The following is a 57,671-nucleotide window of genomic DNA, read 5'->3' on the forward strand; positions in this document are numbered from 1 at the left end:
CAAGCTGGTGCGTCCATACTGATAGAGGTGATAAAATGAGGAAAATTATTTTTTTGCTGGCTGTAATTATTATGTTTGTTTTGATGTTAAGCGGTTGTGGCTCTTCAAAACAAGCAGAAACAGCCAGCGCTCCCGGCGCTCCCGCTTATGACCAGCAGGTCAGTGTAAACAACCAGTCAACTGCTCAGGAAGAAGCTAAGCCCGATGACAATAATGGTCTGGAGCAAAAAATTATTAGAGAAGCGCAGCTATTATTACTGGTTCCTGATGTAAATAAAGCTGCTGAAAAATTGGAAGATATGGCCGGTAAATCTGGTGGCTATGTTCAAAATGCACATTTATGGCAGGGAAACGGTGGAATGCAAGGACAACTGACCTTGCGAGTGCCGACCGGTAAAATGGATTCGTTTATACCTGAAATCGAAGCGTTGGGACAAGTGAAGAGCAAAAATGTTTCCGGGAAAAACGTGACCGAAGAGTATTACGACACAGAAGCCCGCAGAAAAAACCTTGAGCGTCAGGAAAGCAGGTATTTAGAGTTATTAAAAGAGGCTAAAACGGTAAAAGACATGCTTGAGATTGAACAAGAACTGTCTCGCGTGAGAGGCGAGATTGAATCGCTCCAGGCCCGCCTCAAAGTATTAGACAACCTGACTGAACTGGCTACTATAAATGTTGATTTGGAAGCACCCCGGAATATTTCCACTGGAATAACCCTGAAAGAACCACTGGATCAACGCGTCAAAGCAGCATGGCTGCGGGGGATTAACGGCATGGCCAACATGGCCGAAGGTTTAATAGTCTTATTGTTTATGCTGCTTCCCTATTCGCCTGTCTTTGCTGTTGTAGGATTCATTGGATACAGGGTGTGGAAAAAAAGAAGCTCCAAGAATAATGATTCTTAAATCAATGTTGTAAAAGCCCTGATTTATTTTAGGGGTATGGGGTTGCAGAGCAATATATTAGATCAGATATTATCCTGAGTATGTGGCCAATAGAATATTTATGGAAATAAAAGTCATCTCGAAGAGATGGCTTTTTGTTTTGCCAGGTGTCTTTTTTCACCTCGTACAGCTCTTGCAGATGAAGTTAAGCTTCTATCTATTTTAATACTCTTGGCGGGAGTAGAAACAATTTTTTCAAATGACAAATCACGGGAGTCATCGGCCTTTGCCCAACGTTTTTACCGAAATGGATAGTAATACCATGAAACATTTTGCTTTTAAAATCGTCAATTAAGGAAAAGGGATGCGCCCAAGGTATTGGGGACACACCTTCTGCGGAGGAATGTTCCCGGCATATGAGTCTCCCTGATTAAACGCCAATGGATAAATATTTAGGAGGTAATCGATTGTTTAAAAAACTTGCACTCATAATTCTTTGTATTGGCCTGCTGGTTGCCGCCGGGTGCGCCGGGAAAAACCCGGCCGAACCCAACACCCCGGCAGAGCCGGAAGACAATATGATAATGAATGATTTCCAAACCCTTATTCAAAAAGAGGCCGGTGTGGAAGAGGTTGCCGCCTTCATCAACAATAATATTGCCGGCGTTTCCCAAGAAAATGCTGCCAAGATGGTGGACCGGTTTGAAAGCATACAGCAAAACAATCTCCCACAGTTTGAAAGTATGTTTAATGAAGATGACCTGCAAAGCAAAATAAATGATGAATACCAGGCTATCATTGCTCATTCTGAAATTAGAGACACCGGGCTTAAAGAATTATTGACCAAAACATATAACAGCGGCTACAAGGTGGAAACCGCCGAAGGGATGTTCTTTCCAATTATTGATTACGGATTCTATAAGAATTTCAGCTCTTATGTAACCCCCGACATGAAAGACTATATTGACCTAATGGCTGAGGAGTCCGATAAAGTTCCGGCAAAAGACGCGGCGCTTGTTATCGGTTGGGACGAAATCGTCAAGAGAGCATTGAACCAGGAGCATTTTATCAACACTTACCAGGACTCCGTAAAGGTTGATGAAGTAAAGCAATTGTATAAAAAATACGTTACTTTTACCCTGTATGGCTTAAACAATACGCCGCTTTTCAGCTATGACGCCAAAATTTTGGATCCCGAAGCCAGGGAGGTGTACTTAAATGCGGTTGCCGATACCGGTGACAGCGAGTTTTTAAAAACATTAAGCGGTTTTTTGGATTTGGTCAAGAACAATAACTACAAGCTTACCGATGAAGCTGATCAATACCGGAAGAATGTGATTAATAAATTAGATGAGGGTTCAGCGGCGTCAAATAGTTCAAGTTCGGAATCTCAAAATGATGCGCAGGCGCTGCTGAATGAGATTAAACAGTTAGCCCGGCAGGGACAGGTTATTAACTGCGAATTCCCCGTTGAAACCACTGTTATAGAAACCGTAACGGAGAAATGGGGAGAGCCCGACAAAGAAGAATATATACCTGCCGCCAAGGGTAGATATGCCACATATGCAGAACATAATCTGGTTTTGGGGATTAACAAAGGTTCACAGATTTTTGATGTAAGGTCATACGACAACAGAGTTAAACAAGTTACCATGTCCAAAGTAAAAGATGTTTTGGGGGCGCCGGATAACACTCATCATTATGACACTGAAGATATGCTGGTTTATAATGTTGGAGAAAAATATCAGTTGTTATTCATGTTTCCTAAAGCCACTCAGCAAAATCCCGATCCCCAATTAGATCATTATAATGTTTTTTATCCAAGGGGTACTGTTAACATGATGGCAGATGACCCGGGAATAAAATATTAAATCACCCCTTGCAGCCAATTGGCAGGTGGGGTGAGCCAGAAAAAGCACGCATCATTGAAGCGTGCTTTTTGATACGAATGAAACCGATTAATTGTGCGGTTTTTTCTCTGCTTTTCCTCTTTTGCCCCAGGGCTTAAGGACAGTGATAAAAACTGCTGCAATCAGGATAAGAGCTTGTAGGGGGCCAAAGTAAACAACCATTTTGGCATTGTGTAAATAAGTTATATTTTGGAGTGCCGACAGACGCTCAACTTTGGAGATAGCCTCCATTCCATTGACCCAGGGGCCAAGGAAGAAAGTGCCGAACAAAATAGCCTCTATATTGATTAGATATTTAACTATAATCCAGTTGAATTTAAAGAACCCCCAGTTGGTTAACCAGGAAAACAGGATCCCGGTAATTAAAACACCGAATGCCGAAGGTATAATAATATAGTCGTCAAGTAACTTTATTGCTGCGTTTACCGCCCAAAGCTCATCTCCGGTAGAAATATGACTTCTGACAAAGGTGAGAAGCTGCATGGAGATAGCCGTACCGATCCACGTGCAGGCAAAAAAGATATGGAAACCTTTTAACCATGCTCTGCCGGTTGAACCTATTGGTTTCATTTGCTCACATCCTTTTGCATAAATTTGGCAACAGGTTGATAAATAATATATCGCCTTATCTCTATCATCTCCCAACTTATAATTCGGGGCTTCATCCCCGTATTTCCCGAATTGCCAACAAATTACTAATTTAGAAAAATAATAAATCAAACCAGTTAGTTGTCATAACAAGTATTGTAGCATAAAAAATATGAGAGAAAAAATTAGCTATCTAGATTTTCAAATATTTTGTTCAGGACAACCTTAACCTCCTCAACTTGTTTTTCATCAAGGCCTTTTATGGCTTTATCAAGAGCTGCGAAAGCCAAAGGAAATAGTTTGTCTTTTAATTCCCGGCCCTCGCTTGTAAGGGAAATTAAATAAGCCCTACTATCTTTCGGGTTAACTTGCCTGGTAATAAACCCCTTTTTTTCAAGCTTGGACAGAATTCTGACTGTGGTGGGTTGATCCTTGGAAGTCAGCTTCGCCAGCTTTTTAGGGGAAATACCTTCTCTTTCCCATAAACGATTTAAAACAGCCCATTGCTCGGGAGTTACGTCGTAATTTTTGAAATGGTGCAATAAGGTATTCTTCATCCGTGTATTGGTTCGATTTAAAATAAAACCGAGACTATCATCAAGTTTAAATGTCACTTAGCTTTCCCTCTGCAATATATTATTGTTAAGACAATTATATTGTTGCCAAAATAATTATGCAACCTTAATAACCTGTTTTCCAGTATTTTTTGCTGGTATATTGCTTATGGACGAGGCCATGGTGTATATGGCCTCTTGTTGGTTGGAGACAGCGATAGCGGGGTATATTTTGCGGAACTTTAAAGTATAGGGCTGGATGAGGTGCTTTAAATATCAAATTTGTAACGTTTAAGCTTTTTGTACAGCCCGGCCCTGGAAATGCCAAGCAGGGCTGCCGTTTGGTTTTTATTGCCACTGCAGGTCTTTAGTGCGTCACTGATGGCTTCACGCTCAATCTCCTCGACTAACTGGTGCAGGCTGCCGCGATTTTTGAGCCCCCGGTATTTTTGGGCGCTGAACAGATATAGGGGGAGGTGCTCCTTGTTTACCGTCTTTCCTTCGAGAATATTAAAAGCCCGCTCAACTACGTTCTCCAATTCACGGATATTGCCGGGCCAGCGGTGGTTGCGAAGAACAGCCAGGGCTTCCTGGTCTATCCCCGTAACCCGTACACCGAATTGCTTATTGAACCTTTCGATGAAATGCTGCAGCAATAACTCCAGATCTTCTATTCTGTCACGTAAAGGCGGGATATTCAGGGAGACCACATTAATCCGGTAATACAGGTCCCGGCGAAATTCGCCTTGGGCTACCATCTCTTCAAGGTTGCGGTTGGTGGCGGCAATAACTCTTACATTAACCCGCTTGGGCTTGGTGTCGCCAAGCCGTTCAATTTCTTTCTCCTGCAGAACACGGAGTATTTTGGCTTGCATTAAAAGCGGCATGTCACCGATTTCATCCAGAAAAATAACTCCTTTGTGGGCAAGCTCGAATTTACCGGCATGACCTCCCTTTTGGGCGCCGGTAAAGGCTCCTTCTCTGTAGCCGAATAGCTCCGATTCCAACAGGTTTTCAGGGATCGCAGCGCAGTTAACCTTAACAAAAGGGCCGTTTTTGCGCTCGCTCTCCGTGTAGATGGCATGGGCAAAAAGCTCCTTGCCCGTTCCGCTTTCGCCCCTGATCAATATCGTGGACTGGTTTTGGGCCACCCGCCTGGCGGTTTTCTTCAAAGCGGCAAAAGCAGGATTTTTTCCGATAATTTGATCGAAGGTAAACTTGGAACGCTGTGCCCGTTTAAGTTCACCTTTGTAAAAATCAAGCTGGCTGCGCAAATTATTTATTTTTTCGGACAAGGCGTAAAGATCGGAGATGTTTTTAAAGACTACGGTACCCAGGGCGCCGACTATTTTACCATTTTTCCTAATGGGCACTCTGTTGGCGATGATTTCATGGCCGTTTAAAGTTGTTACATAGCCGTATTCCGATTGGCCCGTTTCCATGGCCTGGGGAAAAATTGGATTATAAACCTTTTTTACGTGCTGTCCGATAATATCATCGACTTTTTTATTAAAAAAGCTGGCAAACGCCTGGTTGGCCATAGTTATTATATAATCACGGTTAACTGCAATTATGCCGTCGCTGGATAACTCCAGGATATTGGTCAACATTTCTTTTAATTCGGTGTTTTTTTCATTGTTTGTTGTCAGTTCGTCGATAATGTTTTGTATTTTGGTAACATCCTGAAAAACCGCAACCGCTCCCACGATCTTACCGTTGATGACAATGGGGTTGCGGTTGGAGAGATAGGTGCCGTTTTTTAAAGCTAGCCGGGTATCTATTTGTGGCCGGCCGTTCTCCATTACTTCCAGCAATCCGGTGGTGGGAAAAAAATCCTTGACATGTTTGCCGATAATTTCCCCGGAGGGAAAATCAAGGAATTTTTCCACCTGCCGGTTGCAGTAAATGATTATTCCAGAACGGTTTACCGCCAGCACTGCGTTGCTGGTTGAATCAAAAACATTATGCAATTTGATGGGAGTGCTTAATTCAACCATGCTTAATTAACCAGACCTTTTTATAAATATTAATTTCTAATAGATAATTATATTAATTCGACAATTTAACGAAAAAACCTGCCGTAAGCATTTTAAGGGTCATCAAGTAAGATTAGCAGGAGCTTAAAGCAAATTCATTTTGCGGGCGGCGGCCCGCAGATCGGCGCGGAAATCGGGGTGGGCTACGGAAATCAGCTCCAGTGCCCGTTCCCGTGCTGTTTTGCCCCGCAGCTTGGCGACGCCGAATTCAGTGACAATGTGGTCCACATCGTTTTTAGAGCAGCTTACCACTGCCCCCTGCTGTAAAAACGGCACAATTTTAGAAATGGTTCCTTTTTTAGCCGTGGAGTGGAGCGCGATGAATCCTTTGCCGCCCGGGGAGCGCAAACACCCCTGGGCGAAATCGGCTTGCCCGCCGGTGGCGCTGTATTGCCTGGGTCCAATTGTTTCCGAGGCGCACTGGCCGAGCAGGTCAACCTCCAAAGTGGCATTGATTGATATCATTTTATAGTTTTTGCCTATTACATAAGGATCATTGACATAGGAAACGGGGTACATTTCCACCATTGGATTGTCGTTTAGAAAACTATACAGTCGCTGGGTGCCGGCTGCAAAACTGCCGATTATTTTGCCCGGATGGATGGTTTTTTTCCTGCCCGTAACCGCGCCGCTTTCAATTAAATCCACCATTCCGTCGGTAATCATTTCCGTATGAATACCCAGGTCTTTTTTGTTTACCAGCGCTTTAGCAACTGCATTCGGCATGCCGCCAATGCCCAGCTGAATGGTGGAGCCGTCATCAATCTTTTCCGCTATATAGCCGCCGATAATATTATCCTCCTCGCTTAAAGGGGGGATGGGAATCTGCGTTATTGGAGCATTGCTTTCAATAACATAATCCACATCGGTAATGTGAATAAGGCTTTCCCCCCGCGTCCGGGGCATATTGGGGTTAACCTCCAGTATTACTATTCCGGCTTCGGCGGCGGCAGTGGTGGTATAATCCACGGACAGCCCGAAACTGAGGAAGCCCCGTTCGTCCATGGGTGATACCGTGCCCATAAAAACATCCACCGGTACATATTCTTGAAACAGCCGGGGATATTCGTGAAAGTGGCCGGGCACAAAATCCGCCCAGCCCTCGTTCACAGCCCGCCGGTTGGGACCGCTGGTAAACCAGGATACGTGGCGGAAGCTGCCGGCCATCTCCGGACTGATATAGTCGGCTTGTGTAAGCGGCAGCATCTGATGCACCTTGACCTCTTTAAGCTCATGGTGTCTTTGGGCCATAGCGGCAACCAGGGTGCCCGGCTCCCCGCATCCCAGGGGCAGCACCAGATTATCCCCGGATTTGATTGCCTTTACCGCTTCCCCGGCTGTGACAAGTTTTCTACTGTATAATTCCTTTATTTTACGTGGCACCTGGTAAAGAACCGTTTTACGGGCGGTAGACACATGGGCCAGTTCTTGAAATAGTTCCACTGACATTTTAAATATTGCCCCCTATCAATAAGTTTTGAATTATTTGAAATAACAAGTATCGCAAAAGTTGTACCGAAGTGAATATAAAGGACTGAATTTTCAAAAGACGGGCGTCGTACTTGGAAAATCAACGGAATTAACTGTTGCGGGGATGATTGGGGATGGTGTAAACTTCGTAGACGACGGAGAGATTAATTAATTCTCTCCGTCAAGTTATTTTAAAAACTATAAGCCTGATGTCTACGATGTATACGCTGTCGACCCGGTAGGCAGATTGAAGTGGTTTGGCAAGGTGTCAATATTGACAAATTATTTAGTATTGGTCAAATTTTTTAAATAAAATTGCTTAAAATACTGACAAAATATTAAATCCAGACCAGGATATGTTAAAAAATGAGCTATTTTCGGAGTTGGTATAATATTTGCTTAATTTATTTTTTAATTAGACATCCACATCGCTGACGCGGCAATTTCTGTTTTACAGGCCACATTTTCTTTTGGGTCCTGCTTGGGGGTCTGAGATTGCCGCGCTGCGCTCGCAATGACAGTTCACGGGGCACCGGCTATTTAACAGCAGGAAACTGGTTCGGGAAACTAATTAAGGAGGAACATATTAATGATATTCAAACTAACCGAAGAACAGGAAATGATTCGTAAAACCGTGCGGGATTTTGCAGAGAAAGAAATTGCGCCCAAGGCGGGCCCGATGGATGAAATTGAAGAGTATGATTACAGTTTGTGGGAAAAAATGGCGGAAATGGGCCTCACCGGTATTCCCTTCGCTGAAGAATATGACGGCGCGGGCATGGACAACGTGTGCTACGCTATAGCTGTGGAGGAACTGTCCAGGGTATGCGCTTCCAGCGGTGTACTGGTCTCGGCCCACACCTCGCTGGGCAGCTGGCCGATCTATAATTTCGGCACCGAGGAGCAGAAGCAAAAGTACCTGGCACCTCTGGCCGGCGGCGAGAAAATTGGCGCCCTGGGACTCACCGAGCCCGCTGCCGGTTCCGATGCCGGTTCCGTAAAAACCACAGCCGTGCCGGATGGTGACGAATACGTGCTAAACGGCACCAAAATATTTATCACCAACGGCAATGTGGCTGATATTTATGTGGTTATTGCCAGTACGGACAAGTCCAAAGGACACAAGGGCACGGCGGCTTTTATCGTGGAGAAGGGCACACCGGGCTTCGGCTTTGGTAAAAAAGAGCACAAGATGGGCATCCGGGCCTCGGCAACCTATGAGCTGGTTTTTGAAAACTGCCGCATCCCTAAAGAAAACATGCTTAGCTCCGACGGCAGCGGATTTAAGATCGCACTGATGACCCTGGACGGCGGCCGGATCGGCATAGCCGCACAGGCGCTGGGAATAGCTCAGGGCGCATTTGAGGAAGCGGTTAAGTACAGTAAAATCCGCGAACAGTTCGGTAAACCTATTAGTTCCTTCCAGGGTCTGCAATGGATGATGGCCGACATGGCCACCCGCATAGACGCTACCAGGCTGCTGGTTTACCGGGCGGCCTACTTAAAAGACAACAAACTGCCTTATAGCAAAGAATCGGCCATGGCCAAACTATATGCTTCCGAATGCGCCATGTGGGTTACCACCAAGGCGGTGCAAATTTTGGGCGGGTACGGCTACACCAGGGAATATCCGGTAGAGCGGATGATGCGCGATGCTAAGATCACCGAGATTTACGAAGGAACCAGCGAAGTGCAGCGCATAGTTATCGCGGCTAACATTTTGAAATAGTACAGCTGGAGAGTCGTCACGGCTGAACGACATTTGAAAAAAAAGCGGCCCACAAGCGGCTGCTTCAGATATTTGACCAAGCCCGGGTTTTATGCCCGGGCTTTTTTTTAGTTTATCTCGTTTATCGCCGCTAAGACTCCCGCCTCTACAGGCGGGAGTCTTAGCGGCGATAAACTCGAAATAAGTGCGACTAAGGTTCAGGTGAGGTCAAAACCCCACCTGAACCAAGTCTTCTTTATCGAACAAATCCGGCTTACCGCGCCTGCCGGCCAAGGTAAGGAAGCTTTAAGGGAGCTGCCTGGGCTGATCAGTTAAAGGCCAAAAACGAAATAGTACAAATATTTCATTAAATATGGAGCAATACTAATTTGGAGTAGTGGGTTGCGATCGGGCATGATCAACACGCTGCCAAAAAGCGGTTACGTTTATTGATTCGAATTTTAATGGAGGTAGCAGATTTGCCAAAACATTTTATATACCTAATTTATACAAGTGTTTTCGCATTAATTCTGATAGCTGTTGTACCTAAAAGGGAAATTCGCCGTTTATCTATATATGGGATTATTTTCGGAGGAATAATGGACGTTTTCATGCTCATCATGGGAAACATTACCGGGTTATTTGGATGGATTAATTACGGGCCTTTTGGTTTCCTGGGCATACCTATTTTTTCTTCTATTTCCTGGGCGATATACTTTATATTATATTTTTATTTTTTACCTGAACACAAGCCATTGGTTTATGTATATACTGCCGGTGGAATTGTTTTTAGCGTATTATATACGAATATAGTTATCAGCCTGGGTGTCTTTGAATCATATAACAGGGTTTGGCTGCCCTTAATGGCTTTTATCCTGTGGTTTTCGACAGCCACCTGGGGCTTTTATAAATTAACGGGTATATTTGGAATGGAGGATTATGGTATTAAAAAACGGCCCAAAAATAGCAATCCGTTGAGAATAAGGCTATTTCCACAACCAGCCAGGAAGAAAGGCTCTTAAAACTGATTTCATATATACCGCTTTCCGGCGTTTGGAGAAAGAGGGTTGCATCCTAGCCTACCGGGGGGGGGGATGTGGTTGCCGGCTGTAATGGAAAAATAGTTGACCCCGCTAAAATAGCGGGTTTTTTATTTAGTGATAGCTATGAAATAACGGGTTATTACAAAATAATTAGCACAGTATATGTAGAGAATGAATAAAATTACTTTTGTATACCTCATTTACGACACTTTTAGGAGGGAACCCGTATGAATTCCTATGTACTTGGTTTCCGGGAGATCGACAAAACAAAGCTCATGGTCGTCGGGGGTAAAGGGTTAAACCTGGGGGAACTGTCAAGGATTGAGGGATTACGGGTGCCGGAAGGGTTTTGCGTCACCACCGGGGCGTATAAAAAAATGATCGAGCATAACGAAGAATTTAACGCCTTGCTGGATCAATTATCAACTCTAAAGGTGGAGGACAGGGAAAAAATCGGTGCCATCAGCGGCAAAATCCGTGAGGTAATCGAAGGGCTAGAGATCGCCAAGGACATCGAGGAAGCAATTATTCGCTATCTCGCCAAGCTTGGCGAGGAACATGCCTATGCCGTGCGTTCCAGCGCCACGGCGGAGGATCTGCCGCTGGCTTCCTTCGCGGGCCAGCAGGATACGTATTTGAATGTCACAGGAAAAGATGCGATTTTGCGGCATATCAGCAAGTGCTGGGCTTCGCTGTTCACGGACCGGGCGGTGATCTACCGCATGCAAAACGGCTTTAACCACCGCAAGGTCTATCTGTCCGTAGTCATCCAGCGGATGGTTTTCCCTCAGGCATCGGGGATTATGTTTACAGCCGATCCCGTTACTTTCAACAGGAAGGTGCTGTCCATCGATGCCGGCTTCGGGCTTGGCGAAGCCCTGGTCTCCGGCCTGGTGAACGCTGACATTTATAAGGTGCGGGAGGGCAGGATCGTCGATAAAAAGGTATCCACCAAAAGGCTGGCCGTTTACGCACTTGAAGATGGCGGCACGGAGGAACGGGAGCTCGAACCCGGACTGCAGAATATGCAGACGCTTACGGACGAGCAGATTCTGCAGCTCGAGCGCATGGGTAGAAAGATTGAGGCCTATTTTGGCAGCCCGCAGGATATCGAATGGTGCCTTTCTGATGATGCGTTCTATATTGTGCAGAGCCGCCCCATCACTACCTTATTCCCAGTACCGGAAAACGATGGGCGGATGCGGGTCTACATATCGTTTGGCCATCAACAGATGATGACGGATGCTATTAGACCGTTGGGGATGTCCTTCTTCCAGTTGTTAGCTGGTGATTTTCCAATGCGCAAAGCCGGTGGGAGGTTGTATTGGGAGGTAACGCACGACCTGGCCTCACCCGTTGGCCGCAAGATCGTGCTCAGTACGATGGGCAAGAGCGACCCGCTGACAGTGAACGCGATCAATATGTTAATGCAGCGGAAGGGTTTTTTGGCATCATTACCGCGCGGAAAGAGATCCATCAGCATGCGGACCGAGGGAATGTCCTGGGCAATGCCCGTTGAGGCCTTAAAGATCTACCGTAAAAACGACGCAGCGGTCGTTCAAGATCTCATTGCCCGCAGCGAGGCGTCGATCAGAAACCTGCAGCAAAGGATCGCCAATGTATCCGGTGATGAACTGTTTGCCTTTATTGTCCAGGACCGTAAGCGGCTAAAAGAAATCATGTATGATCCACGCGGCTATGGAGCGATCGCCGTCGCGGTGTTAGTCTCGGGTTGGATCAATAAGAAAATGGAAAAATGGCTGGGCGAAAAGAGTGCCGCCGACACGCTTTCGCAATCGGTACCTAGCAACGTCACCTCCGAAATGGGGCTGGCGCTGTTGGACGTAGCGGACGTCGTCCGGCACTACCCGGCGGTGATTGAGTATTTCCATCATGCCAGTGATGAGACCTTCTTCGAGGACCTGGCCAAACTGGAAGGCGGCGATGCCGTCAGCCACTCCATACGGGCGTACCTTGAAAAATACGGTATGCGTTGTCCCGGTGAGATCGATATCACCAGGACACGTTGGAACGAACAGCCGACCGCTCTCATTCCCGCGATCCTCAGCAACATCAAGAACTTTGCACCCAATGCGAGCAGCGTTAAGTTTGAGCAGGGACGGCTGGAAGCGCAGCAGAAGGAACAGGAACTCTTGAGCCGCCTGGAGCAATTGTCCGGCGGCAAGCAAAAGGCCAAGAAGACAAAGAGGATGATCAGCGTTTTGCGGAACTTCATCGGCTACCGTGAATATCCCAAATATGGCTTCATCCAGCGTTTCTGGATCTACAAGCAGGCCCTGCTGAAGGAGGCCGCCAGGCTCGTGCAAAAGGGGATCATCCGGGAGAAGGAGGATATTTACTATCTGTCTTTTGAGGAACTCCGGGAGGTTGTACGCACAAACCGGCTGGATTACAGCATCATCACCAAGAGAAAAGAGGAGTACGAGGTATATGAGAAACTGACGCCGCCGCGGGTGATGACCTCAGAAGGCGAGGTCGTGTCTGGCGCGTACACCACCGGCAATATCCCCGATAGCGCCCTGGCGGGCATACCGGTTTCAACCGGCATCATCGAGGGCCGGGCCCGGGTTGTTTTAAAGATGGCGGACGCCGACTTGGAGGATGGCGATATTCTGGTCACCTCATTTACCGACCCCAGCTGGACGCCGGTATTTGTATCCGTCAAAGGCCTGGTGACGGAAGTGGGCGGGCTGATGACCCACGGCGCCGTTATCGCGCGAGAGTACGGCCTTCCGGCAGTGGTAAGCGTGGAAAACGCCACCAAGCTGATCAAAGACGGGCAGCGGATCCGGGTGAACGGAACGGAAGGATATGTAGAAATGATGGGTGCCTGGCACTCCGCTAATTCGACAAAATAAATCGAAATTTAGCCGTACCCGGCACCTCAGATTCCTTCTGGGACAGGACCTTTGGCGCAAGCACGGGAGTATCTCACTAATTTCATTGTTGCCGGGATGATGGCAAAACCGGAGGATGCGAAAGAAACAACTTAAATAATTTTAAAGGAGGGATATCATAGAAACCACAATGATCAAAAATCTTATGTCAAAGTATGAGAATTTACGCAAACAAGAACACTTAAGCCGACAGCAAATGAGTTCATAACATCAAAAGCAATTTGTCCGCCTCATCACAGTATATGTAGGGTATATTTCAGAATCCATTGCCTGTGTAGGCCATTTTTTGACGATTCAGTGCCCACTTTTTGCTTTATACACGCTAAATTGTAAGCAATAAAACCTTCGCGTATTTACTTTTTGAAAGCTTTATTCGATACAAATTTCTTATCATTAATATGCTACTTAATACAAAAATGAAAGACCTGCCGAAAAAGGGCAGGTCTTGAATATGTTATTTCATCCAATACTTCGACGCCTGAATCCAATGAACCCAAACCATATAAGCACTACCGTAATAACTGTTAGTATAATCAATGGCAGAGTCGCCAATTCATGGATTGGTATACTGTAATGGGCATAGGCGAAGGGCGTCCATTGCAGTGCGGACCATCCTACAATTCCGACCTCCCAAAGCATCTCGATGAAGATAAACGCGCTCAATATGAGCCAATTAAGAACGGAAGCGATACGGGGCAGCCAGCCGTACAGCAGTGCGGCAATGCCGATAATTGTCCAGACGGAAGGGATTTTTGAAAGGCTCATGCCTAACACGCGGGGAAAATGACTGAACTCTCCCGCGGCAATGCTCCATCCCAGGCCGCAAGCCAAACCGAGGACAAGAAGTATCAACGCGCTGCTTGCAAAAGCAACCGCTAAATAGCTTCCCATCCATTTGACCCGGCTCACGGGTCTTGACAATACCATCTCGGCATAATGCTCCTTTTCTTCCTTCCGCAGACGTTGTATCGTCGTGACGGCAAAGACAGATAAACCGCCCATCAGTCCCAGGATGTAGATTAGAATGGCAATGAAACCTTCCTGATTGCCCAGCTTTGCCATAGCAGGCGCCCAGGAGGTGTTCATCTGGGCGAACGTGGAACTGATGGCTTCGGATATATTGGGCGTACCCACACCCATAGTCCCTCCAAGGTAAGCCATGCCGATTGCCCATGCCAGAATACTGCCTTTATGCTGCCGCCAGGCCAAGGCCATGGGAGAGTTGAAACGGGGGGAGGCGTTAGCCGAACCTTCTTTCTGTGCGATAAGCCCGGTACCCATGTCACGGCGAACAAGCAGCATATAGGAGAGCATCATCGGCAGGGCAGAGAGCACGATTAAAACCAACAATGGCCAAGCATGATTTTCCCCAAAGGGAACGGTGATACGGAACCATGCTTCGGGGGCAAGCCAAGCCCAGCCGGTGCTGCCACCACCCATATTATTAAGAACCATGGCAACCATGGTTAATCCATATACGCCAAATACGCCCCCTCTTGCGCTGCCGCTGTGTTCAAAAATCTGCGCGCATAATCCGCCGATCCCGGCAAAGATACATCCGGAGGCGGCAAGCGTCAGTCCGGCCAGCAGAGAACCGTTTCCTGCGAGGCCGTTGCCCATCAAGGCCGCAGCAGTCAATAAGCCCGCCAGCAGGCTTCCCCCACAGGAAAGAATCAGGGCTGCAGATAGATTGGCGTATCTTCCTACCGGTCTTCCAAGGATCAATTCATTTCTTCCAGATGCTTCCTCCGTGCGGGTATGCCGAATCATCGTAAGCGCCGCTCCGATCATAACTGCTATGGAAGCTTGCAGCAGGCCCCGCCACAGGATGGCGCCTTCTATGCTTAACGGAACAATAGGCCCGAGCAAAGAAGCGGTAAGGGGGCTTGCGGACAGTTCAGCGATAAGCACCTGCCAATCCGGCATCGCTTTTACGAAGGACATCTGCAACATAATGAGAATCATGGGCAGCAATATCCATATAGGCAGCACTATCCGGTCTCTTCGCAGATAAAGCTTAAGCAGCTTGCCTGTACCGGCAAAATGATTTTCTTTCATGTCAGTTCAACTCCTTTCCCTCAAACTTATCTCCGTAGTGAAGCATGAACAGTTCTTCAAGAGTGGGCGGTTCCGCCATAAGCGACTTAATACCCATTGGCGCAAGCGCATTCATAACCGCGTCCATGGCATTGGCGTCCACCGAAAAGCGCCACTTTTCTTCCTTTCGTGATACATCGTGAACCCCTTGCAGTTGATTCAGGTTTGTGGGCTTGGCAAGCTCCACGGTGACGGTTGTGCGTGTTAAATGCCGCAGTTCTTCAAGGGTGCCGGATTCAACAATTTTTCCCTGTCGGATTATTCCAACTCGGTCGCAAAGCGCTTCTACCTCCGCAAGAATATGGCTGGATAGAAAAACGGTTTTTCCTTGCTTTTTTACTTCGGAGATACATTCCTGAAAAACCTGCTCCATTAACGGATCAAGGCCGCTGGAAGGTTCATCTAAAATCAACAGCTCCGCATCGGCAGCAAAGGCCGAGACCAGCGCCACCTTCTGACGGTTGCCTTTGGAATAACTACGGCATTTTTTCTTTGGGTCAAGCTGGAACCTGTCCAGTAGTTCCTTGCGGCGAGAGGGATTGATTTTGCCGTGCAAACCGACTAAAAAATCAATCACCTCACCGCCGGTTAGATTTGGCCACAAGGTTACATCTCCCGGTACATAGACAAGGCGCTGATGAAGAGTAACAGCATCCTGCCACGGGTCGCCGCCCAGCAGTTTTGCCTCTCCGCCACTTTTACGCAGCATCCCTAAAAAAATTCGGATGGTTGTAGATTTTCCTGCTCCATTGGGGCCAATAAATCCATACACCTCGCCTTGTTTTACAGTCAAATCAACTCCGCGTAAAGCCTCCTGCCTTCCGTAAGACTTAGTGAGTTTTCTTGTTTCAATTACATTCATCATAATACCCTCCAATCATTTATAATAGGTTTTTCGCAACTCGTTCAGATAACCGTCAAACTCTGTACGGATTTTTTCAAAATCAAACTCCAGGATATCCGAACTCTTAAATTGCTCCAGTATTTGATCTGCGTATCCGCCTACCGCCCAGAAAATCAATTGCTTTGCTTTTTCCATATCCAACTCGCTGCGGAAGCGTGATGTATCTATATCGCCATAAAACCGTTCAAAACTGCTGGCTTCCACCATTTTACGCCTTTTTACCAAGTCATCCTTCACCACTTCGGAATCGGTAAAAACCGCAACCCTTATGAAATCAAAAATCCACGGATATTTTTGCATTACCTGAATTTTAAGCAGGCAAGTCTGCCGCAAACGCTCAAAAATATCCTTTTCACTTAGGTCGATCCGGTCGAAATACTCTCTACCTAAAATGTCCAAGCAATAATCGTAAAGGAAAAGGAAAAAATCCTTTTTACTGTTGACATAGTGAAACATCAATGGCTTTGAGATGCCGGACTCCTTGGCAATAACATTGGTTGACGCATCATCAAAGCCTTTTTTGGCAAATTCCTTGAGTGCAGCATTCAAAATAACAATCCGTCTTTCAGGCTCTAAACTCAAAAATTTTGAAAACATAGTAGTCACCTTCTTCATAATTATTTATAATCTTTAACTAATAAGTCCATTTACCTAATAGGTCAACACCTGCATTATATATCCATTTACCTAATAGGTCAATAGATATTAACAAATCTAGCCCTCACCAGGCGCTACGGTCACTAAGGTCGCAAATTGTGACGAAGAAAGTGCGGCACGTATTTGAAGCAGACATCCGTGGCTACTTTAACCATATTAACCATCGGTGGTTTAATTAAAATGATAAAGCAGCGTATTGCCGACCCGGTCATTATTAAGATGATAGGGAAATGGCTTAAAGCTGGCGTTATGCAAAACAGGAGTAGTTTGGCGCAATGAAGAAGGAACACCCCAGGGCGGATTATGCTAAGCTTTGCATAAGGCGGACCATTAAGTCCTCTTTGGAAGGTGCAAACATAAGAAAAGGCTACTGGCGTTGTGCCCGTAACCCGATTATTACCAAAGCCATCTCTGCCGAAAAACTTAAGAAGGCTGGATATTTTAATTTTCTTCAATACTATGAGTCTGTTCGTACGTAAACTTGGGAGGAACCGTATACCGAACGGTACGTGCGGTTCTGTGGGAGGTCGGCTACTCAACTAATGGGTAGCCTCCTACCCGATTTCTTTCTACACCCGATTTTTGCCCATTTTTAGCTCCAAAACCACAACATCTTGTGGTTGAATCGCCTTACTTTCTCTTATCACTACAATACGTCATCATTATTATACTCTCAACATGACTGGTATGAGGAAATATATCCACCGGCAAAATCACCCCGGTTTCGCATTTTTCACTTCTATTGTACCATTTAAAATCAAAATCCTGTCCCAAAGTGTAAATAGTGCTACGCTTGCAACGATAAATACTTCGGTACCTGTTGCATTCGCTGCAGAGTAGTGCTGGAAGTACACAAATATATTGACCATGTGGTCAGCATGTGTTATATTTATACTGACCACATGGTTAGTATAACTGAGAGGTGGCATCGCCCTTGCCTTTACAGCTTTACGATAAAGAGCAAATTCTGGACGCCTGTTTGGCTGTGTTTGCCCGCCACGGGTATAAAAATACTTCGACCGTGATGCTGGCGGAGGCGGCCGGCGTATCCAAGGCGCTGATTTTTCACCATTTCAAGAGCAAAAAAGAGTTGTATCTCAGCATTTTGGATCGGTGTTTTGAAAAAGTGAGAACGGAACTTAATGTTGACGCCCTGCCGGAATACCGGGATTTCTTTGAAGCCCTGGACAAATTCAGCCTCATAAAACTCGATTACTTTCTAAAGCATCCCGATATGTACAAAGTGTTGGTAGAAGCCTTTTATGAGACGCCGGATGAATTGAAGGAGGATATTGAAGAAAAGTATGACGCGCTAATTGCCGATAAGGACAAGATAATGGAGCGGTTGTTTGAAAAGGTTCCGCTCAAAGAGGGCGTGGACCGCAGGCAGGCATTTGAACTGATCATGATCACACTGGATCATTTTGAAAAAAAGTATTTATCCCAAATGACGGATTTATACATTTTGGATCAAACGTATTTAAAAAACATTCTCAACGAGATAAACAGTTTTCTAAGCATGATCCGTTATGGAATCGAAAAGTAACCTGCAATCGCATCAAAGAACTCAGTTGTGAAATAACGGATTATTACAAAATAATTAGCACAGTATATGTAGAGAATGAATAAAATTACTTTTGTATACCTCATTTACGACACTTTAAGGAGGGAACCCATATGAATTCATATGTGCTAGGTTTCCGGGAGATCGACAAAACAAAACTCATGGTTGTCGGGGGTAAAGGTTTAAACCTGGGGGAACTGTCAAGGATTGAGGGAATACGGGTGCCGGAGGGGTTTTGCGTCACCACCGGGGCGTATAAAAAAACGATCGAGCATAACGAAGAATTTAACACCTTGCTGGATCAATTATCAGCTCTAAAGGTGGAGGACAGGGAAAAAATCGGTGCCATCAGCGGCAAAATCCGTGAGGTAATCGAAGGGCTAGAGATCGCCAAGGACATCGAGGAAGCAATTATTAGCTATCTCGCCAAGCTTGGCGAGGAACATGCCTATGCCGTGCGTTCCAGTGCCACTGCGGAGGATCTGCCGCTGGCCTCCTTTGCGGGCCAGCAGGATACGTATTTGAACATCACAGGAAAAGATGCGATTTTGCAGCATATCAGCAAGTGCTGGGCTTCGCTGTTCACGGACCGGGCGGTGATCTACCGCATGCAAAACGGTTTTAACCACCGCAAGGTCTATCTGTCCGTAGTCATCCAGCGGATGGTTTTCCCGCAGGCATCGGGGATTATGTTTACAGCCGATCCCGTTACTTTCAACAGGAAGGTGCTGTCCATTGATGCCGGCTTCGGGCTTGGCGAAGCCCTGGTCTCCGGCCTGGTGAACGCTGACATTTATAAGGTGCGGGAAGGCAGGATCGTCGATAAAAAGGTATCCACCAAGAGGCTGGCCGTTTACGCACTTGAAGATGGCGGCACGGAGGAACGGGAGCTCGAACCCGGACTGCAGAATATGCAGGCGCTTACGGACGAGCAGATTCTGCAGCTCGAGCGCATGGGCAGAAAGATTGAGGTCTATTTTGGCAGCCCGCAGGACATCGAATGGTGTATTAGTGAAGATGCAATTTTCGTCGTTCAGAGCCGCCCCATCACTACCTTATACCCTATACCGGACGTTAACGATGGGCAGAACCGGGTCTATATGTCGATGGGACATCAACAGATGATGACTGATCCCATCAAACCGTTGGGCATGTCCTTCTTTCAGTTTTTATCTGAAAATTACCCATTACGTAAAGCCGGCGGAAGGCTGTTTGTCGATGTATCGCATGATATGGCCTCCACCATTGGCCGCAGGATTTTACTCAGTGCCATGATGGGTAAGAACGACCCGCTGATGCAAAACGCGTTCAAAAGTATCATTCAGCGAAAAGATTTTATGAAATCATTGCCGCGCGGCCAGAGAATTTTCAGCCTGCGCACCGAGGGAATGTCCGGAGCCATGTTTATTGAAGCCTTCAAGATTTACCGCCAAAACGACGTCGAGATCGTTTACAATCTTATTTCCCGCAGCGAGGCGTCGATTAAAGAGGTGCAGCAAAAGATTGCCGGCTTGTCCGGGGAGGAACTGTTAGCTTTTATTGTAGAGGACAATAAGCGATTAAAAGAAGTCTTGTATCAGCCACGAAGCTTTGGAGCGATAATGGCCGGAGTGTACGCGGCGGAATGGATCAATAAGAAAATGGAAAAATGGTTGGGGGAAAAGCACGCGGCCGACACGCTTTCCCAATCGGTAGCCAACAATATTACATCCGAAATGGGCCTGGCGCTGCTGGATGTAGCGGACGTGGTCCGTCAATATCCGGCGGTGATTGAATATTTTCATCAGGCCGATGATGAAACCTTTTTTGAGGATCTGGCCAAACTGGAGGGCGGCGAAGCTGTTAGCCAATCCATCCGGGCGTACCTGGAAAAGTACGGCATGCGTTGTTCCGGCGAGATCGATATCACCAGGCCCCGTTGGAACGAACAGCCTACCGCACTCATTCCCATGATTCTCAGCAACATTAAAAATTTTGAGCCCAATGCAAGCAGCGTTAAATTTGAGCAGGGGCGGCGGGAAGCAGAGCAAAAGGAACGGGAGCTGTTAAGCCGCCTGGAGCAATTGCCCGGCGGCAAACAAAAGGCCGCTAAGACCAAAAAGATGATCAGCGTTATGCGCAACTTTATCGGCTACCGGGAATATCCCAAGTATTCCTTTATCCAGCGTTACTGGGTTTATAAGCAGGCTCTGCTGAAGGAGGCCGACAGGCTCGTGCAAAAGGGGGTCATCCGGGAGAAGGAGGATATCTACTATCTATCCCTGGAGGAACTCCGGGAGGCCGTTCGCACAAACCGGCTGGACTACAGCATTATTAGCGGGAGAAAAGAGGAGTACGAGGTATATGAAAAACTGATGCCGCCGCGGGTGCTGACGTCCGAGGGCGAGGTCGTGTCCGGCGTGTACAGCACCGGCAATATCCCCGATGGCGCCCTGGCGGGCATACCGGTTTCAGCCGGCGTCATCGAGGGCCGGGCCAGAGTCGTTTTAAAAATGGCGGACGCCGACTTGGAGGAAGGCGATATTTTGGTCACCTCATTCACCGACCCTAGCTGGACCCCGGTATTTGTATCCGTCAAAGGCCTGGTGACGGAAGTGGGCGGGCTGATGACCCACGGTGCCGTTATTGCGCGGGAATACGGCCTTCCGGCGGTGGTAAGCGTGGAAAACGCCACCAAACTGATCAAAGACGGGCAGCGCATCCGTGTGAACGGCACGGAAGGATATGTAGAAGTGATGTGAGTGTTAACGTAAACGAATGTGGGCGATCATAAGCAAAGGCTGTTACCCGGCGCCTGCAGATTGAAAATGCTTTGGCCAAACTAAGCGCGGATATAGAGTAAAACACAGGCTGCGGCAATATGCCGCTAGGCCTGTGTTATTTTTTATCGTAATACAGAGTACGGGGAAAGTTAATGAATATACCATGGAAAGCCCCAAGTTGCTCTGCCTGTTGGAACACCCGCTTGTATGGAGAAAAAGTATAACAGAGATATTGACTGATGAGTCAATGTTATGGTAATATCCAAATTGACCTGGTAGTCAATTTGGATTGGAGGGAGTAAACTGAAAGCGATAGATGTTAAGAATTTGACTTTTTCATATGACCGACAGATCAAGGCGGTGGATGACATTTCATTTACCGTTGAAAAAGGTGAGGTTTTTGGCTTTTTGGGACCCAGCGGCGCGGGAAAGTCAACAACCATTAAACTGTTGACACGCCTTATTGTGCCGCAAGCAAATAGCGTTTTTATCCTGGGGCGGGATATGGCAAAAGTGGACTATAAGTTTATGCGCAAAATTGGTATTTCATTTGAAAATGATGTTCTTTACCCTACCTTGACGGGTTACGAAAATCTATATTTCCATGCCAAGTTGTACGGCATCAACAAACAGGAAATTGAAGATGTAATGAAGACTTTGGATATTTTTGATGCCCGCGATAAGCCTGCCGCCCAATATTCAAAAGGAATGAAGACTCGTCTGGTACTGGCCCGGGCATTGGTTACCAGGCCGGAAATACTATTTCTTGATGAGCCTACAGGTGGTATGGACCCGGATATCGCCGCCTATGTACGAAAGGTGCTGAAAGATTTGAACAACCAGGGTACCACAATGTTTGTAACCACTCATGATATGCACGAAGCGGAGCAGCTTTGTGACAGGATTGCTTTTTTTAACAGCGGCAAGATTGTAGATATTGACACACCCGAATCCTACAAGAAACGATATGGTGAAAGCCGCATCTCGTTTACAGTTGGCGACAAGATTATAGCAGTTGACAGAAAAAACAAAGAGGAACTTTTGAGGTTGATTGACCAGGATCAATGGAATAGTATCCACAGCCAGGAAGCAACTCTTGAAGACATATTCATTAAAGTAGTAGGTCGTGGATTGAAGGATGGTGAATAATGATGAGAGAAGAATTTGTAAAATTAATGCGCGGCAGCTTGACTAAACCAATTTCCGGTCAACTGGTGGTTTATATACTCGTGTATAATGCCATAGCCCTGTTTTTCCCTAATTTTGCAATACAATGGGGTGGCATGATCGCAATTTTAATCGTAATTCTTATGCTTGACATGACCTATTGGCTTACCGCCCTGCCCATAGCGGAGGATGCGGAGACGAACATGCTCCAGGTCATGCGGACAAGCAGAAGTGTATTTAATTATTTTATGGGTAAGCATTTGCTTGTTCTTGTTTCTATGGGTGGAATGGCATTAATGTTGAGAACTGCAGACCTTTTGAATATGCAATCAGCTGTTTTTATTTATTTAACCCTGCTAATCGTCCTGGTTATGATGGGGCTTGCGCTTGTTACTACGATATTTATAAAAAACCAGTTTTTTATATTGGGCATCGGTAGTTTTTTTAATGCGCTTTCCATTTTGGTATTAGTCCGTATGCTGCTGCCGACCTGGAATATCCCGAAAATTCCATTCAATCCCTTTAATGAGCTGATCAAGGGATATTATGACCTGCTTTATCCGCCTGTTGGAGTTGCTTTACAACTTAATCTAACAGCATTGACAGGGTTCGCAGTCGGATTTTACCTTGTGTGTGCCGTATTGTTTCATAAGCTGACGTATAAAAATGGGTTTATGTTATAGAAGGGAGGTTGATGGAGTGTTTCGGTTTTACTTTTTAAAGGAAATGCAGCTGGCCAGGAGAAATATGTTTTTTCTGCTGATTGCCATACTGCCTGTTTTAACTTCACTTGCCGGGGCAGGACTAATCACTGTTTACTCTGAAGCGCCGAAAATTGTGCTGCTTGAGGGAGATGGCAGAGGGGTGCCGGAGGGTGTAAAAGTATTCTATATGCCTGATGAAGAGAGTATGCACCAAAGGGTTAATGATATTGATGCTGCCATAGGCATTGTGGGTCAGCAAATAATCATAGATGGACGCGAGTCGGAAGATACGGTTAAAACGGCTAAAAATATAGCTGTAGGAAATGCGCCCGGGGACATGGGGAAAATCCCGGAAGCTACAAAAAGTAAGATTTTAGCCTATGCACTTTTTGCGGCATTTACGGGAGGTAGTGCCCTTATTTTTAAAGTGGTAGAAGAGAGGGAAAACAATACGGTGGATTTATATAAAACAGAGCCTGCACCCGATATTTATCCAATTGGCGCCAAAATACTTGTATCCGCAATCCTGTGTTACTTTGGATTTGTAGCGAGTACGTGGATACTGCAAACTCCGGCGAGTCTTTTAACCCTTACATTGCTCTATATTTTGGCAATGGGTTTGAGCTCAGTCATGGTAATATTGATTGCCTATTTTTCCAAGGATCAGTCCCAGGCTATCGCTCTTCTTAAACCTGTTTCAGTGTTTTTCGTGATATTGCCGTCTACCCTGGGTTTGTTCTTTGGCGGTATGATGCATAAAATTGCGCTAATAACACCGTTTTACTGGCTGACGCAGCTTATCTACAGTATCTATAATGGTGCTTTTTCACAGCAGTATTTTGTAGCACTTGTGGCTGCAAATATCATTGGTTTCATGGTCATAATATTTACCTGGCATAAATCGCCTTACGGCAGAAAAAGGAGCAATGCATAATGTATAACAGTTTCAAAAAGCTATCCGATGAAAAACGAGATTTGATTTTACGGATCAGTATGGAAGAGTTTGCGGAAAAAGGGTATTATAAAGCTTCTACCGATATGATAACCCAAAGGGCGGGAATATCCAAAGGTATACTTTTTCATTATTTTAAAAATAAAAAAGGGCTGTTTTTGTATTTGGTTGAGCACATAAGGGAATGGCTTGCGAAAAAGGTAGCTTCTGAAATAGAAATGCTGGAAGAAGATGATTATTTTGAACGAATAAAAAAAATGATGATCATAAAGTATAAGGTTGCGTTGAATTATCCAACCGAAACGGAATTTGCCACCAGGGCATTACTAACTCCCCCGGTGGAAGCAGCAGATGAGATTGCAGCTCTTAATAAAAAATATATGGAAAAGTATCAGGAGAAATCAATGCAGGATTTCTTATACGATAAAAGGCTGCTTGAAAAGCTTCCCCTGCGTGTAGAACCTGAAAAGGTTATTAAAGTAAGCGCCTTTATATTAGAGCAGGTAGGCGCAAAATATATAGAAAAATATAAATTGCAGGGCGCATCTGCAAGCTTTAACAAATTCCTTGAAGAACTTGAATTTTTCAATGATATCATTAAATATGGTGTTATTAATAAAATTTAAAAACTGGGTGCCCCGACCCACCTTGCTGCCGACGGTGATGAACGCTCGGTGCCTGGCACTCCGCTAATTCGACAAAATAACTCGAGATTTAGCCGTACCCGGCACCTCAGCCGTTCGTCCTTACGCTTCTCCACTGTCATAGCTAAGCTGCCATGGTATGCCAAACTTATCCGTTAAAGAGCCGTAGCATTTGCTCCAGAAAGTCTCTTGAAGCTCCATGTCTACAGTGCCTCCTTCTTGCAGTTTATTAAACAAAGACTTTATTTCATCCATGTTTTTGCTGATTATCGTAAGGCTTATGTTGTTTCCTGCGACAAAAGGCCTACCGGGAAAAACATCAGAAAACATAACAGTGCTTCCATTAATGTTAAGCCGCGTGTGCATTACTAAATTTTTTGCTTCCTCCGGAAGAGGAAATTCAGGGCTGGGTGGCGTATCTCCAAAGGTCATAATTTGAGGTTTTTCTGTTCCAAAAACCTCTGTGTAAAACTCTACTGCCTCACGACAGTTTCCATTAAAATTAATATAAACATCAACAGCCATTTGCGTCACTCCTCGTCTTGGTTTTAAAATGTTAATCATTGATAAATGATTATTAAATCTAATTATATTGTTTGACCTTATTTAATTTTGAATGTAAGTACCGGTAAGTATATCACTCTTTTAAAAATTAACCGGGTATGGCGCCGGTTTTTTTGATGCGGTTTTCGCGAGCCTGGCTCCGCAATTCTTGCAAAACATTCACGACAAAAAACGGAACCTCGCCGAATGCCGCGAAAGTCTTTACTACCGGAACGAGCCTTGACAGCCGTTACATAAGCTCCCACAGTCCTGGTTAAAGCGGAATTTATTGGCTTGCAAAAATATAGCCCTCGCCATTTCGGCAACCCCCATAAAATAATTGAGCGCCGGAGATTCGAAGACCCCAACGCTTTCCCTTGGAGAACATTTTCTTTGAAAGGCGCCATTTTTATACCCGGGTATACTTGACTATATATCGTTAGCATGCTAACATATGTGTTAGCATGCTAACATAATAAGGAGGGATAAAAAATAGAGCGGAACGGAGACGCGTTGGATTACCACCTTTCAAAACGTACGCTGTATGAACTGAAAACTACATGGGAAGCCATTGAAGATGTTTTTTCTATGCATTTTGCACGTTACGGCCTATCCTCGGCGAAATTCAACGCCTTGATCCATCTGTACATGGCGGGCGACCGGGGATTAACGCAGTCAGAATTGGGTAACAAGCTACTGGTTGCCAGGGCCACCATCACTGGCCTGGTAGAGCGATTGGAAAAAGAAGACCTGGTGGTTCGAAGTACTGATCCCTCCGACAAAAGAGTATTCCGGGTCTGCCTCACGAACAGGGCTTTTGCACTTATGCACGCCTTCCTTCCTGTACACAATGATTACATGTGTAAAGTCATATCCGCTCTCGACAGGCATGAAAAGGAAGCATTGATTTCACTGCTGGAAAAAATCAGAAAAGGATTGGGATCAGTGTAATTTTGTTTCGAAAAGAGGTTACAACTCATGTCTCAACTCAATAACCCCCTGGAAATTTACAAGTTACTCCCGAAAACAAATTGCGGACAATGTCAAGCGCCGACATGCCTGGCTTTTGCCACTGCCGTAATCCAGGGACAAAAAAGTCTCGGCGAGTGCCCTCACCTGGAGGACAATGTAGTTGAACAATTTGCTGTAAAAATAATAAAACGAATACCTTATGAGGAACAGTTAGAGCAATTGCTGCAACAACTGAAAGGAGAAATCGCCACCATAGATTTTTATTCATCAGCGGAAAGATTGGGTGCAACACTTTCCGGTGATAAGTTAAAAATCAAGTGTCTCGGCAAAGACTTTACTGTTGATTCCAATGGGAGCATTACATCTGATTGCCATGTGATTCCATGGTTAATGATACCATTACTCGACTATGTTATATCTTGTTCAGGAAAAAATGTTGCCGGGCAATGGGTTCCGTTCAGGGAACTAAAAAATGGGATGACATGGATTCCGCTTTTTGAACCTTTATGTGAAAAGCCTTTTAAACAAATTGCTGATACCCATACCGATCTTTTTGAGATTATTTTACATGTGTTTGGCGGAAAGCCGGCAACGAATACTTTCCACTCTGATATTTCTCTCATTTTATACCCCTTGCCTAGAATTCCTATACTGATTTGTTACTGCAAGCCGGAAGAAGAACTTGAATCCAAACTCAATATTTTTTTCGATACTACGGCGGAAGATAATCTCGACATTCGCTCTATCTTTGGTGTTACCGCCGGGCTTGTCAGGATGCTGGAAAAAATCTCTCTCAGGCACGGTTAAGAATTTCATTATTATTTGAACAGTTATATACAAGAAACCCATGATTAATCCCAAAATAACCGGAAGGATGTGTTAGTAATGGCTAGGATAGGTATTATTACCTGCTCTAACGTAACTCAAGAATTGGGTTGCGTCTCTAGCGTTTGCTTGTCGGAAATAAGGGAAAGAAAAGGTTTTTTTAAAGACTATAATCCTACTCTTTAAATTAAACAGCTTCATTTGACCGGAACATAGTGGACACCTAAAAAGGCTTTCATTTTCCGCAAGGAGACCTGTATGTAATACTTTTCTTTTGTTTTTGGACACAAAAAAGCACCCCATTCATTCTTAATATACGTGAATGAAAAAAGGCACAGCCAAATAAGCCCGGGCCTAAAAAAACTGGCTGAGCCTAAATGGTCTGTACCTTACATTAACGTAAACGAATGTGGGCGATCATAATTTGCAGACACTCCTAAACCAAGATATGAGTTTTATTAATCCTGCTATATTATAACATAATCAAGCTGGAGTGGGACAATGGGACAGGTTCATTGTTCCGGCTTATTTTGGGGGGAATATGTTCCTTAAGCCCTAAAAGAATAGACTATATTGTGTTGGCCCCAAAATACTCCGATCAAAGCGGAAAAAGGGTATTATAAAGCTTCTACCGATATGATAACCAATTTAGCCCTCGCCATTTCGGCAACCCCCATAAAATAATTTAGCGCCGGAAATTCGAAGCCCCCCAACGTTTTCCTTGGAGAACATTTTCTTGGTAATGTGTATTGGTTTGAATAAAAGTTAAGAATATGTGAATAGAAGTTGTCGGTTTCAAAAAATAATGAGAATGTAATAAACGATCTTTTTAATTTTTATGCCTTGGGCTAGCGAAAGGAATGAAAAAAATGCAACATGATAATCAAAAGAAAAAAGCGGTGGCTCTCCCAGGCTGGGAACGAGTTCGGAGTCTGATGACCAGGCTGCGGGCGAGATGGAGGTACGAGGGTGAGCGCCGGTAAGCGGGCACGCATGGTGGTGTTGATCCCGGCAGGACTGGTTGCGTTACTCGTTCTGGCGGCAACGGGGTACGTGGTCAGGAATGTGACCTACTCCAGTTGGGATACGAGCCGGGTGACGCGCGCCGGACTCGTCGAGCACCAGGTCGGGGTAGATGGTTCCCTGCTGAACTATGCCGAGGGCCCGGACAACGGACCGGCTCTGCTCCTCATCCACGGGCAGCTGACGGACTGGCGGCACTGGAATCGTGTGCTGCCGGAGCTGTCGAAGCGGTATCACGTCTTCGCGGTCGACTGTTACGGCCATGGACGATCCGCACACGTCCCGGAGAAATACAGCGCCAAGGCACTGGCGGCTGACCTGCGGCAGTTCCTGACCCGGGTCGTGGGGGAACCCGCAACGGTCGCCGGCCACTCTTCGGGAGGGCTGGTAGCGGCTCGCCTTGCCGCCGACGCACCCGAGCAGGTACGCGGAGTCATTCTGGAAGATCCGCCGTTCTTCTCCTCAGTTCTGCCACGTGCGAAGAAGACGTTCAACCACGTCGGTCTCGCCACCACCGCACACGAGTTTCTCCGAAGCGGAGAGAAAGACTTCACCGCCTTTTACATCCGCCATGACGCGATGTGGGACCTCTTCAAGGGAGCTAAGGACAGTATCCAGCGAAGCGCATTGTCCGCCCGGAAGAAGAACCCCGAAGAACCGCTCATGCTCTTCTACATGCCACCGTCGTTCAACGAGATGTTCCGCGCCATGCAGTCCTATGACCCCCGCTTCGGCGAGGCCTTCTATGACAACACGTTCCACCAGGACTTCGACCACGCGGAGACCCTGGCACGGATCACTGTCCCAACCGTCCTGATCCACACCAACTGGAGCTACAATGACAACGGCATCCTGCTGGCCGCGATGAGCGGTGAAGACGCCCAACGTGTCCGGTCGCTCCTCAAAGACGTCGAGTTCTTCAAGGTGGACTCCGGTCACGGGTTTCACTTCGAACACCCTGACCACTTCAACCGGATCGTTTTGGACTTGGAGAAACGGGTGCGGAACTGATCTCCCGGGTGGAGTGTCGCTGCGTAGTCATGCTCTCGCCCTCCGTGTGTCAGCTCCGGCAGCTATATGCCGGTTTCCGGAGCCTGCCCGTAAATTGCTGCTTCCTTCAGCGCTTTCCGGGCTTTTCTTTGCTCCCTGTAACCGGCCAGAACGGTATAGGCCGAAGGCAGCACGATAAGCGTCAGCAGGGTGGAAAACACCAGCCCGGAAATAATGGTCATCCCCATGGGAAAGAAGAACGGGTCCCCGGAAAGGGTCATGGGCAAAAGCCCGGCGGTGGCCGTGGCGGTGGTCAGAATTATCGGGCGCAGGCGGGCTTCTCCGGCCCGGATGACAGCCTCTTTCAGTTCCATTCCCGCCGCCCGGGCCTTTTCTATAAAATCTATCAGCACTATCCCGTTGCGTACCACCACGCCGGCTAAGGAAATGACCCCCAGCATGGACATGAATCCCAGAGGGGTGCGGGTGATAAAAAGCCCGATCAGGCTGCCCGCCACGGCCAGGTAAACAGTGCTCATAATCAGCGGCGGCATGCTTAAGGAATTAAACTGCATGGCCATCAGTATTAAAATGAGGAAAAACACTATTATAGACAGTTTACCCATATCTATGAATATATCGGTCTGCTCCGACATCTCTCCCCCGATATCCCAGCGGTAACCCGCCGGCAAATCAAGGCTCTGTAAAATGGGCATGATGTCATTCATCGCTTCAGTGGCGGTGCGTTCCCTTACATTCCCCGTGATGGTCACCACCCGGGAAAGATTGCGGTGGGGAATGGCCTGGATGCTGAAGGATGGATTAATAGCGGCAATCGAGGCCAGAGGGACCTGATCTCCACCGGCGCTGGGAACTGTTAGAGATTGGAACACAAGCATGGGGTCATCTCCGGACTTGCCGGAATACAGGTTTATGTCAATCAGGTCCTTTCCGCTGTCAAACTCTCCCACCTTTAACCCTTCGCCAACCAGGCGCAGCGTTCGGGAAAGGTCGGTGGCACCAACCATCTTTTGATCCATCATGTCCTTGTTAACCTGAAATTCCAGGGTATGGCGGTCCGCTCCGAAGTCGTCTTTTATGTCGTAGGCCCCGGGAACTTTGGCAATGCCCTCCTTTAGCTGTTCGGCCAGGGCCCGCAACATTCCTATATCGTCACCATAAATGTGTATCGATATGGGGTCCCCCACCGGCGGCCCGGCTTCCAGCATTATGGGGTTGACGGCCACCCCGGGATACATTCCTTCGAGTTCTTCCTGCCAGCGGCCGGCAACATCCTCGGGTTTGGTCTGCTGACGGTCCAATTTGACCACCAGTTCCCCTTCATGGGGGGATAAATTGTCAATTGAAGTGCCTCCCCCAAAAAACAGGTCCGCCTTGCCTCCGGCACAGGCCACCACCGTCTTCACCTCCGGCTGCTGCCCGAGCCAGTCCCGCAGCTCCTTAACTACCCGGTGGGTTTCCTCAATATCTGTTCCCACGGGCAGCCGGACATATATGGGCAGCGCTTCCGCATCCTCCGACGGAAACAGGTCCACCGGGGTAAAGGCCACCAGCCCGTAGGCCAGGGTTCCAATCAATACCCCGGTCAAACAGGTCTTTAACGGGCGTTCAAGCAATACAGGCATCAGCTTGTTGCCGTACCAGCCGGCCAGGCTGTTCAACTGCCTGCCCAGGAGTCCCGCCGGCTTCTCTTTTCCCGCACTCTTCCCGCGTCTGCGCTCCTCGTACCACTGCCGGAAAATGGGGACCACCGTAAGGGACATGACCATGGAAGCAAGCATGGTCAGGGCGACCACCACCGGCAGAGGCCGGATGAACTCCCCGGTACCACCCGGTAGGAAATAGAGGGGCCCGAAGGAACAAACGGTGGCCATGGTGGCGGTTAGTATGGAGATGGAAACCTCTCTGGTTCCATTAACTGCAGCCGCAAAGGGCGGTTCCTTTAATGCGAAGAGATGGCGTTCAATGTTATCGTTAACCACCACCGCATCGTCCACTAGAATCCCCAGCACAATAATCAGAGCGAAAATGGACATGGTATTAAGTGTAATACCCAGCGGGGGCAGGAAGATCAGTCCCACCGCCATGGAAATGGGGATGGCAAAGGCAATAATGACGGAGGTGATCAGGTTCAGTCCCAGGGTACAGACAAACAGCACTGCCACGATGGCGATGATCATTTCCTTCTTTAAACTGTCATATAAGGTCTTGGCGCTTTCGCTCTGGGCATATACCGGTTCCACAGAGGCCCAGGGGGGCAGGGTTTTCTTCAGCGCCTCCAACATGTTGTCTACATGCGCCTGTTGAGAGGGAATATCAATGCCCTTATCCACAACAATTCCCAGCACGGCGGCTGGCTTGCCGCCGTGGTATACGAATACCTCCTCATCCCCTTCAGAAAGGTAGGCCCGTCCGACGTCTTTAAGGTACACGGGAAAGCCCTCCCTGGTGCGGGAGACAATAACCCGGTTAAGGTCATCCACCTTGTATGTATCAGGCAGCTTTAACTGGTGTATGTGGCCCTTGATACTTAAATCGCCGATGGGAACCCGCTCGTTTTCCGACTTTACCGCCGCCATCACCTGGGTCCAGGGAATTCCGTAACTCTGCAGCTTTTGCGGGTCCACATCAACCCGTACCTCCTGCTCCGGAAGCCCGCCCACGGTCACATCGGCAACACCGGGCAAGGTTCGCAGCTGGTCCCGCCAAATTTTCAACGTATCTCTCAGGCTGTAAAGATGTTCCCTGGTATCCGCCGTTATATTTACCGTATAGAAAGAGTTGCGGAATAAATCATCATTAATAACAGGCTTGTCGGCCCCGTCGGGCAGGTCTGCCTCGGCGTCCTTTACCTTTTTGCGCAGTTCATCCCAAAGCTTTTGGGGTTCCACCCCGTCCCTGGAATATATCTGGATGCTGGAATACCCGAAGCCCGAGGTGGAGGTGATGGTCTCCACACCCTGCAGTTCCTTTATTTTCTGCTCAATCTTTTTGGTTACGGTTTGCTCCACTTTTTCCGGCGACGCCCCAGGAAAAGTGGTGGTCACCATGGCAAAGTCGATGGTTATATCCGGATCTTCCTGGCGGGGAAGCTGTAACAGGCTTAAAAAGCCGACGGCTACCACCATTACAAAAAAGAGTATGGTAATTCTCCGCTTTTTTATAATATACTCGATCACTGTCCAACCCCCGCTTGCTTGATTACGCTGCCGTCAAACAGTTTTTCCGCACCCCTGACCACCACTTGGTCCCCGGGCTTTAATCCTGATAGTATCTCAAGCCGGTCACCAATCAGTTGGCCGGTGGCTACCGTGGTTTTCACCACCTTGTCCCCGGAGGCTATGAAAACGTGGGGCTTTTCCTCGCCGTAGCTCAAAACCGCCTGCACGGGCACAAAAATCCCTTCCATTGTTTCCATGGCCCGCCTGACCCTTACCACCTGTCCGGGAAACCAGTCGCGCCCGGAGTTGTCCACAGCCACCTCCACACCGATGGTGCCGGTGCCCTGGTTGGTGGTGGGCAATATACGGGTGACTCTGCCATTCTTGCTGTGGTTATGTAGCAAAAGGGTTACAGCATCACCTTTTTCCCAAGTGGAAATTTCAGTATCCGGCACCGGCAAAATTACCTTTAATTGGTTAACCTGCCCAATGCGGTACACCGGGGTGCCGGTGTCGACAATCTGCCCCACCGAAGAAAGCTTCGCTATCACCGTTCCGCCGGTGGGTGCCCTGAGCTGGTTTTTTCCTTCGTTAACCAGGGAGTACGACTCCTGGGCCAGTAAATAGTCTTTTTCGGCCACAGTCAGTCTGTCCCTGGCAATCTCATAATCATTCTTTGACAGTACCCCCTGTCTGTAAAGTTCCTCCATGCGGTTGAAATCATCCCCGGCCTTTTGGTAGGCCACCCGGGACTTTTCCATTGCAGCTTCGGACTGAGCCAGCTGCAAGGAGTATTCAGTGGCGACCATCTGCGCCATTATCTCCCCGGCCGCCACCTGGTCTCCCTCCTTGTAATACATTTCAGTAATACGGCCGGAGGCCTCAAATGAAATGGGCGCTTCCTCACCGGGGGACAGGGTTCCCGACAATTCTGAATAACGGGAGAGCTGATCCGACTTGGCCGTTTCGGTTTCCACCAGCTTGGCATCGTCAGCCACCGGCACCGGTTCGGCCTGGTCCGTCCCCTTTCTGTCGTAGGCGACCGCGAGACCGGCGGCAATCAAAACAACAATCGCTAAAACAATCCATTTTTTTCTCACCTTGATCATGCGGAACAACCCTCCCCGGTTTTTTATCTCCTCATTTATTATGCATTCTTACGGCGGTCGGTTCCCGTAAGTATAAGAAACAAGAACAATCCGATACCCGATAAAGAGAAAACCATTAATGAACCGATGGCGATATATATTTCACCGGTGGCGAAACGGGCGGCTGTCGCTGTAAACATACTAAAAAGCACTAGTCCTATGGACAAAGCATAGAGCAGGGAGCGTATCTTGTTCATGGCATATTTTTTACGGGTTTCTCTTGTCAGTACGCTGTAAGTTATTAACGTTCCGCCTGCAACGATGAATATTCCGGAACCCGTAACACTTACCGCATCCAAATCCATAAAGTACAACATGGCAACCGTAAATACCCCAAATAACCCAAGCAGCACTCCGGCAATTATTCCAGCCGTTGAAATACGTGCTGTCATCGTAGAATAAACCGATTGCTTGGCCGTATCCTGTCCCAGTTTACGCATGTCATCCACCAGCCCGCTTAAATCACCCATGGAAATTACCGCCTCTTTAAAAGCCTGCTCATCGTCCATGCCCCGGGCTTTAAAATCCGCAGTTTTTTCTTTAATGTTTATGGCCAGCTCTTCCTTTAGGTCAAACAGCTGCTGATTTGGTCCAACCCCGGAAAACAGATTGTCGATATATGCCGTTACTTTTTTATCCAGGCGATTTTCAATCTTGGCCATCGTCAAGACCTCCTGTAATCAATTTGTCTAAAACACCTTTGGCAAAGCTCCAGTCTTTTTTGCTTTGTTCGTAGAGCTCTTTGCCTTTATCGGTAATGCGATAATACTTGCGTCTACCGCCCTGAGTTTCATCCCCCCAATAGGAGAGGATGCAACCGTCTTGCTCCAACCGGCGGAAAGCGGTATATAAGGTTGCTTCCTTTAATTCATACTGGTTGCCGCTCAGCTTGATAATTTTTTTGTAGATCTCATATCCGTAGCTATCACCTTGACGAAGTACGTTTAAAATTATAGTGTCGGTGTGACCACGGATGAGGTCTGTGGAAATTGTGGCATTCACAGTTATTCACCTCACAATATATACTTTATATCATATTACTATTTGTGTCAAGGTACTTTGCCATAAATTAATTTATTGCACCAAAGGAACGTAAGGATATATACCAATGCGAAGAATTTTGGCGCACGCAAAGTATTGGTTGTGACTGATCCCGGAATAATCGCCGCGGGATGGGCGTAACAATAAAAACCGGGCGGGGTATGAACCCTGGCCCGGTTTAAACTCTTTTTTTGCTGTTTATTTTATCTCCTGTAAGCTCGAATAAGTGCGACTAAGGTTTAGCGGTCAGGGGACACACCTCTGCTTATGGGTCAAACTTTTGGGTCGAGGTATGTTACCAACCTATGGGTCAAAAACCCCACCTGAATCAAGTCTTCTTTATTACCTGAGCATCATATTCGGTAATGTTAGTACTATTTGCGGGTACAGGGTAAGCAGCGCGACAATGATAAACATGATGATAAAAGAGGGCAGTGCATAAAGGGCGATCTTGAATATATTCTCGTCGACCAGCCCGTTGATGACGAAAAGGTTGAACCCCACCGGAGGTGTGATCTGGGAAACTTCGATCATAATCACCAGGTAGATGCCGAACCACAGGGGATCAAACCCGGCGGCCGTAATCAGCGGCAGGGCCAGAGGCAGGCTCATGACGATCATGGAAAAACCATCCAGCATGAAGCCCATGATAACGTACATTACGGAAAGGATGATAATCAGTTCGTACTTGGATAGCCCCAGGGTGCCGATAAACTGGGTAAGACTGGCCGGGATGCCCAGGTAACCCACGGCCACGGACAGGAATGAAGCCCCGGCCACGATCAGCATGATCATACAGCTGGTTTTTACCGACCCCAGGACCGCCTCCATGAATACCTTTCCGTCCATGCTGCGGGAAATCAGGGCAAAAAATATGGCACCCAGCACACCTACGGCGGCAGCTTCGGTTGGTGTTGCCCAGCCGGTGTAAATGCTCCCCAGCACCATTAGGATCAAAGTGATCACCGGCAATAGCTGCGGTATCGTTCTCAAACGGTCCCGCCAGGTATAACGCAGGTCACCGGCAGGAGCCAGGCCGGGATTAAACAGCGACCTGATCATGACATACAGGCTGAAGCCTGTGGCAAGCATGGCACCCGGGATGATGCCGGCGATAAATAGTTTGCCGATACTGACCCCGGACATTATGCCGTAAACCAGCATTACCAGGCTGGGTGGAATGAGAAAACCCAGAGTGCCGGCCCCGGCAAGGCTGCCCAGGCAAAGAGAGGAATCATAATTCCTTTTTTGCAGTTCGGGAAGAGTAATCTTGCCCACTGTAGCGGTGGTGGCGGCCGAAGAACCGCTGACAGCGGCAAACAGGGCGCTGGCCGCTATGTTTACGTGAATCAAGCGGCCGGGCAGGCTGTTCAGCCAGGGAGACAATCCCTTAAACAGGTTCTCGGAAATTTTGCTTCGAAATAGGATTTCACCCATAAATATAAATAACGGCAGGGCCATCATGGTGGAACTATTGGTGCTGTTCCACAGGATATTGGATAGAATAGTCAGCGGCTGCGTACTGGTAAACATCATGAACCCGGTGATACCCACCAGGAAAAGGGTGATGCCCACCCAGATACTGCTGCCCAACAACAGGATCAGGAGCCCCAGCAGTGTAAAAGAAATTATAAATAAGTCCATTGCATATCCCCCTAAAATAGCTTAACCAGAGCGCTTTACCGGCCCAGGGCGCCGGATTCTATTTTTTGTTCTTCCAACTGATCGGAGCGGAGCAGCATTATAGTCCGCCCGAGCTCGGCGGCGAATTGCAGGGTCAGGATAAATGAGCCCAGGGGCATAAAAAACTGCGGGATGGCCAGGTAAGTGGCGGAAATCTGCATGGAACGGCTTTGCGATACTACGGAATCCCAAAAGAACAGGGCGGTGGTGGCGGTAATTACGGCGCACAGCACCAGGCCGACGGTAAAGGCGTAAATGTCCACGGCGATGCGGGCCTTGCCCTTTAGGATTGTGTGCAGGAAAACCATGCGGATATGGCCCTTCTCTTTAAGCGTGTAAGACAGGGCCAGGAATGTTATGCCCACCATCAGGTAAGCGGTATATTCTTCAGTAATATAAAGAGTACTGCTGAACAGGGTGCGAATCACAATTTCAATTAATATCAGGGCCAGACCCAGCAGCATCAAGAACCCGGCGGCGTATCCACAACCCTGGGCCAGCCTGTCACATAAACGGGTAAACTTTTCCATGTGTACCTTCCTTCAAAATAAACTATATGGATATCTTGCCGAGGTTTGGAGCAACCGGATTGTATACCCGGTTGCTCCGCTGATTTTTCTTATCTCGTTAACCGCCGCTAAGACTACCGCCTCTACAGGCGGGAGTTAAGCGGCGATAAACTCGAAATAAGTGCGACTAAGGTTCAGGTGGGGTCAAAACCCCACCTGAACCAAGTCTTCTTTATTCGCGGCCTACCTCTTTCTGGAACGCGTCAACAATTTCCTTGGCTTCGGGCGGCGCACTCTGCAGCCATTCATCCCGGATATCCTTTGTAATATCGGACAGGTCATTCAAGAATTCCTGGCTGGGAGGAACGGTAACGATGCCATTTTCGTTGCACAGGGCTTCCTTATCCTTATCCAGCTTGGCCACGTCTTCCCACATTTTGGCTTCAATTTCTTTACCGGTGGCAATCAGGATTTCCTGGGTTTCCGGATCCAGTTTATTGAATTCATCAAGGTTTACTGTGATCAGGTCGGTGGCCATGGTTACGTTCATGGGTGAGTAATACTTCAGCACTTCCCAGAATTTGGCGTCGACAGCGGTGGGAGTGGAAGTCAGAACCGAGTCGATAACACCGGTGGCCAGTGATGAGTACACTTCACTGAAGGGCAGCGGATAGGGAGTGCCGCCAACGGCTTCCATTACCAGGCCGCCGTTCTTATCATAGGTGCGGGTCTTCAGGCCTTTCATACCGTCAACGCTGGTCACTTCTTCCTTGGACCACAACCCGGCCGCCGGCCACGGGGCAATGTAAAGGATCTTTTGGTTCCATTTCTCTTCCGCTATCTGGTCAAAATAAGGCCGGGCAATATCGTTCAATATTTTACCTTCTTCGAAGCTTTGGATTAAAAACGGCAGGGTAACAATTTCAAAAATAGGCTCGTCTCCGGCTACACCGCTGGTCAGCATGTCGGATACCGGCACCAGACCGTCGCGAACTACTTTAAGCAGTTCGGGTCCTTTGTAACCCAGGGCGCCGCCGGTGGAAACGGTAATCTCCACCTGACCTTCAGTGGCTTCTTTAACCTGATCCGCAAATTCCTGCAGCCCGATACTCTGGTGGTTCTCCGGCGGCCAGACCGAGTTGGCCGTCCATTTAACGGGGTCAGCCGCTTTTTCTGAGCCTGACTGCTGTTCCGAAGCTCCCCCGCCGCACCCGGCAATAATTATAGACAGGGCAAACAGGGACGCAATAAGGGTAAATAGACTTCTTTTCTTGGACCAATGCATGATACAAACCTCCTAACTAAATTTACATTTAACTAAGCAGTTAAAGCATCAAGGGTGGCGAACCCCCGGTAACGCCCGTATTTTATACCTCCTTTGCATGCAAGTATTGATATTGTTGATGCCCACCGGTCGATTGCCGACCGGCCGGCAAAATAACAACCAGCACTACAGGTACTAAAGCCTTATGAATCTGGTCGGCAGCAGCTTAAGTCTGTTCTCGTAAGCGATATATGCCTCGTAGGCCTGTTCCGGTGTAACCGGGGTGAAGCTGACTACTTCTCCGGGCCTGGCCTGGGCCGGTTTCCAGAGATCCGGGGTGATAACCGTGGCTATCTTGGCATAGCCACCGGTGGTCTGCCGGTCCGTCAGCATAATAATGGGCTTCCCGTTACCGGGCACCTGGATGGAGCCCATGGCGATACCGTCGGAGATAATATCCGGGCTGTTTTTGTGTGCAATCTCCGGTCCCTCCAGACGGCAGCCCATGCGGTCGGATTCCAGCGCTATCGTATATGCGCTTTGTAAAAAGGTTTGTATTCCCTGCCGGGTGAAGGCGTCGTCCTGGGGCCCCGGAACAACTCTGAGCACCAGCGGGTTAACCGGTTCGTGCCGGTAGTCCGCCGGTACGGTCCGGGGCGGTAATTGACTGTCTCCGGCAATTGGCCTGACCGACAGTTGATCACCGGCGCATAAGGCCCGTCCTGCCAACCCGCCGATCCCGGCACGCAGGTATGTGGATCTGCTCCCCAACACCGGGGGAATGTCAAACCCGCCCGCTGCCGCCAGGTAGGCCCGGCACCCTTCAGGCCCACCGGTAAAATGCAGTCTGTCGCCCCGCCGAACCTGGAATGACTGCCAGGGCGGGCAGCTAATATCGTTCAGTCCGGCCCCCAGGTCGGCGCCGGTAAGCGCCACCAACCCCGGGGTCAAAAACTCTATCAGCGGTCCAATTAGCGTGATTTCCAGGCAGCCTTCATTTTCATTGTTGCCCACCAATAGGTTGGCTACCCGCAGGGCATATTCATCCATGGCACCGGCCACGGGCACGCCTTGTTTTTGATATCCGAAGCGGCCCCGGTCCTGGATGGTGGTTAAAAATCCGGGATTTTCAATCCTCAGTAACGGCAATCTTATAACCTCCTACACCGGTTGGTTACACCTGATGCGCGCACAGCTTTTCCAAGCGGTCAAGGACATTTGGTCACCTGGTTTACGGTGATCCGGTAAGCGCCTTTTTCAACTGCCGCCTCTATTTGCCGGTATTGCCGGGGCGTGACGGCAAAGAAACGGACAAAATCACCGGCGCTTAAGAGCACGGGATTGGAACCGGATGGTTCGAACAGCCGCACCGGTGTGCGGCCGATAACACGCCACCCGCCCGGGCTTGCCACCGGGTAAATACCGGTCTGGCTGCCGGCGATGCCCACCGAACCGGCGGGGATGCTGATACGGGGAGTTTCCAGACGCGGCGCGGCAATGCGCCGGTCCATTCCGCCCAGGTATGGAAAGCCGGGGGTGAATCCCAGCATGTAGATTAAATAATCAGCCTCGCTGTGCAGGCGGATGATATCTTGTGCGGCAAGGCCGGTATAGTCGCAGATGAAGTCCAGGTCAGGGCCGAAATCACCGCCATAGGCCACTGGCAGATGATAAATAACGGGGTCGGGAAATTCACTGGTTGCCAGGCTGGATTCTATTTCCCGCAGCCTGGCGATGAGCAAAGCAGGTTCCCAGACCAGGGGGTTGTAAATTACCAGTAACGAACGGTAGGTGGGTATGTATTCCATAACGCCGGGCAAACCGGCTTTTTCCAGAGCCAGGGTAAAGCCCCGCACCTGATTGTTTATTGCCGGGGATATGGCGTTTCCGAATTCCACTACCAGCCCTTTATCTCCGGCGGGCAGATACCGGGCCTGTTTGTACATATAAAACGCCTCCGTAAAAACTTATCCGACCAGTTCAGCCATGGGTACAACAGCGATACCTGCTTCAGATAAAGTCCGGCGCAGGTTGATGATGTGGTTTATTGCCCCGGGTGTATCACCGTGCACGCATATGGAGTCCGCCCGAACTGGAAAACTGGTGCCGTCGATGGCTTTAATCCGCCCGGTGGTGATGATTTCCACCATCCTGGCGGCGGCTGCGGCTGAATCTGTGATTACGCTGCCGGGTTCGCTCCGGCAGACCAGGGTGCCGTCGTTGTTATAGTTGCGGTCGGCAAACACTTCCCGGGCGTACCGCAGGCCCACTTCCCGGGCTGCTCTTTCCAATTCTGAACCGGCCAGCACCAGGAATACCAGATTTTTATCCAGGCTGTAAACAGCCTCTGCCAGGGCCCGGGCAATTTTTATGTCCCCGGCGGCGGTATTATACAATGCTCCGTGGGGTTTTACATGCTGCAGCACCGTTCCCCTGGTGCGGGCAAACGCCTGCAGCGCGCCTACCTGGTAGATGACATAGTTTTTAATCTCTTCCGGGGTGGCTTCCAATTTACGCCTGCCGAAACCAAGTAAATCGGGAAAACCAGGATGTGCCCCCGGAGCCACGCCGTGGGCCAGCGCCAGGTCTATTGTGCGGGCCATTACCCGTGGGTCACCGGCGTGAAATCCACAGGCTATGTTAGCTGATGATATATGTTTGATAGCTTCTTCATCCAGGCCGATTTTATAAGCACCGAAGCTTTCTCCCATGTCACAGTTTAGATCAACCCTGTTGGCTATGATAATCATCCCCTTATCGGCTGCGTTTTTTATTCGTGAGTGCCAATCTTTTTTATGAATTTTTTATCTCGTTAACCGCCGCTTAACTCGAAATAAGTGCGACTAAGGTTCAGGCGGGGTCAAAACCTCACCTGAACCAAGTCTTCTTTATAAAAATTTAAACGGTGCAATTTCAATGCCTGAATTTCCGCACCGGGGCGTTTTGGCCGTTAAAGCTTGTCACGCCTGGCATACACTTTTAGTATATGCACTGAAGAAAAAATAAAAAAGCGCTTTGGATGAGCGCTTTCGAACATTCCGGTGTGCTTTTTCGCACACCGGGATTATTGGTTTTTAAAGTACTTTTCTATGCGCCGCTGCAGGGCAAAACGGCTAATACCCAGCATTTCCGCAGCCCTGGAAATATTCCAGCCTGTTGCCTGCAGCGCCTTTTCCAGGTAATTACGTTCAATGGATTGCAGTTTCTTTTCCAGGGAAAACCCGTCGTCAGCCAAACTTTTTGTCTCCGTCGGGCGGGTGGAAACGGTAGTTGTTTTAACCGGGCCGGCAGGCGTCTTAGGTAATGCATCAATAGTAATGCCCGGGTCCGGATAATCCAAGGCGCTGCGCAGTGAATCGGGCAGTTCTCCAGGGGATATCCATTTCACGTCATTTAGTATCAATATTCTTTCGATGACGTTCTTCAGTTCGCGGACGTTTCCGGGCCAGGGATAGCTCTGCAGGATATTCTCGGTTTCAGTTGAAAAACCGCTGAAACTCTTGTCCATCTGCTTGTTCAACTGACGCAGGAAATGGTAGGCGATTAGTACTACATCGTGTTCCCTGGCCCTCAGGGGCGGCATAATAATAGGGAAGACATTCAGACGGTAATACAAATCTTTTCTGAAATGTCCCCGGGTTATTTGTGATTCCAGATCCTGGTTGGTAGCGGCAATTACGCGTACATTAACATGAATATCCTCCAAGCCGCCGATCCTTTTAAACTTCTTTTCTTCCAGGAATCGCAGCAGCTTACTCTGCAGGTCGGAAGGGAGTTCACCAATTTCATCCAGAAACAGGGTGCCCCCGTCGGCAATTTCCAACAAGCCTTTTTTGGTGCTGGAAGCCCCGGTAAAAGCGCTTTTTTCAAAGCCAAACAATTCGCTTTCCAACAAATCCCTGGGAATGGCGGCGCAGTTGATATCCAGAAAGGGCTTCTTCCGGCGTTTACTGTGATAATGTATCGCTTTGGCCGCCAATTCTTTGCCGGTGCCGGTTTCACCACAAACTAGTATGCTGGTGTTGTCATACCCGGCCACCACAGATATTTTTTTGATTACATCCTTAATAGCCGGGCTTTCCCCGATAATATTTATATCGTTCACGCTGTTGTGCTGGTGGCAAAAAGGTTGTTCTCCCCGTACTTTTCTCCTATTGGCGAATGCTTTTTCCAGGCAGGCTTTGACCTCGTCCAGGTCGAAGGGCTTGTTCAGGTAATCAAAAGCACCTTCCTTGATGGCTTTGACGGTGCTTTTGGTATCCCCGTAAGCAGTCATTAAAACCACTACGGTGTCCGGAAATCTGATTTTGATCTCTTTCAAGAGGTCGATCCCGTTTTTACCCGGCAGTCTGATATCCAGCAATACAAGATCGTAACCTTTCCGGGCCATGATCCCCAGACCGCTTTCGCCGTCGCCCGCGGCAGCAACCTGGTAGCCGGCGTCTTCCAGTCCGGCCCGCAGGGAGTTTCTAAAGGTGGTTTCATCGTCAATAATGATAATTTTCTCTTTCATCTTCTACCCCCTTGCCATTATCGGCAGTTGTATGGTAAAAGTTGTCCGCCCGGGTTTACTGCTCACTTCGATGGTACCCTCGTTTTCAGCAACCAGTTTTTGTACCACGGACAGGCCCATGCCGGTTCCCCCGGGGTCGGTACTGAAAAACGGGTTGAATATTTTGGGCAGGTCTTCAGGCGCTATCCCAATGCCTGTGTCACTAACCCTCACCTGGAGATTGTTCTCTGTGCCCAGGTATGGTTCGATTGTCAATTCCAGTGTTCCACCCCCGGGCATAAACTTTAAGGCATTTAAAAACAAATTTAGAAAAATTTGCTGCAAGTGGTCTTTATCCGCTTTAACCGGCGGCAGATTGGTGGGGGCGTGCATCAGGAATGTGATATCGTTATTATTAAACTGCTTATCCAGAAAGAACTTGGTGTGATATATAACTTCCTGAATATCCACGGCGGTAATGCGTGTCGGTGTGGTGCGGGCAAAACTCAAAAGGTCCGTTACCAGGTTGCCCAACCGGTTAATTTCGGCCTGAATTCCTTCCAGTAACGGTATGTTTTTGGGGTCACTGTTCATCCTGGTCACCAATACCTGGCAGCTGGTCTTCATTCCCGCCAGGGGGTTGCGAATTTCGTGGGCCAGGCCGGCGGCCAGTTCGCCAAGGGAAGTCAGGCGGTTTATTGTTTCTATCCGTTCCTCAATCCTGCGTTTTTGGGTTACGTCCTGAAAACTTACCACTACGCCCTTCTGGTCCATTTCATCGTCAAACAGCGCCGTGTTTACTTCAATATAACGCCTGGAACCCTGGTTGTCACGGATTTGGTTGATAACATGCAACGGTTTTCTCAACTCGATGGTCATAGTGGCCAGTTTGAGCACCTCTTCAAGGATTGGGGAACCTGATCCGTCTTCGGTACCCAGGATATCCACGGCGGTGTTGTTCAGGGTCACGATATTGCCGTCATGGTCGGTGGTCAAAATGCCGGTGGTGGTGTTTTTAAGTATTTCTTTGTTTAACCGCTGAATTTTAAGCAGCTGTTGATTCTTTTCAAATAAACTCTGGCTCATATCCCGGATGGAGTCGGCCAGGATGCCCACTTCGTCGGTTCTCCTGATCTCCAGGTCGGGTTTCAGGTTTCCCTTACCGATGTCACGGCAGACATTGGCCAGCGTGCGGATGGGCCGCGAGAGGCTGTGGGCTATTAATATGGTCAGTTCCACGGCCAGAATCACCCCCACCAGGGCCACCAGGATGGTATATTTCTGGATTTCAAACAACGGCGGCGCCAGGTAGTCCATTTGTACCGTCCGGAGCAGCACCAGGTTTTGCCCGGGGATGAGGCGGTATACCAGATATCGCTTGGTAAAATCCTTTCCTTCCAGGGGCAGTTCTCCTTTACCCTGCTCCCAGATATCCAGCATAACCGTTGGCAGGACGTTTTTTAACTCTTCATTGTCCAGTGACCCGTCTTTAGGCAAGCCGATCAGGTGGCCATCCTGGATAAAAAATCCGGGTACATTATTTTCAATCAGGAACTCCAGGGTTTTCGACCGTAAATCGCCGGCGGACAGGCCGTTATCGGTGCTCATCTGGTACAGGTTTTCCAGGGCGAATGCCGTGTTATCCAGCTCTTCGGCGGCCATGGATTTTCGGTTTGCCAGCAGGTGGTTGAAACTGCCCAGGTAAGATACCACCCCGACGGAAAGCACCGGTATTATAACCAGCAATAAAAAGGGCAGCATGATTCTTTTTTCAATACCCAACCGCAAAAAAGCTTCACCCTTTCATCCGGGAACACTATATTTACTAAATTAGAAAACTAAAACTAGTTGGACTTCGCATGTTTGGCGGTCAGTTTACTGACTGTGATAAACAGCAGCAATGAAACCAGTACACCGGGAAAGGCCGGGTGGATTAATGCACCGGGGGTGTCCACCAGGTAATGGTAATATATTTTAAGCCAGCCGACACTGATCAGGAGTCCTCCCAGAAAGGCGGCCAGCGCACCCTGCCTGGTGGCCCCTTTCCAGAAAAGACCGCCGTACAGGGGGAACAAGAATGTGGCCGCCACTATACCCCAGATATTGCTGCCGAATACCAGCAGCCCCTGAGGCGGGTTGACCGCCAGCAGCAACGATACGGTGCCGCCTACAGCAATAACAATGCGGTTTAAGTTAAGAAATTTTTCTTCATTGATAACGGGGTTGAATAAGTTCTTGTAGATATCGTAGCTGAGGCCGCCGGCCATGATCAACAGCTGGGAGTTGGCCGTGGAAAGGGCGGCAGCGATAATGCTCATTAATATTAACCCACCCAGCTTGATACTGAGTATACTGTCGATCACGTAAGGGAACACCATGTCGATGGAATCCACCGGCGCGGTGGGCAGCAGCACCCGGGAGCCGATCCCGGCGAGAATGATGGCGATATAGATAAAACCAAGCAGCAGGACGGCGGTACCGATCATCAAGACTGCCGTGCGGGTATCCCGGGCGGACAGGATACGCATCGCATACTGGGGGTTGGCCGCCAGGCCCAGCCCCCAGCCGCAAAAGGCGGTAATCAGGAATATGGGTGGCTGTAAACCCAGGGCGGTGGGGTGTACTAGACTGCCCCGGGGTGTAAACTCCCCTCTGCCCGCCAGTATTTCGGTGTTTATTTGCGCCGCCGCCAGATGCAGGTTGGTGATTCCACCTGCTTCTTGCACAATAAAATAGGCGGCCAGGATGGAACCGCAGAAAACAAGCAAAAAGTTGATAACATCGGTGCGGGTTACCGAATGCAGGCCGCCAAAAGTGGTGTAGAGGATAAAAAGGTAAATGAAGAGGATGCTGAAAGTATAGGGTATATTCAGCATGGAGGTCATCACTATACCAAAACCTCGTATTTGGATGATGATATAAAAGATGTAGCCCAAGATAATCACCAGGCCGCCCATGGCCTGCAACAGTCTGCTGTCGTACCGCACCCGGAAAAATTCGGGTATGGTAACCACATTATATTTTCTGAGCCGGACGCTCATCAATACGATAAAGGCGGCGCCGATAAACCAGCCAAAAATACTGTAAGGTATGGCGGCGTACCCATAAGCGTATAAGGAACCGGGCAGGCCCAGCATTGAAGCGGCGCTGAACCAGGTGGCCGCAAAGGTGCAGACAGAAACAAACAAGCCCAGGCTGCTTCCGGCCAGATAAAAGTCCCTGGTGCTTTTGACCCGGTCGAAACCATGCTTGCCAAACCACAAAATGATTACGGTGTATAAAATAAAAAACCCCAGATACAGGAGCTCAGTCAATTTCCGTCTCCTGCCTTTTGCTGAGAATTATTTTAGCCAGCACCAGGGGTAGAAACCAGAAAGCCGCAAAAGGGAGAATTATCATCACCCAGGTAACCGTTGGTAAACCAAAGAAATATGCTCCCGCCATTTAGGTCCCTCCAGCACCCGCAAAAATCGGCCATTTTTCGTCTAATATTAACTAGTTATTATCTTTTTGTCAATTAAACCCCGTTGAGCGGCTTAAATTGCAGCGCTCTTGGAGAAGTGTTGGTTATTTATGCAAGATTTAATTGCCATGAGAGACCATATTTATCTTCAACCCAACCGTACTTTTTGCTGAATGGATAAGCTGCTAACGGCATTAAAACTGTGCCGTTTTGAGATAACTTCTCGAAGACTCGATTAATCTCGTCTTCAGTATCACATGTTACATATAATGATATTGCGGGGGTAAATGTAAATTCTTGCTCAACATTGCTATCTATACACATAAACACTTGTCCCTTGAGTGAGAATGTAGCATGTAACACGGTCCCCTCTTTGCCGGCTTCGTTTGCTCCATAACGATTTATACTAATTATTTCTGATTGGTCAAATATAGAGGTGTAAAAATTCATTGCTTCCTCAGCCATTCCAGAAAACATTAAAAACGTAAAAATCTTTTGACTTGAATTCTCCATTTAATTTTCTCCTTTTTTAATTTTGAATGTAAGTACCGGTAAGTATACCACTCTTTTTAAAAATTAACCGGTATTGCGCCGGTTTTTTGATGCGGCTTTCTCGAGCCTGGTTGGCTTGCAAAAACATAGCCCTCGCCATTTCGGCAACCCCCATAAAATAATTTAGCGCCGGAGATTCGAAGCCCCCCAACGCTTTCCCTTGGAGAACATTTTCTTTGAAATGTACCGATAAAAAATTGACAGCTTAGAAAAAAGTTATATAATTATAACAATATGTTATATATTTATAACAGGGAGGGGGGATTTAATATGAAAGAAAATTTTCTTTGGTATTTAGGTTTTTTGGGTGCATTGGGTCTTTTAGGTTTGATTACAGACAATCCGGGTTTTTATGGTTTTTTCGGTTTCTTTGGTTTTTTTGCCTATAGAAAAATAATCTTCGATGAAAGATTTAAAGAAAACGTTAATAAGGCCGCTAAAAATGCATTTCTTTCAGCAATAATTTTTTATCCCCTAGTTACCACTTATGCAGTTTTTACTTCCTCTTTTGCATCGGTTTATTCTTTTGCCTTTGCGATAAATTTTGCATTACAAATTATAATTTTTAGTTTTTCATTGTCTTATTATGAAAGATAAAGGAATGGTATAATTTGGCTTTATATACACGAATCAAAGAGTTTAGGGCTAAATTTAACATGACACAAGATGAACTGGCAAATATTGTTGGAGTAAGAAGAGAAACTATAATCCATCTTGAAAAAGGAAAGTATAATCCTTCCCTTGAATTAGCCTATGATATTGCAAAAGCATTAAATGCATCGATAGACGAGCTTTTTTCTTATGATGATAGCCATAAATGATTATTTAATACGCAGCATAGACATATTGCGAAGTATTGCTTATTTACTTAAAATAATAAGCTATAGGGGTAAATCTAATACCATTTACAGTAATTAAAAAATACATCGAGTCCCAGGGTGAGAAAAAATGATCATCGTTCATCGGTTCCACATTGAGCCAGCCAAAGTGCAGGAGCAGAAGTTGTTTCTTAACCTTTGTCCCTGGCGGTCGATGAACCAGGAAGCTCCCGCCTCTTAGCGAAGCGTAGGCGGGAGAGGCTTCACTTGTGAAACTATTATAAATATGAAGACCGTTATTCTAAGGCAAATCCAGTGAGGTTGTAGGGTTGTACAGACAATTAACCGAGAAAAAACAAGGTTATAAAACAGCTAAAAATAGGCAATTGCCAGTTATTAAAGCCATAATAATATTTATTCTGCTTGCAGTTATAACATCCGTATCCATCTGCTGGGCCGTTACTCACCCGCCCCGCCATCAGATTGCCAGAACCCCTGCTTCTAAAGGACTTATTTATCATGATGTTACATTCCCCAGCCGGGTGGATAACCTTGAAATAAAAGGCTGGCTGATTCCCTCCCCCAAGAGTGACCGCACAGTTATTATTGCTCACGGTTACCGCAATAACCGTTTACAAGACGACGTGCCGGCATTATCTTTAGCCGGGGGATTAGTTCAGGCCGGTTATAACGTATTAATGTTTGACTTTCGTAATTGCGGTGAATCACCCGGCGACATTACTTCCTGGGGCCTCTACGAAGTACGGGATTTGCTGGGAGCCATAGATTTTATACGCAAGCAAAAAGATATTTCTCACCGGATAGCTCTGTTCGGTTTTTCCATGGGAGCAAGCACATCTATACTGGCAGGGGCACGGGAGCCGGCAGTGGATGCGGTTATTGCCGACAGTCCTTTTGCCGATCTTAAAAAACACCTGAGCAACAAAACCTATCCGCTTGGTTTTGTATTGCTGCCGGAATTTTCATTGATAACAGGGTTGGACCCGGGAAAAGTCAGCCCAATTAATGCATTGCCACTGTTGTCCCCCAAGCCGCTGATGCTGATACATGGGGATGCTGACAGGATTGTACCGGTATCCAACAGCAGGGAACTCTCACGCGCTTACGGGGATAACGCCATACTTTGGATAGTGCCGGGGGCCGGCCATTTAAAAGCATATGAAAAGGCAGGACCTGCATATTTAGCAAAAGTAATTAATTTTCTTAACGCATCTCTTAAATAGTCTGCCGCCCCCTGACTCACAAATGTTGGGAATTGAATGAATATCGTTATTTTGATAAAACTTACAAATATTAAACTCGGTGGGCTTTGTATGCCATCTTTTCGACTGAGTTCGGATTTAAGAAATAAATACAGTAAGATTTCTGAGTTCTGCCATAAATATTAATGGTTACTTTGTTTTGACTTTGATGGGGGGGTAATAATGAATTCCGCTCGAATTCTTATTATTGAAGATGATGTTGAAATAAACCAACTGGTAGCGAAATACTTGAATAAAGAGGGATTCGATGCAGATTCCGTTTACGGGAAGAGAAGCACTCTCGTATATTTCCAATCAGGAATACCAACTCATCATTTTAGACTTGATGTTGCCTAAAGTTGACGGGCAGGAAGTTTTGCGCAAGATCCGCGAAAAGAAAACCATCCCGGTGATTATCCTGTCCGCTAAGGATAGAGAAATGGATAAAATACTGGGTTTAGGGCTTGGCGCGGATGATTATATGACCAAGCCGTTTACGATCGGAGAGTTGATCGCAAGGGTCAAAGCCCAGCTTCGCCGTTACATGAATTTCAGTCCGGACGCCACTGGGGCCGAACCCAAGGTTTTGAAGTACGGAGATCTGGAGCTTGATCTGGGGACACAATACATCTGTTATAATTACCTTCTGGTTCCTTGGTCAGTGCCTTTTTGTCATAGGCCCCGAAGGTGCACATATCAACATTTCGGGCATATCGGGTCTTGCCGCCAAAACGTCTTATGCCAAGTTCTTGATCAAAGCAATTCAAGACAGCTATTTAAGCCGTGAAGATGTGGAAGATGATAGCGTGGCATTTTTACTGTTCAATGTTAAGGGAAAAGACCTGATGGGCATCCATCTTCCGAATGACTTTGCCGAACCAGGCAGAACCCCTGAGCAGGTTGCCAAAGAGAAAACGGAAACACTTGCGCTGTATACAGGAATGGGTCTGACACAGGAACCATTCCAACAAGTCAAATACTTTATGCCGAATGGCGCAGATGGTAAGAAAGCGCAGTATACCCATTTGCTTGCCGAAGAGTTTCAGGCGTATGTCGATGAGGGCAGAGCCGCGCAATTTACCTTTACATACAGGGAGGACAAGGAAGACTTAGATCTCTTCTTCGCCAACGTGGATGATACCAACCAGACAATTGATGCCATCCAAGAATATATCATCGCGGGTCAAGGCGGATTCAATCTTGTGAACAACTGGAAAGGCTTTCATGATTGTGTTGGGAAGCACTGCGACCCGAAAGAATCCCCCGACACAAAAAAAGAAATTCCGGTTGTTTCATGGAGGAAGTTCCGACGTATCATTACACAGCATATCAAAGGTTCGCCATTATTTCAAAGCGATGAAAATAAGCTCAATCCTGATAAAATTGGCTGAGCCTAAGTGGTCTGTACCTTACATTAACGTAAACGAATGTGGGCGGTCATAATTTGCAACCACTCCTAAATCAAGATATTGGCTTTAATCCTGCTGCATTATAACACAATCAGGGGTACTTCCATAAGGGCGTACCTTGAAAAATACGGTATGCGTTGCCCCGGCGAGATCGATATCACCAGGACCCGTTGGAGCGATAAGCCGACCGCCCTCATCCCCATGATCCTCAGTAATATTAAAAACTATGCGCCGAATTCAAGTCGTGTCATATTTGAGCAGGGACGGCTGGAAGCAGAGCAGAAGGAACGGGAACTCCTATCCCATACTAATAATTTAAGTTAGGTCCCCGGCAAAATCTGTTTCTTTATTCTATCTGCAAACATAATAAAATCAAAAAGGTGTTTTTCAATAATATTTTGTATAATATTTAAATTTATGGACTGATAGTCATGAACCGCGATATTGCGAAAGCCTACCATAGCTTTTAAGCTTGCAGTTAATTTTTGATCAATAATATTATTTTGATATAACAAGTCAAAGGCTTCCCGGCTGCTTTGGGGAAGGCCCAGGTTTTTCTCGGCAACGATATGCATGGCCAAGTCAATTGATGCCTCACAGGATCTTTGGATATTCAGTATAATGGAATCCTGTTTGGTATAATCCTCAAGGTTTTGAGGATTACCGTCATATACTTGATTGATTCTATCCAGACACCGTTTTATTACCATTATCTTATTTATTATTACATCGTTACTCATACATCGAGCCTCTTCCCGTTATCTTATTCATGACACACCGGCGTTCCTCATTAAGCCGGGCATATTTTTTAAGGGTAAGCATATGAAATAATATTCGTTTATCTTCATCCTCACAGTAAATAACTTTTCCTGTTGTCACCACCCTCGCCTGGAACACAGTTGAGGCATGCCCTAAATCCACCAGGTCCACATCCCTATCAAGTATATCTGCCAACCCCTGTCCAACCATAAATATATAATAGGTACTGTATTTTTGTTCTGTTAAAAAAGCTATATCAACATCACTTTCAGGTAGCATATTTCCGGTTATTGCAGAACCGAATATTATTATAAGATAAGGAGATACTTTTTCCAGCAAATACTGTTTTACCAGGTCAATTTCTTGTTGTGCTAAATACATAATTTACACCGTTCCTAAAAATTTATGCTATTGTACCATATATTGTACCATATATTGTATCAGTAACAAACATGAGATGCTAAGACCCCCACTTGGGATAAACAACAGGACTGAGTGCTTCAGTTTCCCAGGTAACGCCGGCGAGTTTCTGGAGCAATTGCCCGGCGGTAAACGAAAGGCAAAAAAAACCAGAAAGATGATCAGCGTTTTGCGTAATGTTGAATTGAAGGGTATGTAGAAATACTATAAATTCTAAGGACATAAATTGAAAAAGGAATAAGATAATATGACAACCGACGCATTAAAACAACAAATCCAAACGACAAATCAAATTACCGGGCAGCGCAAATGGTGGGCGCTGGCCACCGTCATGGTGACCATGTTCTTTTCCTCCATGGACCAAACCATTATCTCCACCGCCATTCCAACTATTGTTGGGGACTTGCAGGGGTTTGCCCTGTATGCCTGGGTATTTAGCGCGTACATGTTGACTTCGGCGGTGACCGTTCCGATTTACGGTAAGTTATCCGATGTATACGGGCGGAAGCCCTTTTACATCTTCGGACTGGTGATGTTTGGAGTTGGGTCGGCCATCTGCGGCCAGGCCGAAACAATGCTGGAATTGGTATTGGCCCGCGGGCTGCAGGGGATCGGAGCCGGCGCGATGATGAGTATGCCGCGGGCGACAGTGGGGGACATTTTTAACCCTAAAGAGCGGGGGCGCTGGATGGGGGCCATGGGGGCGGTATTTGGGGTGTCCAGCATTATCGGCCCCGCGATCGGCGGCTGGATTACCGGCACGTTTTCCTGGCGCTGGGTATTTTATATTAACCTGCCCTTTGCAGTACTGGCCATTATTGGCGTTGTCCTCTCGTTGCCCAAAGTCCGTGCGGACGAACAAGTCAAGCTCGACTGGCTCGGGTCGGTGCTGCTGGCTACCGGCCTGGTACCCATTTTACTGGGGTTCACCTGGGCCGGTACGAAGTACGCCTGGACCTCTCCGGTGGAGTTGGTTTTGTTCGGAAGCGGCGCAATTATGCTGGCGTTGTTTATTTGGTTTGAGCGCAAGGTTGCCGATCCGATCATAACACCAACTTTGTTCCGCAACCGGATCTTTTCCACTTCTCTCGTGCTCGGGATTCTCGTGTCCATGGCGATGTTCGGCAGCGTGATGTTCCTGCCCCTGTTCGTCCAGGGTGTCATCGGCCTGAACCCCCGGGACAGCGGGCTGGTTATGTCGCCCATGATGATCAGTTTTATCGTCGGGAGTATCATTTCCGGACAGATTATGACCAAAACGGGAAAATATCGCCTGCTCTCGCATATTAGCGCAGCGGCGATCATCCTGGGTACGATTTTGTTAATGACGATGGATATCAATACTGCCTATCCCACCGTTATCGTCAACATGGTGGTACTCGGACTGGGGGTGGGCTCCCTGATGCCGCTGCTCAATATCGCGGTGCAAAATGCTTTCCCATACCGGATGATGGGCACCGTCAATTCCACCCAGCAATTTGTATCTTCGCTCGGGGGCGTAATTGCCTCTCCGATCTTCGGATCAATTTTAAACCGCGGGTTCCAGGAGCGCTTTAATGCCGCCCTGCCCGATAAAATAAAGGATCTGGCAGGCGGCATATCTCAGTTCGAGCCGCAAACCCTGCTGACGCAGCAGGCCCAACAGGCTATCGCCGACCAGTTCGCCCGGTTCGGCGCTGCCGGCCAGGAAATGTATCACCAGCTTTTACACGCCGTGAAGGTTTCGCTTGCTGCCGGTATCGGCAATCTGTTTGAAGTCGGCCTTGTGTTCGCCGTGCTCTGCTTCATCGGTACATTCTTCCTGCCGGAACGCACCCTCCAGGGAGATGAGTACTATAACGATTGACATCTTCCCATATTACCTCTATTATTTCTATTCACGCTGCTTAAGCTTAAGAAAATTTAATGTATTTTTAATCTTATTTTCATAAATAGCTGGTAAGATGTATTTAAAGACAAGGATGAGCTTATACCACCTCCTCATTTAACATAAAGGGCGGGCAGTGATGAAATGTCATCGCTGCCCGTCTCCGATTTAAGGCGGGATAAGGGATGAGACAAGGGGACAGGTCCCTTGTTCCGACGCTTAAGGTTCTATTCCATTTATAATAATTTCTATTCTCCCAAATAGTTCAGATGTTAGCGACTCGCTTAATTTACCCTGCAGCCATGAAAATAGTGTATGAAAATATAAACCGGCTAAAATATCGGCTGCATGGGTAGTATTTACATCAGAACTAAATTCTCCACGTTGCTTTCCTTCATTTATAATTTTACCTAGAACCACTTGAAAATCTACTATACTTTTCTCGTCGGAAAGTTTCCGGAGATCTGCATTTTTAAATATTTCTATTACTATAAGATGGGTTATTTCCTTCTCTTCTTCATTGAATCTGGCAAGTATCCGAAAGTATTCAAATAGTTTTTCTTTGGCACTTTGAATTTCAATTAGCTTTTCCCCCAAGACTTTATCCAGTAAAACTAATCGTTTTTCTCCTAAGTAAAAAAGTATTGCGTTTTTACTGGGAAAGTGGTTAAAAAAGGTTCCCTTGGCTACGTCCGCTTTTTCAGTTATTTCCTCTATAGTTGTTTTATCATAACCTTTTTCCAAAAAAAGTTCTAAAGCAGCTTTGTATATATTTTCTTTTGTTTGATCTTTTTTTCTTTGACGCCGATTCTCTGTTCTCAATTAAAACCCTCCATTAATGACCAAACCATAGTGACTTTAGTTTAACTTTGAAGCATAGTCATTTTAACAAAAATTCCTCTAAATTTCAAAGATAAATTAACCCATTCTATCTTTTCCTCATAACCGGTGCGTCTCTTCTTGACATTATGGCCCTATTTCATTAACAGTACGGCTCAGTATATGTTAACTTAGCGGCTCCCGCACCGAAATATTCAAATAAGTAATTTTTGTATAGAGTATAAAATTGAACTATGGTATAATGACCATAATAAAAAAATATACCGAAGTCATTTTCTTGGTAGAACAAAACCAAGCCCTTAGCCCCAAGGCGTACAGGTTAATTAATCCGTTAGAGAGGTGAATAGCAAGTGTTGAAGACACAACTGTATCATCTAAACCTTGGACCGCAACACCCCGCTACGCACGGTGTCTTTCAAATTATTCTCACTTTGGATGGAGAAAGAGTGGTCAAGGCTAAACCGGTTTGCGGTTATCTGCATCGGGGTATTGAAAAATTGGCCGAAGCTCGCACTTATACGCAAGTAATTCCTTACACGGACAGATTGGATTACTTTGCCGCCATGTTACAAAACTGGGGGTATGTTTTTGCTGTAGAGAGATTAATGGGCATTGAGGTGCCTGAAAGAGCTGAATACCTGCGCGTTATCTCGGGAGAGCTATCCCGCTTGACCAGTCATTTGCTTTTTACCGCCACTTATTCATTGGACATCGGGGGTTTTACCGGATTTCTTCTGTGTTTTCGAGAGCGGGAGCGGGTAATGGATTTGCTGGAAGAATTAACGGGGTCCAGAATGACTCTCAGTTACGCCCGCATAGGCGGGGTTGCCGATGATGTTCCTGAAGGATGGTTGGAAAAAGTAAACAAGTTGATGGACGATATGCCCGCCTATATTGACGAATACGACGGGCTTATCACCGGCAATGAAATTTTCCAAGTTCGCACCAAACACATAGGTGTTATTTCTTCTGAAATTGCCGTAAATTACAGCCTCAGTGGCCCTTCACTGCGTGGCTCGGGTGTTGATTATGACCTGCGCAAGGCTAAGCCGTATAGTATTTATGACCGTTTTGATTTTGAAGTACCTCTGGGCAAGCATGGGGATTGTTTTGATCGCTATGTTTGCCGGGTCCGGGAGATGCGCCAGTCGGTGCGGATCATCAAACAAGCCGTTAAACAAATTCGGGAAATTGACGGCCCGGTAAGAGCCAAAGTGCCAAAGGTGCTAAAGCCCCCGAAAGGCGGCATATACGCTGAAATCGAAAGTGCCAAAGGAATTATCGGTTACTACGTTGTTAGTGATGGCACCGACAGACCTTATCGAGTGCATGTTAGAAGGCCGTCATTCATAAACCTTGGTTATCTGGATGAAATGCTGCGGGGTTGTTTGTTGGCAGATGTAGTGGCCATTTTGGGTAGTCTTGATATTATTATAGGTGATGTGGACTGTTGAAATAAAGTTTTAGGCGGATAAATATGCGAAAACAGAGTACCGGAATCAGCGCTTTATTTTAAATATTTGCTGTTTGTGGCAGGGGTGGATTGGTTATGAGTTCAACCCCCTTTGGGGAAAGATATTTGGGGATTTTATTAGTTTTATCATAATTTATATTGATTTTTGGGTTCAAATAATCTAAATTTATAGATAATTACTTTTTATTTTAAAAGGTTGGATGTAATGGAAACCGCGGCAAATTTATTTAAAATCAATTCAGGTATAGAAGAATATCCCGATCTAAATGAAGAGATACTTGCTGTTTTAAATGGCGCTGTTGATGTTTTAACTACCATTTGTTCGTTAATTGATTCTTATACAGCCAACCACCAGTTGAGAGTCGCCCAGTTGGCTTGCGCCATTGCAGAAAAAATAGGTATGCCCAAAAAACAAATTCATGGCCTTCAAATCGGTTCACTCTTGCATGACATCGGCAAAGTGGCTATTCCCAAAGACATATTGTCCAAGTATGGAGCCATCAGCGAGCATGAATTTGGTATAATTAAATCTCATCCGCAGAATGGTTATAAAATATTAAGCAAAATAAAGTTTCCATGGCCGGTGCAAAAAATGGTTCTGGAACATCATGAAAGAATGAATGGTACAGGTTATCCTGTTGGTTTGTTGGGGGATGACATTTTGTTGGAAGCAAGAATTATTGCGGTAGCCGATGTTGTTGAAGCCATTAGCTCACACCGGCCTTACCGGAGTTCTCTGGGAATGGAGACGGCCATCAATGAAATTCGTGAAAATAAAGGGGTCCTGTATGACGAGCATATAGCAAAAGCATGTATTAGATTAATCATGGAGGACAATTTTGAATTTTCCTCATAACAGCTAAAACAATTTTTACCCATGCGCGAAACAAAATGGATTGCCAGATATGGCAATCCATTTTGTTTCGCCCTAAAACAGGTTTACCCCCCCCTGAACACGGAGGACAGCCAAATGGCAATAGAACCTTGTGGCGAATTTGCCATAAATTACATATTATGGATTGGTTAAAATATTACGTTCAGAAAGGGGAACCTAAAATGAGTGCTGAAACATGGTCACCATCTGTAAAAGAGGTTGTTCAAATGGAGACGGCAAACACGAACTTAAACGTGGCGGAATGCTGTGAAATTGGGCCTACGAGTGCACGGCAGCGTAACCAAGAGGCATTTGAAATTCGACAGGACGCAGCGGTTTTTCAAAGGGACCTGCCTCTCCCGGGCCATCCCTGCAATGGTGATGAAGATTTATTTCCAAGTAAAATCGGCAGCTATTCCAAGGGGTTACCGCATAATCAACTTGGCGAGGTTAACCTTAATGCCTATAGGGACTTGATTAGGGCATTATCGACCGGTAACCCGGACGATTTAGAATTCATAACTTTGGGAGGGGTTACCAAGCTTGTCAATCCCCAGGCCGCTTACGCATTCGATCTGGCGGGACCTGATTCTCATCATTTGGGTATGATTCCGGCGCCGGCCTTCAGCAGCGCCCAGATTGCCGGTGAGATGGCCGAACTGTACTGGCAGGCGCTAACCCGTGATGTGCCTTTCGCAGATTACGACACCGATCCGCTGACCATCGCTGCTGCCTCTGATCTATCGGATTTTTCAGATTTTCGCGGGCCAAAAGTCAATGGAATGGTCACCACGGGGACCTTATTCCGGGGGAATACGCCCGGTGACCTGGTGGGACCTTATATTTCCCAGTTTCTGTGGCAGGACATTCCCTTCGGGGCCAAAACCATCGTCCAGCAATATCGCACCACGGTGGCCGGCGACGACCACCTGACCTCGTATCAGGATTGGTTGAACATCCAAAACGGATTTCCTCCGACAGTCCCGAATGAGTTCGACCCTACGCCTCGTTATATTCGCAGTGGTCGCGATATGGGCGAATATGTTCACCGGGATTTTCCCTACCAAGAAGGCCTCGGTGCTTGTTTAATTCTGCTCGGTTTTGGGCAGAGCGCGCTGGATCCCTCCAATCCCTATTTGCGTTCGTTAACCCAGGTCGGTTTTGCCACCTTCGGCGGCCCGCATATTCTGGATTTTGTGGCCCGGGCGGCGCGGACAGCGCTGGAGGCCGCCTGGTTTCAGAAATGGCTGGTCCATCGCCGGCTCCGGCCCGAGGAATTCGGCGGACGCGTCCAAAACCTTTTAACGGGCGCCGCCAGCTATCCAATTAACCAGGAACTGCTTGATTCACAGGCGGTTTCTGAAGTCTTCGGCAAATTTGGCACCTACCTGTTACCCCAGGCCTATCCGGAAGGCTGCCCCACCCATCCCGCCTATCCCGCCGGCCACGCCTGTTTTGCCGGGGCAGGGGTTACCATGCTGAAGGCGTTCTTTAATGAATCCTTTGTTGTCCCCAATCCGGTTGCAGCCAGTTCCGACGGCCTTTCGCTGGTTCCTTTCCAGGGCCCGCCTTTAACGGTTGGTGGGGAATTGAATAAACTGGCCGCCAATGTCGCCTTTGGCCGCGATTATGCGGGTATCCACTGGCGCTCCGACGGGATTGAGGGCTTAAAGCTGGGTGAAGCAGTGGCCATTGGGGT

At 47.3% G+C, this 57,671-nt stretch carries 52 protein-coding genes and 1 pseudogene (1 of these 53 only partly in view); 27 read left to right on the forward strand and 26 right to left on the reverse strand.

The features are described from left to right. Positions 1–35: 35 nt before the first annotated feature. Together BM056_RS03540 and BM056_RS03545 are read left to right on the forward strand one after the other, a co-directional pair. The gene (locus tag BM056_RS03540; RefSeq protein WP_165613356.1) at positions 36–905 is read left to right on the forward strand and encodes a DUF4349 domain-containing protein; all 870 of its coding nucleotides are present in this window, start codon (positions 36–38) and stop codon (positions 903–905) included. Between the two features lie 446 nt (positions 906–1,351). Next, entirely contained in the window at positions 1,352–2,755 is a 1,404-nt protein-coding gene (locus tag BM056_RS03545) for a YjgB family protein (RefSeq protein ID WP_165613357.1), read from the forward strand. Positions 2,756–2,842: 87 nt separating this feature from the next. Here BM056_RS03545 and BM056_RS03550 read toward each other — a convergent pair whose 3' ends face one another. The 4 genes from BM056_RS03550 to BM056_RS03565 all read right to left on the reverse strand — a co-directional run bounded on the left by BM056_RS03550 (position 2,843) and on the right by BM056_RS03565 (position 7,421). After that, positions 2,843–3,514 carry a hypothetical protein gene (locus BM056_RS03550; RefSeq protein ID WP_238456287.1) on the reverse strand — a complete coding sequence of 224 codons (672 nt, stop codon included), beginning with the start codon at positions 3,512–3,514 and terminating at the stop codon, positions 2,843–2,845. A 53-nt stretch (positions 3,515–3,567) separates the two neighbouring features. Then, on the reverse strand, positions 3,568–3,996 hold the full coding sequence (locus BM056_RS03555; RefSeq protein ID WP_092468784.1) for a MarR family winged helix-turn-helix transcriptional regulator: 429 nt from the start codon (positions 3,994–3,996) through the stop codon (positions 3,568–3,570). Between the two features lie 209 nt (positions 3,997–4,205). Continuing rightward, positions 4,206–5,933, reverse strand: coding sequence for a sigma 54-interacting transcriptional regulator (locus BM056_RS03560; protein WP_092468786.1), 1,728 nt, complete (start codon positions 5,931–5,933; stop codon positions 4,206–4,208). 123 nt (positions 5,934–6,056) lie between these two features. After that, positions 6,057–7,421 carry an acetyl-CoA hydrolase/transferase family protein gene (locus BM056_RS03565; protein ID WP_092468788.1) on the reverse strand — a complete coding sequence of 455 codons (1,365 nt, stop codon included), beginning with the start codon at positions 7,419–7,421 and terminating at the stop codon, positions 6,057–6,059. Positions 7,422–8,031: 610 nt separating this feature from the next. Here BM056_RS03565 and BM056_RS03570 point away from each other — a divergent pair. The 3 genes from BM056_RS03570 to ppsA (BM056_RS03580) all read left to right on the forward strand — a co-directional run bounded on the left by BM056_RS03570 (position 8,032) and on the right by ppsA (BM056_RS03580) (position 13,072). Then, positions 8,032–9,171 carry an acyl-CoA dehydrogenase gene (locus tag BM056_RS03570; RefSeq protein WP_092468790.1) on the forward strand — a complete coding sequence of 380 codons (1,140 nt, stop codon included), beginning with the start codon at positions 8,032–8,034 and terminating at the stop codon, positions 9,169–9,171. Positions 9,172–9,629: 458 nt separating this feature from the next. Further along, positions 9,630–10,172 (forward strand): hypothetical protein, encoded by a 543-nt coding sequence (locus BM056_RS03575; protein WP_238456288.1) that lies wholly within the window; start codon positions 9,630–9,632, stop codon positions 10,170–10,172. Positions 10,173–10,420: 248 nt separating this feature from the next. After that, positions 10,421–13,072 carry a phosphoenolpyruvate synthase gene (gene ppsA, locus BM056_RS03580; RefSeq protein ID WP_092468792.1) on the forward strand — a complete coding sequence of 884 codons (2,652 nt, stop codon included), beginning with the start codon at positions 10,421–10,423 and terminating at the stop codon, positions 13,070–13,072. A gap of 498 nt (positions 13,073–13,570) precedes the next feature. Here the strand turns inward: ppsA (BM056_RS03580) and BM056_RS03585 are convergent, their stop codons facing one another. From BM056_RS03585 to BM056_RS03595, 3 genes are read right to left on the reverse strand one after another with little or no spacing between them, the layout of a single operon-like run. Beyond that, positions 13,571–15,169 carry an ABC transporter permease gene (locus tag BM056_RS03585; RefSeq protein ID WP_092468794.1) on the reverse strand — a complete coding sequence of 533 codons (1,599 nt, stop codon included), beginning with the start codon at positions 15,167–15,169 and terminating at the stop codon, positions 13,571–13,573. 1 nt (position 15,170) lies between these two features. Beyond that, entirely contained in the window at positions 15,171–16,073 is a 903-nt protein-coding gene (locus tag BM056_RS03590) for an ABC transporter ATP-binding protein (RefSeq protein ID WP_207648124.1), read from the reverse strand. 12 nt (positions 16,074–16,085) lie between these two features. Further along, the gene (locus BM056_RS03595; RefSeq protein WP_165613358.1) at positions 16,086–16,709 is read right to left on the reverse strand and encodes a TetR/AcrR family transcriptional regulator; all 624 of its coding nucleotides are present in this window, start codon (positions 16,707–16,709) and stop codon (positions 16,086–16,088) included. 183 nt (positions 16,710–16,892) lie between these two features. Here BM056_RS03595 and BM056_RS26040 point away from each other — a divergent pair, with 183 nt between their 5' ends. From BM056_RS26040 to BM056_RS03635, 8 genes are all read left to right on the forward strand, one after another. Next, the gene (locus tag BM056_RS26040) at positions 16,893–17,048 is read left to right on the forward strand and encodes a hypothetical protein (protein WP_165613359.1); all 156 of its coding nucleotides are present in this window, start codon (positions 16,893–16,895) and stop codon (positions 17,046–17,048) included. After that, positions 17,045–17,248, forward strand: a complete 204-nt coding sequence (locus tag BM056_RS03600) for a hypothetical protein (protein ID WP_092468800.1) — start codon at positions 17,045–17,047, stop codon at positions 17,246–17,248. Before BM056_RS26040 ends, BM056_RS03600 begins: the two co-directional genes overlap by 4 nt. Positions 17,249–17,703: 455 nt before the next feature. Beyond that, positions 17,704–18,315 (forward strand): TetR/AcrR family transcriptional regulator, encoded by a 612-nt coding sequence (locus tag BM056_RS03610; protein ID WP_092468804.1) that lies wholly within the window; start codon positions 17,704–17,706, stop codon positions 18,313–18,315. Between the two features lie 131 nt (positions 18,316–18,446). Beyond that, positions 18,447–21,074 carry a phosphoenolpyruvate synthase gene (gene ppsA / locus BM056_RS03615; RefSeq protein WP_092468805.1) on the forward strand — a complete coding sequence of 876 codons (2,628 nt, stop codon included), beginning with the start codon at positions 18,447–18,449 and terminating at the stop codon, positions 21,072–21,074. Positions 21,075–21,422: 348 nt separating this feature from the next. Then, positions 21,423–22,244 (forward strand): ABC transporter ATP-binding protein, encoded by an 822-nt coding sequence (locus BM056_RS03620; RefSeq protein ID WP_165613360.1) that lies wholly within the window; start codon positions 21,423–21,425, stop codon positions 22,242–22,244. After that, positions 22,244–22,945 carry a hypothetical protein gene (locus BM056_RS03625; RefSeq protein ID WP_092468808.1) on the forward strand — a complete coding sequence of 234 codons (702 nt, stop codon included), beginning with the start codon at positions 22,244–22,246 and terminating at the stop codon, positions 22,943–22,945. Before BM056_RS03620 ends, BM056_RS03625 begins: the two co-directional genes overlap by 1 nt. A 16-nt stretch (positions 22,946–22,961) precedes the next feature. After that, positions 22,962–23,900 carry an Rv2686c family ABC transporter permease subunit gene (locus BM056_RS03630; RefSeq protein ID WP_165613361.1) on the forward strand — a complete coding sequence of 313 codons (939 nt, stop codon included), beginning with the start codon at positions 22,962–22,964 and terminating at the stop codon, positions 23,898–23,900. Continuing rightward, positions 23,900–24,544 carry a TetR/AcrR family transcriptional regulator gene (locus BM056_RS03635; protein ID WP_092468812.1) on the forward strand — a complete coding sequence of 215 codons (645 nt, stop codon included), beginning with the start codon at positions 23,900–23,902 and terminating at the stop codon, positions 24,542–24,544. The genes BM056_RS03630 and BM056_RS03635 overlap by 1 nt, the downstream gene beginning before the upstream one ends. Positions 24,545–24,664: 120 nt before the next feature. Here the strand turns inward: BM056_RS03635 and BM056_RS03640 are convergent, their stop codons facing one another. Continuing rightward, positions 24,665–25,087, reverse strand: coding sequence for a VOC family protein (locus BM056_RS03640; protein ID WP_092468813.1), 423 nt, complete (start codon positions 25,085–25,087; stop codon positions 24,665–24,667). A gap of 531 nt (positions 25,088–25,618) precedes the next feature. Here BM056_RS03640 and BM056_RS03645 point away from each other — a divergent pair. The 4 genes from BM056_RS03645 (at position 25,619) to BM056_RS03660 (ending at position 28,936) form a co-directional block, all read left to right on the forward strand. Further along, positions 25,619–26,056 carry a MarR family winged helix-turn-helix transcriptional regulator gene (locus tag BM056_RS03645; RefSeq protein ID WP_238456289.1) on the forward strand — a complete coding sequence of 146 codons (438 nt, stop codon included), beginning with the start codon at positions 25,619–25,621 and terminating at the stop codon, positions 26,054–26,056. A 27-nt stretch (positions 26,057–26,083) separates the two neighbouring features. After that, a complete protein-coding gene (locus BM056_RS03650) occupies positions 26,084–26,884 on the forward strand; it encodes a DUF3786 domain-containing protein (protein WP_092468815.1) in 801 nt (266 codons plus the stop codon). 878 nt (positions 26,885–27,762) lie between these two features. Continuing rightward, complete coding sequence (locus tag BM056_RS27150) at positions 27,763–27,885, forward strand: hypothetical protein (protein ID WP_274377509.1); 123 nt, start codon at positions 27,763–27,765, stop codon at positions 27,883–27,885. Then, positions 27,872–28,936 (forward strand): alpha/beta fold hydrolase, encoded by a 1,065-nt coding sequence (locus BM056_RS03660; protein ID WP_092468817.1) that lies wholly within the window; start codon positions 27,872–27,874, stop codon positions 28,934–28,936. The genes BM056_RS27150 and BM056_RS03660 overlap by 14 nt, the downstream gene beginning before the upstream one ends. A gap of 62 nt (positions 28,937–28,998) precedes the next feature. Here BM056_RS03660 and BM056_RS03665 read toward each other — a convergent pair whose 3' ends face one another. From BM056_RS03665 to BM056_RS03730, 15 genes are all read right to left on the reverse strand, one after another. Beyond that, positions 28,999–32,115: an efflux RND transporter permease subunit gene (locus BM056_RS03665; RefSeq protein ID WP_092468818.1), complete on the reverse strand. Its 3,117-nt coding sequence runs from the start codon at positions 32,113–32,115 to the stop codon at positions 28,999–29,001. Further along, entirely contained in the window at positions 32,112–33,206 is a 1,095-nt protein-coding gene (locus BM056_RS03670) for an efflux RND transporter periplasmic adaptor subunit (protein ID WP_092468820.1), read from the reverse strand. The genes BM056_RS03665 and BM056_RS03670 overlap by 4 nt, the downstream gene beginning before the upstream one ends. A gap of 38 nt (positions 33,207–33,244) precedes the next feature. Further along, positions 33,245–33,907: a permease prefix domain 1-containing protein gene (locus BM056_RS03675; RefSeq protein WP_092468822.1), complete on the reverse strand. Its 663-nt coding sequence runs from the start codon at positions 33,905–33,907 to the stop codon at positions 33,245–33,247. Then, positions 33,894–34,247: a PadR family transcriptional regulator gene (locus BM056_RS03680; RefSeq protein ID WP_092468824.1), complete on the reverse strand. Its 354-nt coding sequence runs from the start codon at positions 34,245–34,247 to the stop codon at positions 33,894–33,896. The genes BM056_RS03675 and BM056_RS03680 overlap by 14 nt, the downstream gene beginning before the upstream one ends. Positions 34,248–34,628: 381 nt before the next feature. Beyond that, positions 34,629–35,930, reverse strand: coding sequence for a TRAP transporter large permease (locus BM056_RS03685; protein ID WP_092468826.1), 1,302 nt, complete (start codon positions 35,928–35,930; stop codon positions 34,629–34,631). A 35-nt stretch (positions 35,931–35,965) separates the two neighbouring features. Beyond that, a complete protein-coding gene (locus BM056_RS03690) occupies positions 35,966–36,499 on the reverse strand; it encodes a TRAP transporter small permease subunit (RefSeq protein WP_092468828.1) in 534 nt (177 codons plus the stop codon). A 211-nt stretch (positions 36,500–36,710) separates the two neighbouring features. Next, a complete protein-coding gene (locus BM056_RS03695; RefSeq protein ID WP_092468830.1) occupies positions 36,711–37,763 on the reverse strand; it encodes a TRAP transporter substrate-binding protein in 1,053 nt (350 codons plus the stop codon). 174 nt (positions 37,764–37,937) lie between these two features. Beyond that, positions 37,938–38,891, reverse strand: a complete 954-nt coding sequence (locus BM056_RS03700; RefSeq protein WP_207648125.1) for a 5-oxoprolinase subunit C family protein — start codon at positions 38,889–38,891, stop codon at positions 37,938–37,940. Positions 38,892–38,950: 59 nt separating this feature from the next. Continuing rightward, on the reverse strand, positions 38,951–39,688 hold the full coding sequence (gene pxpB / locus BM056_RS03705) for a 5-oxoprolinase subunit PxpB (RefSeq protein ID WP_092468832.1): 738 nt from the start codon (positions 39,686–39,688) through the stop codon (positions 38,951–38,953). Positions 39,689–39,709: 21 nt separating this feature from the next. Then, complete coding sequence (locus tag BM056_RS03710) at positions 39,710–40,492, reverse strand: LamB/YcsF family protein (protein WP_092468834.1); 783 nt, start codon at positions 40,490–40,492, stop codon at positions 39,710–39,712. A 314-nt stretch (positions 40,493–40,806) separates the two neighbouring features. Beyond that, on the reverse strand, positions 40,807–42,255 hold the full coding sequence (locus BM056_RS03715; protein WP_092468836.1) for a sigma-54-dependent transcriptional regulator: 1,449 nt from the start codon (positions 42,253–42,255) through the stop codon (positions 40,807–40,809). Between the two features lie 3 nt (positions 42,256–42,258). Continuing rightward, a complete protein-coding gene (locus tag BM056_RS03720; RefSeq protein ID WP_092468837.1) occupies positions 42,259–44,022 on the reverse strand; it encodes a sensor histidine kinase in 1,764 nt (587 codons plus the stop codon). Between the two features lie 56 nt (positions 44,023–44,078). Continuing rightward, positions 44,079–45,548 (reverse strand): sodium:solute symporter family protein, encoded by a 1,470-nt coding sequence (locus tag BM056_RS03725; RefSeq protein WP_092468839.1) that lies wholly within the window; start codon positions 45,546–45,548, stop codon positions 44,079–44,081. Beyond that, positions 45,541–45,678, reverse strand: a complete 138-nt coding sequence (locus BM056_RS26050) for a hypothetical protein (RefSeq protein WP_165613362.1) — start codon at positions 45,676–45,678, stop codon at positions 45,541–45,543. The genes BM056_RS03725 and BM056_RS26050 overlap by 8 nt, the downstream gene beginning before the upstream one ends. A gap of 127 nt (positions 45,679–45,805) precedes the next feature. Further along, positions 45,806–46,210, reverse strand: a complete 405-nt coding sequence (locus BM056_RS03730; RefSeq protein WP_092468841.1) for a VOC family protein — start codon at positions 46,208–46,210, stop codon at positions 45,806–45,808. A 309-nt stretch (positions 46,211–46,519) separates the two neighbouring features. Between BM056_RS03730 and BM056_RS03735 the strand changes: the two genes are divergently transcribed. The 6 genes and pseudogenes from BM056_RS03735 to BM056_RS03760 all read left to right on the forward strand — a co-directional run. Continuing rightward, complete coding sequence (locus BM056_RS03735) at positions 46,520–46,846, forward strand: DUF3796 domain-containing protein (RefSeq protein WP_165613363.1); 327 nt, start codon at positions 46,520–46,522, stop codon at positions 46,844–46,846. A 14-nt stretch (positions 46,847–46,860) separates the two neighbouring features. Then, positions 46,861–47,070 (forward strand): helix-turn-helix transcriptional regulator, encoded by a 210-nt coding sequence (locus BM056_RS03740; RefSeq protein ID WP_092468845.1) that lies wholly within the window; start codon positions 46,861–46,863, stop codon positions 47,068–47,070. A gap of 326 nt (positions 47,071–47,396) precedes the next feature. Beyond that, the gene (locus BM056_RS03745) at positions 47,397–48,311 is read left to right on the forward strand and encodes an alpha/beta hydrolase (protein WP_092468847.1); all 915 of its coding nucleotides are present in this window, start codon (positions 47,397–47,399) and stop codon (positions 48,309–48,311) included. Between the two features lie 286 nt (positions 48,312–48,597). Next, the gene (locus tag BM056_RS27155; protein ID WP_092468849.1) at positions 48,598–49,116 is read left to right on the forward strand and encodes a response regulator transcription factor; all 519 of its coding nucleotides are present in this window, start codon (positions 48,598–48,600) and stop codon (positions 49,114–49,116) included. Continuing rightward, positions 49,079–49,720: a hypothetical protein gene (locus BM056_RS03755; protein ID WP_131820716.1), complete on the forward strand. Its 642-nt coding sequence runs from the start codon at positions 49,079–49,081 to the stop codon at positions 49,718–49,720. Before BM056_RS27155 ends, BM056_RS03755 begins: the two co-directional genes overlap by 38 nt. Before the next feature lie 120 nt (positions 49,721–49,840). After that, a pseudogene (locus BM056_RS03760) lies at positions 49,841–50,056 on the forward strand (phosphoenolpyruvate synthase); the annotation flags it as partial. A gap of 2 nt (positions 50,057–50,058) precedes the next feature. Here the strand turns inward: BM056_RS03760 and hepT are convergent. Together hepT and mntA are read right to left on the reverse strand one after the other, a co-directional pair. Beyond that, a complete protein-coding gene (hepT, locus tag BM056_RS03765; protein WP_092468853.1) occupies positions 50,059–50,478 on the reverse strand; it encodes a type VII toxin-antitoxin system HepT family RNase toxin in 420 nt (139 codons plus the stop codon). Next, positions 50,471–50,878: a type VII toxin-antitoxin system MntA family adenylyltransferase antitoxin gene (gene mntA, locus BM056_RS03770; protein ID WP_092468855.1), complete on the reverse strand. Its 408-nt coding sequence runs from the start codon at positions 50,876–50,878 to the stop codon at positions 50,471–50,473. The genes hepT and mntA overlap by 8 nt, the downstream gene beginning before the upstream one ends. Before the next feature lie 286 nt (positions 50,879–51,164). On the opposite strand from mntA, the gene BM056_RS03775 reads away from it, so the two are divergent. Further along, entirely contained in the window at positions 51,165–52,763 is a 1,599-nt protein-coding gene (locus BM056_RS03775) for an MDR family MFS transporter (protein ID WP_092468857.1), read from the forward strand. Positions 52,764–53,003: 240 nt separating this feature from the next. Here BM056_RS03775 and BM056_RS03780 read toward each other — a convergent pair whose 3' ends face one another. Further along, positions 53,004–53,606: a TetR/AcrR family transcriptional regulator gene (locus tag BM056_RS03780; RefSeq protein WP_092468859.1), complete on the reverse strand. Its 603-nt coding sequence runs from the start codon at positions 53,604–53,606 to the stop codon at positions 53,004–53,006. A 368-nt stretch (positions 53,607–53,974) separates the two neighbouring features. Here BM056_RS03780 and BM056_RS03785 point away from each other — a divergent pair, with 368 nt between their 5' ends. From BM056_RS03785 to BM056_RS03795, 3 genes are all read left to right on the forward strand, one after another. Then, positions 53,975–55,078: an NADH-quinone oxidoreductase subunit D gene (locus BM056_RS03785; protein ID WP_092468861.1), complete on the forward strand. Its 1,104-nt coding sequence runs from the start codon at positions 53,975–53,977 to the stop codon at positions 55,076–55,078. A 225-nt stretch (positions 55,079–55,303) separates the two neighbouring features. Next, the gene (locus BM056_RS03790) at positions 55,304–55,954 is read left to right on the forward strand and encodes an HD-GYP domain-containing protein (RefSeq protein ID WP_092468863.1); all 651 of its coding nucleotides are present in this window, start codon (positions 55,304–55,306) and stop codon (positions 55,952–55,954) included. Between the two features lie 245 nt (positions 55,955–56,199). Further along, positions 56,200–57,671 carry the 5' portion of a phosphatase PAP2 family protein gene (locus BM056_RS03795; protein WP_092469254.1) on the forward strand. Its footprint extends 85 nt past the window's final position, so the window shows 1,472 of its 1,557 coding nt (coding positions 1–1,472); the start codon lies at positions 56,200–56,202; its stop codon lies off the right edge, out of view.

It is taken from the genome of Desulfotruncus arcticus DSM 17038 (assembly GCF_900113335.1).
Classification (GTDB): domain Bacteria; phylum Bacillota; class Desulfotomaculia; order Desulfotomaculales; family Desulfallaceae; genus Desulfotruncus; species Desulfotruncus arcticus.

Coding starts and splice junctions, on each gene's coding strand:
- BM056_RS03540 (WP_165613356.1), top strand. CDS start 36: ATGAGGAAAATTATTTTTTTGCTGGCTGTAATTATTATGTTTGTTTTG.
- BM056_RS03560 (WP_092468786.1), bottom strand. CDS start 5,933: ATGGTTGAATTAAGCACTCCCATCAAATTGCATAATGTTTTTGATTCA.
- BM056_RS03565 (WP_092468788.1), bottom strand. CDS start 7,421: ATGTCAGTGGAACTATTTCAAGAACTGGCCCATGTGTCTACCGCCCGT.
- BM056_RS03570 (WP_092468790.1), top strand. CDS start 8,032: ATGATATTCAAACTAACCGAAGAACAGGAAATGATTCGTAAAACCGTG.
- ppsA (WP_092468792.1), top strand. CDS start 10,421: ATGAATTCCTATGTACTTGGTTTCCGGGAGATCGACAAAACAAAGCTC.
- BM056_RS03585 (WP_092468794.1), bottom strand. CDS start 15,169: ATGAAAGAAAATCATTTTGCCGGTACAGGCAAGCTGCTTAAGCTTTAT.
- BM056_RS03590 (WP_207648124.1), bottom strand. CDS start 16,073: ATGATGAATGTAATTGAAACAAGAAAACTCACTAAGTCTTACGGAAGG.
- BM056_RS03595 (WP_165613358.1), bottom strand. CDS start 16,709: ATGTTTTCAAAATTTTTGAGTTTAGAGCCTGAAAGACGGATTGTTATT.
- BM056_RS03600 (WP_092468800.1), top strand. CDS start 17,045: ATGAAGAAGGAACACCCCAGGGCGGATTATGCTAAGCTTTGCATAAGG.
- ppsA (WP_092468805.1), top strand. CDS start 18,447: ATGAATTCATATGTGCTAGGTTTCCGGGAGATCGACAAAACAAAACTC.
- BM056_RS03625 (WP_092468808.1), top strand. CDS start 22,244: ATGATGAGAGAAGAATTTGTAAAATTAATGCGCGGCAGCTTGACTAAA.
- BM056_RS03635 (WP_092468812.1), top strand. CDS start 23,900: ATGTATAACAGTTTCAAAAAGCTATCCGATGAAAAACGAGATTTGATT.
- BM056_RS03640 (WP_092468813.1), bottom strand. CDS start 25,087: ATGGCTGTTGATGTTTATATTAATTTTAATGGAAACTGTCGTGAGGCA.
- BM056_RS03650 (WP_092468815.1), top strand. CDS start 26,084: ATGTCTCAACTCAATAACCCCCTGGAAATTTACAAGTTACTCCCGAAA.
- BM056_RS27150 (WP_274377509.1), top strand. CDS start 27,763: ATGAAAAAAATGCAACATGATAATCAAAAGAAAAAAGCGGTGGCTCTC.
- BM056_RS03670 (WP_092468820.1), bottom strand. CDS start 33,206: ATGATCAAGGTGAGAAAAAAATGGATTGTTTTAGCGATTGTTGTTTTG.
- BM056_RS03675 (WP_092468822.1), bottom strand. CDS start 33,907: ATGGCCAAGATTGAAAATCGCCTGGATAAAAAAGTAACGGCATATATC.
- BM056_RS03685 (WP_092468826.1), bottom strand. CDS start 35,930: ATGGACTTATTTATAATTTCTTTTACACTGCTGGGGCTCCTGATCCTG.
- BM056_RS03690 (WP_092468828.1), bottom strand. CDS start 36,499: ATGGAAAAGTTTACCCGTTTATGTGACAGGCTGGCCCAGGGTTGTGGA.
- BM056_RS03695 (WP_092468830.1), bottom strand. CDS start 37,763: ATGCATTGGTCCAAGAAAAGAAGTCTATTTACCCTTATTGCGTCCCTG.
- pxpB (WP_092468832.1), bottom strand. CDS start 39,688: ATGTACAAACAGGCCCGGTATCTGCCCGCCGGAGATAAAGGGCTGGTA.
- BM056_RS03710 (WP_092468834.1), bottom strand. CDS start 40,492: ATGATTATCATAGCCAACAGGGTTGATCTAAACTGTGACATGGGAGAA.
- BM056_RS03715 (WP_092468836.1), bottom strand. CDS start 42,255: ATGAAAGAGAAAATTATCATTATTGACGATGAAACCACCTTTAGAAAC.
- BM056_RS26050 (WP_165613362.1), bottom strand. CDS start 45,678: ATGGCGGGAGCATATTTCTTTGGTTTACCAACGGTTACCTGGGTGATG.
- BM056_RS03730 (WP_092468841.1), bottom strand. CDS start 46,210: ATGGAGAATTCAAGTCAAAAGATTTTTACGTTTTTAATGTTTTCTGGA.
- BM056_RS03735 (WP_165613363.1), top strand. CDS start 46,520: ATGAAAGAAAATTTTCTTTGGTATTTAGGTTTTTTGGGTGCATTGGGT.
- BM056_RS27155 (WP_092468849.1), top strand. CDS start 48,598: ATGCAGATTCCGTTTACGGGAAGAGAAGCACTCTCGTATATTTCCAAT.
- hepT (WP_092468853.1), bottom strand. CDS start 50,478: ATGAGTAACGATGTAATAATAAATAAGATAATGGTAATAAAACGGTGT.
- mntA (WP_092468855.1), bottom strand. CDS start 50,878: ATGTATTTAGCACAACAAGAAATTGACCTGGTAAAACAGTATTTGCTG.
- BM056_RS03775 (WP_092468857.1), top strand. CDS start 51,165: ATGACAACCGACGCATTAAAACAACAAATCCAAACGACAAATCAAATT.
- BM056_RS03790 (WP_092468863.1), top strand. CDS start 55,304: ATGGAAACCGCGGCAAATTTATTTAAAATCAATTCAGGTATAGAAGAA.